The 57,671-nt window shown below is 52.2% G+C and carries 57 protein-coding genes (1 of these 57 running past the window's edge); 44 read left to right on the top strand and 13 right to left on the bottom strand.

What is annotated here, in order from left to right:
- Both F3F93_RS07030 and F3F93_RS07025 read left to right on the top strand, forming a co-directional pair.
- A protein-coding gene (locus F3F93_RS07030; RefSeq protein ID WP_176958467.1) for a hypothetical protein crosses the window boundary here: on the top strand, window positions 1-84 show its end. 684 nt of this gene lie to the left of the window's left edge; only the last 84 of its 768 coding nucleotides appear in the window; its start codon lies off the left edge, out of view; the stop codon is at window positions 82-84.
- Window positions 85-95: 11 nt separating this feature from the next.
- Window positions 96-314: a hypothetical protein gene (locus F3F93_RS07025; RefSeq protein ID WP_176958466.1), complete on the top strand. Its 219-nt coding sequence runs from the start codon at window positions 96-98 to the stop codon at window positions 312-314.
- Window positions 315-322: 8 nt separating this feature from the next.
- Here the strand turns inward: F3F93_RS07025 and F3F93_RS07020 are convergent, their stop codons facing one another.
- The 6 genes from F3F93_RS07020 to F3F93_RS06995 form a co-directional block, all read right to left on the bottom strand.
- Window positions 323-607, bottom strand: a complete 285-nt coding sequence (locus F3F93_RS07020) for an EscU/YscU/HrcU family type III secretion system export apparatus switch protein (protein ID WP_176958465.1) — start codon at window positions 605-607, stop codon at window positions 323-325.
- Window positions 604-2,403 (bottom strand): flagellar hook-length control protein FliK, encoded by a 1,800-nt coding sequence (locus tag F3F93_RS07015; RefSeq protein ID WP_176958464.1) that lies wholly within the window; start codon window positions 2,401-2,403, stop codon window positions 604-606. Before F3F93_RS07015 ends, F3F93_RS07020 begins: the two co-directional genes overlap by 4 nt.
- Before the next feature lie 86 nt (window positions 2,404-2,489).
- Window positions 2,490-4,439: a response regulator gene (locus F3F93_RS07010; RefSeq protein WP_176958463.1), complete on the bottom strand. Its 1,950-nt coding sequence runs from the start codon at window positions 4,437-4,439 to the stop codon at window positions 2,490-2,492.
- Between the two features lie 128 nt (window positions 4,440-4,567).
- The gene (locus F3F93_RS07005) at window positions 4,568-4,948 is read right to left on the bottom strand and encodes a response regulator (RefSeq protein WP_176958462.1); all 381 of its coding nucleotides are present in this window, start codon (window positions 4,946-4,948) and stop codon (window positions 4,568-4,570) included.
- Window positions 4,945-7,986, bottom strand: a complete 3,042-nt coding sequence (locus F3F93_RS07000) for a response regulator (protein WP_176958461.1) — start codon at window positions 7,984-7,986, stop codon at window positions 4,945-4,947. Before F3F93_RS07000 ends, F3F93_RS07005 begins: the two co-directional genes overlap by 4 nt.
- The gene (locus F3F93_RS06995; protein WP_176958460.1) at window positions 7,983-8,351 is read right to left on the bottom strand and encodes a response regulator; all 369 of its coding nucleotides are present in this window, start codon (window positions 8,349-8,351) and stop codon (window positions 7,983-7,985) included. Before F3F93_RS06995 ends, F3F93_RS07000 begins: the two co-directional genes overlap by 4 nt.
- A gap of 296 nt (window positions 8,352-8,647) precedes the next feature.
- On the opposite strand from F3F93_RS06995, the gene tatA reads away from it, so the two are divergent.
- The 4 genes from tatA to F3F93_RS06975 are packed head-to-tail and all read left to right on the top strand — an operon-like array spanning window position 8,648 to window position 10,173.
- Entirely contained in the window at window positions 8,648-8,833 is a 186-nt protein-coding gene (gene tatA, locus F3F93_RS06990) for a twin-arginine translocase TatA/TatE family subunit (protein WP_176958459.1), read from the top strand.
- Window positions 8,834-8,868: 35 nt separating this feature from the next.
- Entirely contained in the window at window positions 8,869-9,222 is a 354-nt protein-coding gene (locus F3F93_RS06985; protein WP_176958458.1) for a twin-arginine translocase TatA/TatE family subunit, read from the top strand.
- Window positions 9,219-9,986 carry a twin-arginine translocase subunit TatC gene (tatC, locus tag F3F93_RS06980; RefSeq protein WP_206675391.1) on the top strand — a complete coding sequence of 256 codons (768 nt, stop codon included), beginning with the start codon at window positions 9,219-9,221 and terminating at the stop codon, window positions 9,984-9,986. The genes F3F93_RS06985 and tatC overlap by 4 nt, the downstream gene beginning before the upstream one ends.
- Window positions 9,979-10,173 (top strand): hypothetical protein, encoded by a 195-nt coding sequence (locus tag F3F93_RS06975; protein ID WP_176958457.1) that lies wholly within the window; start codon window positions 9,979-9,981, stop codon window positions 10,171-10,173. Before tatC ends, F3F93_RS06975 begins: the two co-directional genes overlap by 8 nt.
- A 34-nt stretch (window positions 10,174-10,207) precedes the next feature.
- Here the strand turns inward: F3F93_RS06975 and F3F93_RS06970 are convergent, their stop codons facing one another.
- The 4 genes from F3F93_RS06970 to F3F93_RS06955 are packed head-to-tail and all read right to left on the bottom strand — an operon-like array spanning window position 10,208 to window position 14,602.
- Entirely contained in the window at window positions 10,208-11,227 is a 1,020-nt protein-coding gene (locus F3F93_RS06970) for an adenylate/guanylate cyclase domain-containing protein (protein WP_176958456.1), read from the bottom strand.
- Window positions 11,224-11,727: a Rab family GTPase gene (locus F3F93_RS06965; RefSeq protein ID WP_206675390.1), complete on the bottom strand. Its 504-nt coding sequence runs from the start codon at window positions 11,725-11,727 to the stop codon at window positions 11,224-11,226. The genes F3F93_RS06970 and F3F93_RS06965 overlap by 4 nt, the downstream gene beginning before the upstream one ends.
- On the bottom strand, window positions 11,724-14,006 hold the full coding sequence (locus F3F93_RS06960; protein WP_176958455.1) for an OmpA family protein: 2,283 nt from the start codon (window positions 14,004-14,006) through the stop codon (window positions 11,724-11,726). The genes F3F93_RS06965 and F3F93_RS06960 overlap by 4 nt, the downstream gene beginning before the upstream one ends.
- A gap of 26 nt (window positions 14,007-14,032) precedes the next feature.
- The gene (locus F3F93_RS06955) at window positions 14,033-14,602 is read right to left on the bottom strand and encodes a hypothetical protein (protein ID WP_176958454.1); all 570 of its coding nucleotides are present in this window, start codon (window positions 14,600-14,602) and stop codon (window positions 14,033-14,035) included.
- Window positions 14,603-14,834: 232 nt separating this feature from the next.
- Here F3F93_RS06955 and F3F93_RS06950 point away from each other — a divergent pair, with 232 nt between their 5' ends.
- On the top strand, window positions 14,835-17,759 hold the full coding sequence (locus F3F93_RS06950) for a PEP/pyruvate-binding domain-containing protein (RefSeq protein WP_176958453.1): 2,925 nt from the start codon (window positions 14,835-14,837) through the stop codon (window positions 17,757-17,759).
- Window positions 17,756-19,018, top strand: a complete 1,263-nt coding sequence (locus F3F93_RS06945) for a serine hydrolase (RefSeq protein ID WP_176958452.1) — start codon at window positions 17,756-17,758, stop codon at window positions 19,016-19,018. Before F3F93_RS06950 ends, F3F93_RS06945 begins: the two co-directional genes overlap by 4 nt.
- Here F3F93_RS06945 and F3F93_RS06940 read toward each other — a convergent pair.
- Window positions 18,912-19,877 (bottom strand): serine hydrolase, encoded by a 966-nt coding sequence (locus F3F93_RS06940; protein WP_176958451.1) that lies wholly within the window; start codon window positions 19,875-19,877, stop codon window positions 18,912-18,914. The two genes, F3F93_RS06945 and F3F93_RS06940, sit on opposite strands and share 107 nt — an antisense overlap.
- 270 nt (window positions 19,878-20,147) lie before the next feature.
- On the bottom strand, window positions 20,148-20,612 hold the full coding sequence (locus F3F93_RS06935; protein ID WP_176958450.1) for a L,D-transpeptidase: 465 nt from the start codon (window positions 20,610-20,612) through the stop codon (window positions 20,148-20,150).
- A 250-nt stretch (window positions 20,613-20,862) separates the two neighbouring features.
- Between F3F93_RS06935 and hrcA the strand changes: the two genes are divergently transcribed.
- The 21 genes from hrcA to F3F93_RS06830 all read left to right on the top strand — a co-directional run bounded on the left by hrcA (window position 20,863) and on the right by F3F93_RS06830 (window position 42,796).
- Window positions 20,863-21,894 carry a heat-inducible transcriptional repressor HrcA gene (gene hrcA, locus F3F93_RS06930; protein WP_176958449.1) on the top strand — a complete coding sequence of 344 codons (1,032 nt, stop codon included), beginning with the start codon at window positions 20,863-20,865 and terminating at the stop codon, window positions 21,892-21,894.
- A 36-nt stretch (window positions 21,895-21,930) separates the two neighbouring features.
- Window positions 21,931-22,482: a nucleotide exchange factor GrpE gene (locus F3F93_RS06925; protein WP_176958448.1), complete on the top strand. Its 552-nt coding sequence runs from the start codon at window positions 21,931-21,933 to the stop codon at window positions 22,480-22,482.
- Window positions 22,483-22,756: 274 nt separating this feature from the next.
- On the top strand, window positions 22,757-24,670 hold the full coding sequence (dnaK, locus tag F3F93_RS06920) for a molecular chaperone DnaK (RefSeq protein WP_176958447.1): 1,914 nt from the start codon (window positions 22,757-22,759) through the stop codon (window positions 24,668-24,670).
- 181 nt (window positions 24,671-24,851) lie between these two features.
- Window positions 24,852-25,997, top strand: a complete 1,146-nt coding sequence (gene dnaJ / locus F3F93_RS06915; protein WP_176958446.1) for a molecular chaperone DnaJ — start codon at window positions 24,852-24,854, stop codon at window positions 25,995-25,997.
- Window positions 25,997-26,806, top strand: coding sequence for a 4-hydroxy-tetrahydrodipicolinate reductase (gene dapB / locus F3F93_RS06910; RefSeq protein ID WP_176958445.1), 810 nt, complete (start codon window positions 25,997-25,999; stop codon window positions 26,804-26,806). Before dnaJ ends, dapB begins: the two co-directional genes overlap by 1 nt.
- A gap of 295 nt (window positions 26,807-27,101) precedes the next feature.
- A complete protein-coding gene (locus F3F93_RS06905) occupies window positions 27,102-27,605 on the top strand; it encodes a four-helix bundle copper-binding protein (RefSeq protein ID WP_176958444.1) in 504 nt (167 codons plus the stop codon).
- A 357-nt stretch (window positions 27,606-27,962) separates the two neighbouring features.
- Window positions 27,963-29,270: an ATP-binding protein gene (locus F3F93_RS06900; RefSeq protein WP_176958443.1), complete on the top strand. Its 1,308-nt coding sequence runs from the start codon at window positions 27,963-27,965 to the stop codon at window positions 29,268-29,270.
- Between the two features lie 2 nt (window positions 29,271-29,272).
- The gene (locus F3F93_RS06895; protein ID WP_176958442.1) at window positions 29,273-29,818 is read left to right on the top strand and encodes a response regulator transcription factor; all 546 of its coding nucleotides are present in this window, start codon (window positions 29,273-29,275) and stop codon (window positions 29,816-29,818) included.
- 282 nt (window positions 29,819-30,100) lie between these two features.
- On the top strand, window positions 30,101-32,374 hold the full coding sequence (locus F3F93_RS06890; RefSeq protein WP_176958441.1) for a TonB-dependent receptor: 2,274 nt from the start codon (window positions 30,101-30,103) through the stop codon (window positions 32,372-32,374).
- Between the two features lie 175 nt (window positions 32,375-32,549).
- Window positions 32,550-33,179, top strand: a complete 630-nt coding sequence (locus tag F3F93_RS06885; RefSeq protein ID WP_176958440.1) for a MotA/TolQ/ExbB proton channel family protein — start codon at window positions 32,550-32,552, stop codon at window positions 33,177-33,179.
- Complete coding sequence (locus tag F3F93_RS06880) at window positions 33,169-33,579, top strand: biopolymer transporter ExbD (RefSeq protein ID WP_176958439.1); 411 nt, start codon at window positions 33,169-33,171, stop codon at window positions 33,577-33,579. The genes F3F93_RS06885 and F3F93_RS06880 overlap by 11 nt, the downstream gene beginning before the upstream one ends.
- Before the next feature lies 1 nt (window position 33,580).
- Entirely contained in the window at window positions 33,581-34,276 is a 696-nt protein-coding gene (locus tag F3F93_RS06875) for an energy transducer TonB (protein ID WP_176958438.1), read from the top strand.
- Between the two features lie 175 nt (window positions 34,277-34,451).
- Window positions 34,452-36,659 (top strand): TonB-dependent receptor, encoded by a 2,208-nt coding sequence (locus F3F93_RS06870; RefSeq protein WP_206675389.1) that lies wholly within the window; start codon window positions 34,452-34,454, stop codon window positions 36,657-36,659.
- Window positions 36,660-36,683: 24 nt separating this feature from the next.
- Entirely contained in the window at window positions 36,684-37,220 is a 537-nt protein-coding gene (locus tag F3F93_RS06865) for a Spy/CpxP family protein refolding chaperone (protein WP_176958437.1), read from the top strand.
- A 32-nt stretch (window positions 37,221-37,252) separates the two neighbouring features.
- Complete coding sequence (locus tag F3F93_RS06860) at window positions 37,253-38,029, top strand: hypothetical protein (protein WP_176958436.1); 777 nt, start codon at window positions 37,253-37,255, stop codon at window positions 38,027-38,029.
- Window positions 38,029-39,057: a 4Fe-4S binding protein gene (locus tag F3F93_RS06855; RefSeq protein ID WP_194335000.1), complete on the top strand. Its 1,029-nt coding sequence runs from the start codon at window positions 38,029-38,031 to the stop codon at window positions 39,055-39,057. Before F3F93_RS06860 ends, F3F93_RS06855 begins: the two co-directional genes overlap by 1 nt.
- 23 nt (window positions 39,058-39,080) lie before the next feature.
- Window positions 39,081-39,701: a sulfite exporter TauE/SafE family protein gene (locus F3F93_RS06850; RefSeq protein ID WP_176958435.1), complete on the top strand. Its 621-nt coding sequence runs from the start codon at window positions 39,081-39,083 to the stop codon at window positions 39,699-39,701.
- Window positions 39,698-40,066: a response regulator gene (locus F3F93_RS06845; RefSeq protein ID WP_176958434.1), complete on the top strand. Its 369-nt coding sequence runs from the start codon at window positions 39,698-39,700 to the stop codon at window positions 40,064-40,066. Before F3F93_RS06850 ends, F3F93_RS06845 begins: the two co-directional genes overlap by 4 nt.
- A 59-nt stretch (window positions 40,067-40,125) precedes the next feature.
- Window positions 40,126-40,698, top strand: coding sequence for a S24 family peptidase (locus F3F93_RS06840; protein WP_176958433.1), 573 nt, complete (start codon window positions 40,126-40,128; stop codon window positions 40,696-40,698).
- Window positions 40,699-40,860: 162 nt separating this feature from the next.
- Window positions 40,861-42,096: a DNA polymerase IV gene (locus tag F3F93_RS06835; protein ID WP_176958432.1), complete on the top strand. Its 1,236-nt coding sequence runs from the start codon at window positions 40,861-40,863 to the stop codon at window positions 42,094-42,096.
- 82 nt (window positions 42,097-42,178) lie between these two features.
- Window positions 42,179-42,796, top strand: coding sequence for a pentapeptide repeat-containing protein (locus tag F3F93_RS06830; protein ID WP_176958431.1), 618 nt, complete (start codon window positions 42,179-42,181; stop codon window positions 42,794-42,796).
- A gap of 55 nt (window positions 42,797-42,851) precedes the next feature.
- Here F3F93_RS06830 and F3F93_RS06825 read toward each other — a convergent pair whose 3' ends face one another.
- Entirely contained in the window at window positions 42,852-43,085 is a 234-nt protein-coding gene (locus F3F93_RS06825) for a hypothetical protein (RefSeq protein ID WP_176958430.1), read from the bottom strand.
- Window positions 43,086-43,369: 284 nt separating this feature from the next.
- On the opposite strand from F3F93_RS06825, the gene rpsB reads away from it, so the two are divergent.
- Genes rpsB through lpxB form a run of 15 tightly spaced genes read left to right on the top strand, consistent with a single transcriptional unit; the run spans window position 43,370 to window position 57,527 of the window.
- The gene (gene rpsB, locus F3F93_RS06820; RefSeq protein ID WP_176958429.1) at window positions 43,370-44,146 is read left to right on the top strand and encodes a 30S ribosomal protein S2; all 777 of its coding nucleotides are present in this window, start codon (window positions 43,370-43,372) and stop codon (window positions 44,144-44,146) included.
- A gap of 29 nt (window positions 44,147-44,175) precedes the next feature.
- On the top strand, window positions 44,176-45,045 hold the full coding sequence (gene tsf, locus F3F93_RS06815; protein ID WP_176958428.1) for a translation elongation factor Ts: 870 nt from the start codon (window positions 44,176-44,178) through the stop codon (window positions 45,043-45,045).
- 6 nt (window positions 45,046-45,051) lie between these two features.
- Window positions 45,052-45,795, top strand: a complete 744-nt coding sequence (gene pyrH, locus F3F93_RS06810; RefSeq protein WP_176958427.1) for a UMP kinase — start codon at window positions 45,052-45,054, stop codon at window positions 45,793-45,795.
- Window positions 45,796-45,797: 2 nt separating this feature from the next.
- Window positions 45,798-46,343, top strand: a complete 546-nt coding sequence (gene frr, locus F3F93_RS06805) for a ribosome recycling factor (RefSeq protein WP_176958426.1) — start codon at window positions 45,798-45,800, stop codon at window positions 46,341-46,343.
- A complete protein-coding gene (gene uppS, locus F3F93_RS06800) occupies window positions 46,343-47,095 on the top strand; it encodes a polyprenyl diphosphate synthase (RefSeq protein ID WP_176958425.1) in 753 nt (250 codons plus the stop codon). Before frr ends, uppS begins: the two co-directional genes overlap by 1 nt.
- Window positions 47,092-47,871: a phosphatidate cytidylyltransferase gene (locus F3F93_RS06795; protein WP_176958424.1), complete on the top strand. Its 780-nt coding sequence runs from the start codon at window positions 47,092-47,094 to the stop codon at window positions 47,869-47,871. The genes uppS and F3F93_RS06795 overlap by 4 nt, the downstream gene beginning before the upstream one ends.
- Window positions 47,868-49,010, top strand: a complete 1,143-nt coding sequence (dxr, locus tag F3F93_RS06790; protein ID WP_176958423.1) for a 1-deoxy-D-xylulose-5-phosphate reductoisomerase — start codon at window positions 47,868-47,870, stop codon at window positions 49,008-49,010. The genes F3F93_RS06795 and dxr overlap by 4 nt, the downstream gene beginning before the upstream one ends.
- On the top strand, window positions 49,010-50,368 hold the full coding sequence (rseP, locus tag F3F93_RS06785) for an RIP metalloprotease RseP (RefSeq protein ID WP_176958422.1): 1,359 nt from the start codon (window positions 49,010-49,012) through the stop codon (window positions 50,366-50,368). The genes dxr and rseP overlap by 1 nt, the downstream gene beginning before the upstream one ends.
- A gap of 1 nt (window position 50,369) precedes the next feature.
- Window positions 50,370-52,691 carry an outer membrane protein assembly factor BamA gene (gene bamA, locus F3F93_RS06780; protein ID WP_176958421.1) on the top strand — a complete coding sequence of 774 codons (2,322 nt, stop codon included), beginning with the start codon at window positions 50,370-50,372 and terminating at the stop codon, window positions 52,689-52,691.
- Window positions 52,692-52,721: 30 nt separating this feature from the next.
- Window positions 52,722-53,246, top strand: a complete 525-nt coding sequence (locus F3F93_RS06775) for an OmpH family outer membrane protein (RefSeq protein ID WP_176958420.1) — start codon at window positions 52,722-52,724, stop codon at window positions 53,244-53,246.
- Between the two features lie 9 nt (window positions 53,247-53,255).
- Window positions 53,256-54,263 (top strand): UDP-3-O-(3-hydroxymyristoyl)glucosamine N-acyltransferase, encoded by a 1,008-nt coding sequence (gene lpxD, locus F3F93_RS06770; protein WP_176958419.1) that lies wholly within the window; start codon window positions 53,256-53,258, stop codon window positions 54,261-54,263.
- 43 nt (window positions 54,264-54,306) lie between these two features.
- The gene (fabZ, locus tag F3F93_RS06765) at window positions 54,307-54,753 is read left to right on the top strand and encodes a 3-hydroxyacyl-ACP dehydratase FabZ (RefSeq protein ID WP_176958418.1); all 447 of its coding nucleotides are present in this window, start codon (window positions 54,307-54,309) and stop codon (window positions 54,751-54,753) included.
- Window positions 54,750-55,553: an acyl-ACP--UDP-N-acetylglucosamine O-acyltransferase gene (lpxA, locus tag F3F93_RS06760; protein WP_176958417.1), complete on the top strand. Its 804-nt coding sequence runs from the start codon at window positions 54,750-54,752 to the stop codon at window positions 55,551-55,553. Before fabZ ends, lpxA begins: the two co-directional genes overlap by 4 nt.
- Before the next feature lie 12 nt (window positions 55,554-55,565).
- Window positions 55,566-56,372, top strand: coding sequence for a UDP-2,3-diacylglucosamine diphosphatase LpxI (gene lpxI, locus F3F93_RS06755; RefSeq protein WP_176958416.1), 807 nt, complete (start codon window positions 55,566-55,568; stop codon window positions 56,370-56,372).
- 30 nt (window positions 56,373-56,402) lie between these two features.
- The gene (gene lpxB, locus F3F93_RS06750; protein WP_176958415.1) at window positions 56,403-57,527 is read left to right on the top strand and encodes a lipid-A-disaccharide synthase; all 1,125 of its coding nucleotides are present in this window, start codon (window positions 56,403-56,405) and stop codon (window positions 57,525-57,527) included.
- Window positions 57,528-57,671: the final 144 nt, after the last annotated feature.

Here is a 57,671-nt window from a genome sequence, read left to right as displayed (position 1 = left end):
AGACTTGAACGGGCACTGGCTATAGCAGATCAGGCCAGTCTGGAAGTTCCGACCCTGCGCAGGGTTGCAAAAGCTCAGGCATGACAGGAGGGGCTATGAAAAAGTATCTGATCGGCAAACCGATGCGTTTCTTCTTTCTGATTGCCGGCTCCATCCTCTGGGCTGGCATCTGGCTCACCGGTTTTGCTACGGTGCACTGGCTGCTCTATATCCCGGCGCTGTTCTTTATCTTTGCATCGCTGACCGGCATCTGTCCGGGTCTGATTGTCTCAAATATGTTGTTTGCTGTTCGCAACGAGCAGAGTGGTAAATAAAACGCTGTTCAGCGTTTAGGATCATCAAAAATTTCGGTGTATTGCTGATTGCTCCAGTAGATAAAGGCCAGTATTTCGGCAATGGCGGTATGCACTTGCGGTGGGATCGACTCACCAATATCCAGTAGCGAGAAGATCTGCACCAGATCGTGATCTTCACGAATCGGAATACCGTTCTCCTGAGCTAACCGGATAATTTCATCGGCCAGAAAACCACTGCCTTTGGCAGCCATTTTTGGTGCCGTATCGAGGAGGGGGTCCCATCTGAGGGCGACGGCCTGTTGCTTCTTCACACCAACACATCCAGCAGACTGAATGAGGCAGGACGCATGCTGGTCAGCTCATCAAATCGCGCCTGTTTTTCAGCATCGGGTCTGGTCGGGGATGCCAGCAGGTAAACCTCTTTAAAGCCCAGGCTCTGCAGCCGCTCCTCCAGACGATGAATATTCTCCTGAATGAAGTGACGCACAGCGCTGTCTTCATTGTAGATGCGGGCATGTACCGCGTTGTCCGAGACATTGGCATCGACGCGAAGATTGCCCAGACCACTTAGCTCCAGCGCAAAGAGCACCGAGTAGCCTTGCTCAGAACCACCGGTTGTCTCGCGCTGTTCTGCACCCGCGCCATGCTGCTGCACAGCCATTTGCACATTGATCATATGTTGTCCGACCAGCATCGGGAATTCGACACGCAGAGGCTCACCCTGCAGGTTGGCCAGCACATTCAGTGCCTGTCCGGTCTCCATGCGCGAGAGACTCTGCTGGCTGGCTTCGGTGATCAGGCGCAGCACTTCACTGTTCTGTATCTTGCCTGCAGCAGCCTGATCGCCAGCTACCTGTGTCAGGATCGCTTTCAGATCTGATGTGAGGGTTTGACTCTGCCCGCCTTTGGCAATCATGGCCTGAAGTTTGGACTCCAGTTGTCCCCCTGAATCACGAATCAGTTGCCCCAGTCGTTCACCATTGATCGGATAGTCGCGGCTGCTCTCACTGGCTTTCATCCAGCTATCGAGTTGCGGCAGCCCTTTGATGCTGGCCATCTCGTTGGCCGGCATGGTCGGCAGCAGGTTTTTGATGGTGGTCAGGTTCTGCGCAACCGGTGTTGCACTTGATGTGAGATTTCCCCGCACCAGCGACATCGCTTTTTCCGGGATGTTTTTATGCAGCTGCAGCACCTGAAATTCAGCGGGCGCCTTGATCATCCTGATCTCCAGCGCATCACCGGCTTTGACATGAGCCGGGGCAGGGGCCTCAACGTTTTGTCCCTGAATCTTCAGTAGTACATTGCCGTTATCCAGCCGTCTCTGAACCACGGCCATCGTCTGCTCTCCGGGCTGCATATTGAAGCTGACCGGCTGTTGCATCCTGGCTGCCGCAGCACTATTACCTGCAACCTGCGGCTGGGGTTGAATCATCAGCAGGGGTTTCTCACTGCCAGCCTGTGTTAACGTAGCCTTGATCGATTGCCCCTCTTTGGCATCTGAGATCTGTGTGGCGATCAGCTGTACTTTGGCAGCAGGCACACTGCCCTGTGGAGCCTTTGCCTGTTTACCCTCCGCTGTTTGAATGGTGAGGGTCATGCGTCCTTGTTCGATCTGATCGATGCGGGCGAAGAAGGGTTTGCCTCTCTGAATGGTTGCCGGTGCTTTTGAGAGCAGATGAGCCTGCTGCACAGTTTGCTGTCCTGTCTGCGCTGTAGCTGCCCCGGCAGTTTTTCCGGCCGCTGTTGCGGCACTGTTCACTGCCCCTTTCTCTGCCTGATGGGCAGTGGCTTTATTGCCTTTCCCTGCCTCCGCTCTGGCCGCACTCAACCAGCTCAGTTCAGTGCGTGAACCTGTGGCTGTGGCTACCTTTTTGGCTATAAAAGCGACCTCTTTTCCATCCAGCGCAGCGGGTAACCCTTTGACGATGAACGCTTCGCCTTTGAGTACGACCTTGAAGGCGTTGCTGTTTTCACCTGTATTCTGAACCAGTCCTTTCATCACCTCGCCCGAGGTGAGTTTGGCGCTTTGACCTGAGATAATCTGCAGTGGCAGGCTGCCGCTTTTCTGCAGAAGTGTGGAAGCCCATTGGGGTGCATCGGTGCGCATCTATTTGGATATCGGAAAAAAATGGCTCAGCTGAAGAGATTCAGGCCGAAGGTGTGGCTGATATGATCGGATGAGCAAGGCGGCCCTTAATGCTTGCTGCTCTGTTTCAGCGCTTTTTGAATTGCCTGACTCAACACCGAAATACGGAACGGTTTATTGATCAGTTCAGAGTGCTCTTCATAGACTTCGGCTTCCAGTGGCTGGGTGCGGTCATAACCGGTCAGGAAGATGATCGGGATGGTTGGATTGATCGCTCTGATCTGTCGTGAGGCCTGAATGCCGGTTATGCCGGGCATCAGAATATCCATGAAGACAAGGCGAATCTCATCCTTGTACTGTTTGTAAATTTCGATGCCGTTTTTGCCATTGTCGGCATCCAACGTTTTGTAACCCATGCGCTGCAGCACCTCACAGGTCGATTCGCGGAAGATCTGTTCATCATCAATGATCAGGATTGTCTCACCATTACCTTTGAGCAGGGAGTCGGCATGTTGAGTCGCTTTGGGTGGGGCAATGACTCTGGGCAGATAGATATGGAAGGTGGCACCACAATCGGGCTGGCTATCAACTTCAAGGCTGCCACCAAGCTGGCGGATATACCCGTAGACCATGGGTAGTCCCAGTCCGGTTCCTTTGCCGACCTCGTGTGTGGTAAAGAATGGTTCAAAGATTTTGCTGCGGATTTCCTTGCTAATACCACAGCCGTTATCGCGAAGCTGGATATGCACCAGATGACTGGATGAGAGATGCGGGTATCTGCGCAGGAAGCTCTCATCCACATCAAGCGTGTTCGCATCAATGGTGATCTGTGGAAAACTTATCTCTTCAGTAGCTGCACAGGCGTTACTGATCAGCTGCATCAATGCCTCCTGCAGTTTTGCCGGATCAGCCTGAATGGTTGGCTGTTCACCGAGCTTTTCGAGATGATGTATCTGCAGATCAAAGTGGATGTTGCTTGCCAGTTTCGGTTGCAGTGCAAGATGGAAGTGTTTCAGGAACTCAACGATATTGACTGATTTCGGACGCATGGAGCTTTTGCGGGCAAAAGCCAGCATCTGCTCAATCATGGTGGCAGAGTGCTGAATCAATGCCTCAACCCGGCCAATGCGCTGGCGCGTCACCGCATCTTTGGTCGACTGTTTGATCAGGAAAATATTACCGTTCATGCCTGCCAGTGCATTGTTGAATTCGTGAGCGATACCACCAACCAGTGTCGCAGTGGACTCCATGCGTTGCGAGAGCTCCAGCTGTTCGGCTTCCGCCTGCTGCCTGTTTTTACGGGTGCTGATGTCGTTGATAATACCGTACATGATATCCAGCGTGCCATCTCTGTTGTAACAGAGGGTCACAGATTCGCCGAACCAGCGTGTCTGGCCATCGATCTCCGCCTGATAGGCAAAGTCGACGCGATCCTCCCTGCGCTTGATCGCCTGCATCAGAATCGCCTCATTGCCTGAGCTCTGCGCACGGGAGTTGAGCCAGGACCATAGTGGTTGATCAATAATCTCATCACTTGATTGCTTGAGCAGGGAGATCGACTTGGATGATATGCCCTCATACTTTTTACCATCCAGCGACCACCAGAAACAGGTGGGAAGCGCTTCCATCATATCAACAACACGGCTGCGCAGATCATCGTGGGAGTGTTTCAGACGGTCATAAAGTTCAAGTACTCTGGATGCTTCATAAGGGAGATCGGTTAACAGCATTTCAATTTCATGCTGAGATGAGGTTCTGTTTTCGATGGCGACCTGTAGTGTCTCAACGGGTTCAACCAGCTGCTTTTTCAGGCTGTAATGTAACCCCTTGACCGCAATAAACAGCAGAACCAGCAGAAAGACTGCAATCCAGCCCATGGTGGTTGCAATGGCCCTCTCAACAGGCATATCACTCTGATACACAACATCAAGGATATAACCCTCAATGGCGTGGGAAAAAAGAAAGAAGAGCGCCACAAGTGAAGCCAGGAATGCGATGCCCCAGAAAATAATAGTTGTGGTCAGCTTCTCTTTAAGCGTGTTGTGGCTTAACTGCAATCACTCCTCACTAGGCTGCTTCTGTATGTGCGCAGGTTTGAACTGAATCGAATCCCCACAGCTAAGATAGCGCCATATGAGGTTGCCTGCAATTCCGGGGAAGCTTGGGCTCTGTCGAGCAGCCTGTTTTAACGTGCCAGGAAGGAGGCGATCTGATCGGGAAAGGCGCGGGTATCGACCGGTTTGGCGATATAACCTGAAAAGCCCTTCTCCAGAATTCTCTCCTTGTCGCCACTCATGGCGTGTGCAGTCAGGGCAACGATTGGGATGCCAGCTGTAGTGGGCAGCTGTTTTAAGCCCTCAAGTACCCGATAACCATCCATATCAGGCATCTGGATATCCAGCAGGATAAGATCCGGAGATATCTCCTCGACCTGCTTAAGGAACTCACGGCCGCTGTTGAATGTGCTGGTCTGGGCCTGATGCACCTCCAGCAGTGCAGTAAACAGCATCAGAATGCTGTCGGTATCATCCACAACCGCTATTTTTTTGCCTGAGAAATCGTTCACAGAATCACGACTTTGCCATGTTCGTGGTAGGTGAGCCTGTTGCCCCCTTCAGACTTGGCTCTCTGAATCAGGCTATGACAGCTCTGCATCAGCTTTTCAGCTGTTTTACCATCACCCGGGAAGACCGAAATGGCTGCGCAGGCGGTGATGCCATTTCCTCCCAACGCCTCCTCTCCGGGGAAAGGGTAGGCTTCAATCAGGTTCTTCAGCCGTTTGACCACCAGCAGAGCCCCCTCAAGTTCGGTCTGGGTGAGAATCATGGCGAACTCGTCAATCCGGTGGCGGGTGGCGATGTCGGAGCCGCGCAGGTTGGTCAGGAAGAAGTTGCCAACTTTGCGCAGAGCAGCATGTACATAACCTTCGTTGACCAGTTCGCTGAAGCGGGCAAAGCCATCGAGATCAATCAGTACGCAGGCGAGATTCTGGCCGTTGCGTGCTGAGCGGGAGAGCTCCTGGCCGAGGCGAATCTGATAATAACGGTGGTTGAGCAGGCCTGAGATAGAGTCTTTGAGTCCGGCCTGTTGCGGGTAGAGGGTTTCAAAATGCTGAATCTCCTGCAGCAGCTGCTCTTTGGTAAAGGTATCCTTGCTGACACAGTCCTCAATATGGCCCATCAGGCGTATCCTCTCTGCTACAGAGAGGTCTTTGGCACTGACCACAATAATCGGGATATCCTGAGTTCGCGGTTGCCGCTTCAGCTGTTCTGCCACCTCAAAACCATCCATGCCGGGCATCATCAGATCGAGCAGGATGATGTCCGGTTCGATTGTTTCAGCCAGCGTGATGCCATCAGGACCATTATTTGCCGTATGCACCCGATACCCCTGTGCTGAGAGGGTGGCGTCATAGAGCTCGAGAACCTTTGTATCATCATCAATGGCCAGTATTTGCAGCCTGCTGTGCCTGCTGTGTAGCCCTTTACTGAGCACTGACAATTTGGAGGCCAGCAGATCACGATCAATCGGTTTGGCCAGATAATCGGTGGCACCGAGGGCCATGCCCAGCTCCTCATTTTCGGAAACCGTACACATAATAACAGAAATATCGGAGGTCTCGGCATCCAGTTTCAGCTCCTGCAGTACCTCCCAGCCATCTTTGCCGGGCATCATCACATCCAGAAGAATCAGGAAGGGGCGTTTTCGGCGGGCAATATCCAGCGCATCTTCGCCATTCATGGCGTGGCAGACGCGGTAACCGGCATCAGAGAGGTAGAGGGTGCTGATCTCCAGCGAGTGGGCATCATCATCAACCACCAGAATCAGTGGGGCATCAGCCGCGACGCTGTCGGGTTTATTGTATATTGGATTGACGAACTCAGAGCTTCCGGAGGGGTGCTCAAGATGCTCAACGGCTGTAGGTATGATGGTCTCTACCGGCAGGGTAAAGGTGAAACAGCTTCCTTCACCGGGCGTGCTCTCAACAGTGATGGTGCCGCCATGCATCTCAACCAGTCGTTTGGTAAGTGTGAGCCCCAGCCCGGTGCCTTCGAAGTGACGCGAGTGCGACCCATCGGCCTGTTCAAACGGGTTGAAAATGATCGCCTGATCTTCCGGTGCGATGCCGATGCCCTGGTCACGAATAGCGATGCAGAGCGTGGCATAGCTCTCTTCATTGCCGCTGATAAACGAGGCTTTGTCGTAATTGACAAGAATATTTACCTCGCTGCCTTCAGGGCTGAATTTAATGGCATTGGAGCAGAGGTTGTAGAGGATCTGTTTAAACTTGGTGCGATCAATAAATACACCGGGAATAGATTCAATACACTCAAGGTTGAGTTTAACGTTGGCCTTGTTGGCGAAACCCTCCAGTACCAGCATGATCTCATCGAGCAGGGGAGGAATATCAACCTTTTCAAGCTTGAGGCTCATTTTGCCCGCTTCGATCTTGGATAGGTCGAGGATGCCATTGATCAGCTCCAGCAGATGCTTGCCCGAAAGGTTGATGTTCTTCAGGTATTTGCTTTGCGCCTCGTTAAGCGGGCCGACAAAACCATCGATAAGAAATTCGGAAAAGCCGTTGATAGAGGTGAGCGGCGTGCGCAGTTCATGTGACATGTTGCTGAGGAACTGTGATTTGGCCTGGTTGGAGCGAATCAGTTCTTCATTGGTCTTGGTTAGGTCACTGGTGCGCTCCATGATGCGCGTTTCCAGATGCTCATTTAACAGTTTAAGTTCGCGTTTCTCATCTTCAATGCGCTGAAACAGGCGTGCCTTCTGAATCGCATGCGAGGCCTGGCTGGCCAGAAGATCGAGAATAGTGACCTGATTGTCGTCATAAGTACGTGGTGCAAAATCGTTCACATAGAGGATGCCGACAATTTCATCGCCGAGGGCCAGCGGTAGCGCTACCAGTGCCTCCACGCCCTCATTGGCTAAAACAACATTCAGATTAAAGTCCTTTGATTCGAAGATGTTGGGAACCACGAATGGTTTACGTTCACTGAGAATGCGCTCAGTTAATCCCCCGGCTCTTACAAGCCAGGGTTCCTGCTCCTCAAAACCCTCACTGAAACCCGAAGCGGTATGCAGCGATAGCTCCCGGCTCGATTTGTCATACAGGGAGATGGTTCCGGCAGGCGAGTTGGTGACTAATAGTGCTTCCCGTAACACCAGCTTTAGCATCTGAGTCAGGTTGTTGGTGGTGTTGAGCTGGCGACCGAGGCGGTTGAGTTTTTCAAGCTCGGTGAGCATGCGCTCCACCTGCTCCTTCTCTTTTTTGCGTTTACCAACCTGATCATAGAAGAAGTGTGCAGCCTTGCCCTCCATGATCTCCACATCAGAAGAGAAGTGCTGACGCAGCTGCTCTGAGGCTTCAGCGGAGCCGGTCACATTGATCACCATGTCGCAATCGGGAATCTCTTCTATGCTTTGGCAGATCGGGATGGAGAGCGAGGTTGCCAGAGGCAGGGCAAGGGCATCGGTACGAGCATCGGAGATGGCAACGACTTCGATGTTGCTGTCATCCTGCAGTACATTAAGCAGGGCAAGGCCGCCGCGACCTGCCCCGATGATTGCCAGCCTGAACGAGTGGGGACTCATGCAGTGATGGTGTCAGGTAAAAATTGTTTTACACAGTTCAATACTGAAGGGATATCAAAGGGTTTACTGATGTAATCGGTTGCCCCTCTGGCCAGCGCAATATCACGTTCTTCATCTTCTGGCAGAGCGCTGACCATGACGATGGGCAGTTCACTACCATATTTTTCGCGTAGCTGGTCGAGCACCTGATAGCCGGTCATGCCGGGCATGGTGATATCCATCAATACCAGTTGAGGTCTTGTCTCTTCAGCAAGGGTCAGCGCATGGCTGCCGCTGGACGCTTCACGTACCGAATAATTGGCGGACTCAAGCACAGCAACCTGCATTTCCCGAATCGCATCATTGTCGTCAACAATCAATATCATCCATTCACCCTTTGAGAGAAGAAATATTGACGCAACGTCTAACGCGTTGTTTTTTCAATGACAAGCTCTTTATTTCCATTACTGATGTCATTTATTTGGCGAAAAATAGGTTCAATTTAATATCTGCATCCGGACTGTTGCAGAAAACGTCATGATTTCAACGAATCAGCGTGGAGGGGGGTAGATCTGTCGTGCTTTGCTCTGCTTGCCGATAGTGTGAAATTGCGTAATGTCCGCAAACGATGTTGGTGGTAGCTTTGGCTGCCTGTAAAGCAGTTTTTTGAGGGGTAAATGCAATGTTTGGACTTGGAACTACGGAACTTATTTTGATTCTGATCATTGTCGTGGTGCTGTTTGGCGCCAAGCGGCTGCCGCTGGTCGGGGCAGGGCTGGCTAAGGGGATCAAAAGTTTCCGCACCAATATTGCTGATGACGACAAGAAAACAGAATCCGCTGACGAAGACTCTGTCGATAAGAAGTAACCGGCTTCCAGGGAATGAACCGGGAATAGAAGCTTATGCCTGATATTGGATTGCTGGAGTTGCTGCTTGTCGGTGTGATCGCCTTTCTGGTGCTGGGGCCTGAACGCATGCCGGAGCTCTTCGCTCAGGTTGGGCGTGTCGTTCGCAAGGGGCGTGGCTGGATCTCTGATGTGAAACGTCAGATTGATGCCGAAACCGCACCACTGACCACTCCCGTGACTGAAATCAAAGATGCGCTCTCGGAGAGTGATATCAGCAGCTTTAACGAAGCGTTGATGAAAAAGAGTGGTCAGGTGATTGATCCTGCCATTGCTCAGGGGTCTGCTGCGGTTGTCCAACAGGAGGCTATTGAAGCGCCTGAAGTGAAAGCGGATGAGGCTCACAAGTGAGCAAGGATGAGATGAACGCACTGGATGATGAGGAGAGCAAGAGCGAACCGGCATCCATTCTCGCCCATCTCGGTGAACTGCGTCGTCGCTTTAGTATCGCCATTATCGTTTACATTATCGGTGTGATGCTGCTGATGAACTTCTCCGAACCGGTATTTGATTACATCTCCATGCCGATGCGCGATGCGCTACCGCCGAATACACCGCTGGTGTTCCTCAATGCGCCTGATGTCTTTTTCACCTACCTGAAGATTGCACTGGTATTAAGTCTGTTTGCGACAGCGCCGGTTACCCTCTACCAGTTCTGGGCCTTTGTTGCGCCGGGACTCTATGCCCATGAACGACAGGCATTTGTCTCCTACTTCTTCGCTTCACTCGGCCTGCTGCTGGCCGGTGGTGCCTTCGCTTTTTATATTGTATTTCCGCTGATTTTTGAGTTCTTCCTCGGCTTCTCGACGGAGAATATTCAGGCCATGCCAGCAGTAAAAGAGTACCTCTCACTGGTGCTGAAACTGCTCTTTGCTTTCGGTGTCAGTTTCCAGATTCCGATAGTGATTATGCTGCTGGTGCGTCTGAATATTGTCGATGCTGAGTCACTGGCTGATAAACGCCGTTATGTGGTAGTATGGGCTTTCATCTTTGCAGCCATTCTCACCCCGCCGGACATCATCTCACAGGTGCTGCTCGGTATCCCGATGCTGCTGCTCTATGAGGTTGGTCTGTTTCTGGCCAAAATGAAGAGAGAGGAGACTGAACATGTCTAAACTGTACATCACGCTTGCGGCTCTATTCGCACCATCGCTGGCGCTGGCCCATAGTGGTCACGGACACATTGAAGCTGCATCCATCTGGCACTGGCTACTGGAGTTCGATCACATCGGCTGGCTTGTCCCTGCACTGCTTGTGCTGGTTGTTGTTTTCAGGAAAGGGCGACTGAACCGAAGCAGGTGATCGGTCGGTTGGCTGTGCGCACGATTGCTTCAGACTAGTAAGTCTGCAGGTTGTAAACGGGAGTGAGGCCAATGCCTTTAAGCTCAATCTCCATTTGCTGATGACTGCTGATCAGATGCGATGTTGCCTTGAATGTGGCGGAGTCGACTAAAATCTCACCGCCTTTGGCGATACTCTCAAGCCTTGCTGCCAGATTAACGTGCGGCCCGATGGCCGTAAATGCACGTCGATCATGGGCACCTAAAATACCCAGTACCGCTTCACCGCTGGCAATGCCAACGCCGACCTCCATCACGTACTCTCCCTGCTCTCGACGAGATCGGTTTAAGTCAGCAACATCACATTGAATTTTACAGGCAGCCCGTAGCGCACTCTCAGCAGGTGCATGCCTCTGCTGAACGCCAAATACGGCCATGGCACCATCACCGGTTATCTTATCGATCAGGCCATGCTCCTCCAGAATGGGGGGGATCATCTTTGTCATGTAGTGATTGAGTGTATCCATTACATGCTGGGGGTCATAAGCCTCATTAAACAGGGTAAAGCTGCGCAGATCGATAAACATGGTTGTGATCTGCCTGCGCTCGCCAGAGGCATTAAATGTTAATTTTCCGCCGACACTCAGCTCGGCAATGGTTGCACCCATGTAGCGATCCAGAGTCTGTTTTTGCCGGTCTTTAAGCAGGCTTAACTCATTGGCATTCTGCTGCTGCAGCTGTTGCGCACTGACCTGTTCAGTGACATCAAGAAAGAGCAGCCATGAGACGCCATCAATAAGTGTATGGTGGATATCCGTGTAGTGGCCATCCTGCAGCTCGATTTGTGGTAGCACAAACGGCTGATCAAAGGATTGCCCGCAAAGAACAATGAAGTGCTCTTCCAGTTCACTGCCGGGGTTAAGCTTTGGCTTGTCCAGGTAGCGGGGCCAGCTACCGCCTGCTTCGGCGATACAGCGGCAATCAGAATCCAGCCTGATCCATGCCGGAGAAGCCTGGTGGATATAGAGATCGGCCAGATAGGAGAACAGTGGATCCGGCAACTCCGCTGATCTCATGAGGCCAGTTTCTCAGCCAGTCTGGTGAAGGCTAAATCGACATTCAGGCCGGAGCAGGCACTGGTCAAAAAGCACTCCCAGCCCTCAGCCTGCATGGCTGCCATGTTGCCGTCGCTGAGTTGCCACTCATCCTGTAGATCACTTTTGTTAAGCAGTACGACAAAGGGAATATCTCCCGCTTCAGCACGCATGCGTTCATGCAACTCACGGGCTGCAGCAATGGTGCTGGCGCGCGTGCCATCGACGACAAGAAGATAGGCGGCAGTGCCACGCATGTAGGCGGCAGGCACCTTTTTATTGCTCTCTTCACCGTGAATATCCCACAGCATCATATTGATGGTGACATCACCGATCTGCAGATTCTTTCTATCAATTTTCACACCCATCGTGGAGAGGTATTTTTCGGAGAAGATGCCTTTTACAAAACGGCTGACCAGACTGGTTTTGCCTACTGCAAAGGCGCCCAGCAGACAGACCTTTTTCTGCAAAACCTGACTCAAGGCAGTGGCTTCCACTTCAGATCAAGGTCTACCGCCCAGTCAGAGGAGCGCTCTTTTTGTCCATGTGTGCGAATCCATGCCGAAGGAACACCCTGCGTTGTCAGCAGGGTTGTAACATGTTTTGCACGGCTCAGCGCCAGCGCATGAGCCCGATTGGTCAGGAGTCCTGAATAGCCTGTGATATCGATATGGGCCTGTGCCATCTGTATGAGCGAGGCCTGTTTGTTCAGTGTCAGAGCCAGTTGTGAAATCTTCTGCTCTTCGTCGCTCTCCAGCTGGCTGCTGCCAGCCCTGAATTTCAGCTGCAGACCATTGAGTCTCTTCTTCAGCGCCTTCAGCGCTGACTCTGCGATGACCAGCGCTTGTTGATCATATCCCTTTAAGCCCTTGATCGATTTGGCCTGTTCGATGGCTTTTTTGGCCCAGGCGGAAGGGGCAATGCCGGAGACACTCAGGATGCGCTGCTCTACGCTTAAGGTGACACCCTCAGGAGGTGCAAGTCTGCGTTTAGCCTCTGCCAGCAGCTGTCTGTCACTCGGGCTTGTAATAATGGTTGTTAGTTTGCTGGCGTCAAAGCGCTTGATACCATTGATCTCATGCGCCTGTTGCCTGGCGTTTGCGATCCACTCTGAGGTGGCTCGGCCACTGGCGAACAGGTGAGCTTGCTCTACCTTCAGTCGTACTGTTGATGGTGGTAATAAAATCTTTCTGGCTTCAGAAAGAAGGTAGCTATCGGAGTCCAGATCAATCACCCCAGAATCATCATAAGCGCTGATGCCGGGTATTTTCCTGGCGCCAGCTGTTGCAGTGAGAATCCATTTGTGGTGTGCGCTGCCTTTGGCCAGCAGTGAGTGCCCGCGAATGCTCAGTTGCACAGTTGCAGGTGGAGCCAGCTGCTTGCGTGCAAGTTGCAGGAGGTAATCAGGCGAATCGGTGAGGATGAGCTGATCGCTGCGCAAGCCGGTGATGCCGGCCATGGCAGGGGCCAGCTGTTTTGCCCGCTCAAGCCAAACCTGTGTGGCTACGCCTGAAATGACAAGCTCACTACCATCTAATGCAAGCTCTGTTTGATCTGCCGGTGCCAGCAATGCTCTGGCCCGTCTGATGATCAAGAGAGGCTCCAGTGATTGATAGGGACTCCACTGCATCTGCACATCATCATCGGAGAATTGATATTCACGCAGCACACTTTGCGGTGTATCCGCCAGAGGATCTCGCATGCCGGAGATCTGCAGCGCGCCATTCCGGTCGGAGGAGCGGATAACAGTTATGCCGGGAACAGCATCCAGCGCCTCAACAAGAAGTGACTGCCGGTGCGACTGATATGCCCCCCAGGAGAACCAGCCAATCAGGATGATCGCTGCTGCGGAGAGCGCCAGAACTGCTTTCAGGTTTGACGGTGAACCGGAACTGGCGGACTTTGATAGCAGGCACTTCTCCAGTTCAGGGCGAATGGCATTGAACGGGGCTGTATCACCATCGAACGCATCCAGCTTGTCTGCCATCCTTTTGTGAATCGCTTCACTGCTCTGCTGCAGGGTGTCGGGGAAATCAGCAGGGGCATTGCCCCGTACAACAGCGGCAATGACTGCTTTGGAGCCCGCCTCAATGAATACCTCCATGCTGCCGATGCGCAGCTTGTCGATGGCATCATTTTCGCCCACCTGAAAGGAGTCACGTACAAAATCCTGAATCGCGGTCAGCATACTGGAGACCAGATCGGCATCCTTGTTGGCCGCCTCATCAAAGCTGACATGTTGCAGCAGCAGGCCACTCTCCTTGTGAATAAGGAAGAGCTGTTCAACCCGGTAGGCCAGGGTATGCAGCATCACAATCTCTGCGAAAGAACGGCCGCTCTGCAGCGCTTCCAGTCGCCACTTCAGTCCTTTAAGGGTGAAAGAGTGTTCGAGCATCTGATTGAGTGACTGCACCATGCTGCTCATGATCGATACGATCGATTTTCTGATTGCCGGTGCCATGACAGGGAAGAGCGCCTCTCCAAGACGATCAGGGCTATTGCGAACAGATTTATAGAGTGCTGACTCAACGGTTGGTGTCAAAACATCCCTCAGGGCATCAGGCGCATGCTCTTGATTGATGGTTACAGCACGGTGCAGGACACGCCCTACATCAGCTGCTTGCAGCTCAGGGTTATGCAGGTGCTCCTGAATTTCAGCCAGTTGTTCGGATTCATCGCCCAGAAGAAGTGCTTTTAAGCGCTTCAGATCACTATCTTTGCTGTCATCCCGGTTTGGCTCGATATCTTCTGTCTCTTTCATCTCTGCTTACGCAGTCCCGGACAGTATTATTTACCCTTGGGTATGGGGAATTCATCTTTCAGGCGCAGGGATACCTCAGAGAAGAGTTCAGCCAGCGCCACACGATCGGTTTTGCTCTCGCGCAGCTCATCGCTGGAGCGCATCAGTGCCGCTTTCAACTGCTCTCTGGTTGCATCAATGTCGCTGCTCAGGTTCTTCGACTGATCCAGTAGCTGCTGGCGCAGATCGCGATTGTGCTTGGCCATCGATTCATCCAGCTGGCTGATCTTGCGCAGTAGCTCTTTAGAAAGATTCTTGATCTCATCTTCGAGATTCTTGTTATCTGTTTCACGTTCATCGCGTTCAGATTTGAGGCGATCATTGAGCGCATCGACTTCGCCGCGCATATAGGTTTCCAGTGCTTCAACCCGATTGTTGACCTCTTTGCGTACTGTCGATAGCTCACTCAGCAGCCGCTCTTCCAGACGCTGAAAGCGACTCTCATAATCACGCATCTGTGATCCGAAAATAATATCCCTGATCTGGTCGACGTTGCCAGCTGTTGCGGCATCAGAATGATCTTGTGGCTTCTTGGTTTCCTTGGATTGCGCAGTCATCTCCCCTCCTCAGACATTAACAATGAAGCACTATTATTGAAAAAAAGATGATAGAAAGCAATTGTTTGTAGCCATAAGGTAGAATTCACATCACCTCCTGGCCGGTGAAATGAACAGTAGAGATAAAGAACGTCAGACTATGTGGCGATTTGACCGGCCAGTTTTGCCGGTTTTATAACCGTATCAGATATTCATCATGGTAAGCTACCTGCTCTGAATCTATACTCATGATATGATTCTACGAATATTTGTCGTGATCTCTCTGCTGTTTGCGGGATCAGCTGTGGCTGCTGAACTGGACCACGGTAAATACCGTAGCTGGGTGGATGGATTCAAGACCGATAATTATGGCCCCTTTACGCAAATCCGCTGGTTTTGTAACGATGGCTCGGTACTGCCACCCGGTGAAAATGTCTGCAGCAAGCGTGGTGGTGGCAGGCAATACGGCCTCTTGGGTAGCCGGGCGGTAGAGATGCGCAATCAGGGTTATCTGATTGGCAATGTGTTGGCAGCAACCTCGCCAGCTCAGTTTACCGGACCTGATGCACGCATCGATGAGCTGAGCCAGATTCTGCTCGAGCAGTTTCTAATCCGTGTAGATGATGGCTGGGTTTTTCGACGCTCCCGTTTTTTTCATCGCGGTGCAGTACAGGTTGAGGATGAGCAGGTGGCGGCGACAAGAGTATTGCTGGCGCTGCTGACTGACCCGCTATGGCGGACACCCGAGCGTTTTCTTCTGCTGCGCGAGGCCGTGCGCAGGCTGCCGCTACCGGGTCCACAGCGACTGGCAACGGCAATCAGACAGGCAGCCACTGAGCTCGGTGATCAGGATCCGGGCTTTAAGAATCTGCGTGTTAAAATCCACTCGCTTCCCGACGATCAGGATGCCACTCGCGTTCGCGACTATGCCGATCAGGCGGGGCTGCCTGAGCTACTGTTATCCTATGCGCAGCTGGCTGAACAACTGGATCTTTTCTATGCCCCTCGAACCGGTTTGAGGCAACTGGAACAACTGGCTGGAGAGAGCTCAAGTCCCCTGCTTGTTGAACAATTTAAAGAGACAAGCAACCTGCTTGGTGCCGGTGGTGATGAGGCCACTATAGTGAAGAGGCTGGCAGCCAGACTGCAACTCTGGCGGCAGCTGCTGCAGGGAGGGGGTGACTACTCAAAATATGATCGTCTGCGGCTGCTGCAGGGTTCACTGATTATCGAAACGGAGATATTTGTTCGGGGTAATCGCTTGTTGCAGGGCTATCCAGAAGCCGGCCGCGACGCCCGTATAGGCTGGTTACGCCAGCTTGGCACGGCACTATATGGTACTGGCTTTCTCTCTGAACGGCAGCTGCTGGCCTTTCATGGTGAACTCGATGAGCTGCTTGCGGCGGATGCTCTCTCTGCCGGCGATTACTACAGTCGATTAAGTTATCTGGCGCGTCTGCCTCAATGGTCACAGCAGTCACTGGCATTCCACTTCTCCGCTGCAGTGGAGCGCTGGGCTTCCCTCACGCCTTTGAGCGGTCGACTGATCCCGGATCGGCTGCGCGAGAGTCCTCTGCTGCCTTACTCACACATAGTTGACCACCTGATAGCTGATGCAGGCCGGTTGGCAGGGATCAGACACACTCTTTTTGGCCGTCAAATTGACAGTCGTTTGCGTGCTCTTAATCCCGGTCTGCAACGCGGGGTGCTGCTACAGGCTCCTGCCCATGGCGAACCTCTGCGCAGTGACGGCATCTATATCCTTCCCTCAACCATGCAGGATCTGACGCCGGTGGCCGGTATCATTACCAGTGGCGAGGGTAGCTCGCTTTCACATGTGCAGCTGCTGGCACGAAACATGGGGATTCCCAATCTCGTTGCTGATGAGGCGCTGCTGTCAGCGATCAGTGAACATGTAGGTGAGAGGGTGGTGCTGGCTGTGAGCCGGCGCGGCAGGGTTGTTATTGAGCAGGATAGTCCGGAGTGGGAGAGGCTGTTTGGCAGTCAGATGAGGGGTGACGCCCCCCTGATCAAGGCCTCTCGGGCGCGATTAAATCTGGACGATCGCAGAATGCATGCGCTGGGTAGTCTCAGGAGCAAGGATTCAGGTGTTATCGCCGGACCCAAGGCCGCCAATCTCGGCGAGCTGCACCATCACTATCCGAAGCTGGTGCCACTGGGGCTGGTGATCCCATTTGGTGTTTTCCGACACCACCTCGACAAGCCGCTCTTTGAGGGGGGGCCGTCTGTTTTTGCATGGATGCAGTCAGAGTATGCGCGACTGGCATTGATTGATGATGAAAAGAGCAAGGCGAAGCAGACCAGCGTTTTTCTGGGCAAGCTGCGGCAATGGATTGTGAGCACCGATCCCGGTCATGAGTTCAGAAAGCAGTTGCGTTTTGCCTATCTGCGTATATTCCGCAAGTCAGGCGATCGCGGTGTTTTTGTGCGCAGCGATACCAATGTTGAGGATCTTCCCGGTTTTAGTGGTGCCGGCCTGAATCTTACAGTTGCCAATGTGGTGGGTATGGATGCGATTGTGGATGCTATACAGCAGGTGTGGGCCTCACCCTTTAGCGCGCGCGCCTATGCCTGGCGACAGGCTCACATGACTGACCCACTTCACCTCTACCCCTCTGTGCTTCTGCTGCAGAGTTTTGATTCGGAGAAGTCGGGTGTAATGGTGACAGCCGATGTTGATAACGGTAGCCGCAACTGGCTATCTGTTGCCGTGAGTGAGGGGGTTGGCGGTGCTGTGGAGGGGCAGGCAGCCGAGGAGATCAGGGTGGAGCGCAGTACAGGCCGCGTGCGTCTGCTGACACAGGCTTCAGTGCCGACAAAGATACGACTGCAAGAGGGCGGGGGTATCGAGAGGCTACAGGCCAGTGGGCGGGAGAGGTTGCTTGACAGTGATGAAGTTGAACAGTTGCGTCGTCTTGCTGCCGATGTCAAACAGCGCTTTCCGATGCCACGCGATGCAGCCGGTGAAAAGATGGCGGCTGATATCGAGTTCGGATTTGCAGATGGTAAGCTCGCCCTGTTCCAGCTGCGCCCGTTTGTGGAGAGCAGGCGAGCGATGCAGAGCCAGCTGTTGATTGAGATGGACAGGGAGCTGGAGGCCTCCGCCAACCAACGCGTTGATCTGAGTGTGAAGCCGCAGGAGGGGTGGCAGCTATGAGGTCTCTTCTGCTGTGCATGCTTTTACTACTCTGGCAGCCGCCTCTGGTGAGTGCCTACCCCCTTGATGGGGCTGAAGAGACCGGTATCAGCCGTTTGCAGGGTTATCAACTGGCCCGGCAGGGGGAGGTGACGGGTAACAAGCTGCCCGCAGGCGCACTGCTGCTGCAGAAGCAGGTGAAGTTGCATCTGCAGGGGTTCAGTGGCGATCCACTGCTCAATCCCGATCCCCTGTTGAGAGAGGCGATTATCAAGCTGCTGGGCGAGGATGGGACTCACTACAGCGTCAGCCTGCTTGATATCAGCGATGCAGGGCGGCCACGCTACGCTGAGGTGCATGGCGATCAGATGCGAAACCCCGGCAGTCTTGGAAAGCTGGTGCTGGCACTGGCGCTGTTTCAGACACTTGCCGATATCTATCCCGATGATGTTGCAGCCAGACAGCAGATTCTGCGCAACAGTATGATTACAGCCGATCGATTTATCCGCACTGATCACCATAAGGTGCCATTCTGGTTGCCGGAGCAGAAACGGCTGATCAAACGGCCGATTGTTGAGGGGGATAGCGCCAATTTCTGGAGTTATCTCGACTGGATGCTCTCGGCAAGCTCCAATGCTGCGGCCAGCATGGTGCTCAAACATACCATGTTGTTAAACCATTTTGGTCGTGATTATCCGGTGAGCAGAGCCAGGGAAGAGGCCTATTTCAATGAGCATTCGACGCGGGAGCTGGGCAAGAGATTGACCTCGCTGCTGCAACAGGCGGTGAAACGCAGTGGCCTTGATCCCGAGCGCTTGCGGCAGGGGGGCTTCTTTTCGCGTGAAGGTAAGCGACGTGTACCCGGCACGAACAGTGTCTGTACGACACGCGAGCTGATGCGATACCTGTTGCACATGGAGCAGGGGCGGTTGGTGGATGCGTGGTCAAGTCTTCGGCTTAAACGGTTACTGTATATGACAGAGCGCCGCATTCGATATGCCTCGGCGCCGGAATTGAGCGATGCTGCGCTCTATTTCAAGAGTGGTTCGTTCTACAGGTGTGAAGCAGAAGCTGGTTTTGTCTGCCGTAAATATGCGGGCAACAAACTGAATGTGATGAATTCAGTCGCTATTGTGGAGGCTCCAGAGGGAGAGCTCCGCTATATGGTGGCGATTACATCAAATGTTTTGAAGAAGAACGCGGCTCTGCAACACCGACAGCTTGCGACGCGCTTGCATGCACTGATCCGGCAACAACACCGGGATGCAGATCAACAATGATCTCGTTCATCGCCTGAATAAGACGAGTCATCCACTCGCCACCCTTAGGGTTGTTGGCCAGTGCCACGGCAATATAGCGACGGCCATTGTGTTCGATCAGGGCGCTGTCGGCATGAAAGTCACGCCAGCTGCCTGATTTGCGGAAGATCAGTGCATCCGGAGAGCTCTGGCTCAAACCTTTAACAAATTTATGGTTGATGCCGGGGTTGCCGAGCATGGTTTTCATCTGGCGTGAATATTCAGGTGAAACCAGTTTTCCGGACTCCAGCATGTAGTAGAAGCGGGCGGTCTGCAGGGCGGTAGCACCATGGGAGATGTTGTGCAGAGGGTCGCGATGTTTGGCTACGCCTGAGGCGTACTCTTTACCGACCCAGAGGCCACCATTGTGTTTGGGGTCGTAGAGGCGGTATTTGTCTGATTTGAGAACCTGATTGATGTAGTTGATGCCGACAGCTCTGATCACCTTGGTTGCAGCCTGATTGGATGAGCGGCGGATCATACTGGTCATCGTCTGGCGCATATCATCGGTGAGTTTGAGTTTCCCTTCGCGGATGCGCTCGAATGCAGCCAGCAAAATGGCAATCTTGGGCAGGCTGGCAGCGTACATCATCTCATCACCATTGATCTGGGCCATGGCAGGGGCGTTCGGGTCGGTAATGTCGACCAGGGCAACAGAGAGCTGTTTGTTGCGTGTGGCTCTTGTCAGGTGCAGGTCGGCAATACGCTGTTCAAGTAGCTGCTGAATCTGGGGGTTGGATTGCTGGCGCAGAGGTTTGCTAAAAGAGTCTCCGGCAGTGGCTATTTGTGAGGTGGCGAGCAGGGCGGCGCAAGAGAGGGCTAAGGCAAGTTTTGTTTTCATTTGTCTACCTCCATACCCCAATCTTCGGCGCAGTGTAGCGACAATGTTGCTGTTTAAACAACCTGAAGCCTTGCCACTGCTCATTTTTGCTGCACATGTTGAGGTATCCATAGGCGCAACTATGGCAGCCGATAACACCTGTTGATGTGAGTTGGCTTACTTTTGCAAAACCTGTGCCATTGTGACTCGGAAATGAATTTCTTTATCTTTTCATGGGGTTAGATCTGTTTGTGCTGATTTGACAGGGGAGAGAAGAGGGTGGGAATAGCCTTAGCTGCCGATTCGGACCGACTCCCCGGCATAACTGTTCTCAAACAGCTCGAGCATATCTTCATTGTTCATACGGATGCAGCCGTGCGAGGCGGGGGTGCCGATTTTCTCCTCTTCGTGGGTGCCGTGGATGTAGATATAGCGGCGATACGTATCAACCTTGCCACGGCGGTTTTTGCCGGTTTCGCACCCCGATAGCCAGAGGATACGGGTGAGGATCCAGTCTTTTTTCGGATCATCGCTTTGGGGGTCGTAGATGCAGAAGGGCTCACGCGCCCTGAAGGCAGTCAGTGGCGGCAGGCCGTGGCCGATCTTCTCGGCGATACGATGCCTGCCCAGTGGTGTCTGGAGGCTACCTGAGAGGTTGCCCACCCCTTTGCTGGCTGTTGAAACAGGGTAGGCGTACCAGACACCGGTTTTGCGGCGGTGGTATAACATCTGCTCGGATACGGATACGATGATCATGGCGTGAGTGTAGCTATCCCTAACCATCAGTGCACGGATAGCAATCCCGGCTCTTTGAGCGTGCGCACGGGAGATGGATGTGCCGCCAATATTTAATGCTGAGCATTAGATATTGTGAGCAACGATGATACCACGCGTTTATCGCTGCGTTGTGAACAGCAGGGATGCATCTGCTCAATTCAAACGAAGTTGTCACTGGCACTCTCTTCGCTAGAGTGCTTGACCTCTAACGGAGTTATACCCCATACGCATGAAAGAGAGACACGAACATATTCTTGGTGAAGTGGTGCGAGCCTACCTCAATACAGGCCAGCCTGTCGGATCGCGCACACTCGCGGAACAGGGTGAGCTGGGCTTGAGCCCGGCCTCGATCCGTAATGTGATGGCTGAGCTGGAGCGGCAGGGCATGCTCAGCTCTCCACACACCTCTGCCGGGCGTGTGCCTACCGATAGCGGGCTACGCTATTTTGTCGATTCGCTGATGGCGGTTGACCCTGATATGAACCAGCAGCTTGAGAATGCGGTAGCAGGGCATCTTCCGGGCACGCCTGAGCGCAACATCCTCCTGAAAAGGGCAACCGATGAGCTGGCAAGTCTGACCCATTTTGCCGGCATGGTATGGGTGCATGAGCAGGGGTTTAATCGCATTAATCGCATCGAGCTGGTGCCGGTCTCCTCGGAAAAGTTGCTGGCAGTAATCGTGACCGATTCGGGGGAAGTACAGAATCGTCTGATCGTACGCCCCGGGGATACCAGCGATGCACAGTTGCATGAGATTTCCCTGCGTCTGAATGAGTTGCTCTCTGGCTGCAATCTGGAAGAGGCACGCTTAAGGCTGCAGCGGGAGATGGAGACGGATCGCCTGAAGGTGCGGCATCTGCTTGAGGACTTGAAACGCTGGGCCGATGCCCCTACAGAGGGTCAGACTGAAATGTTTGTCAGTGGTCAGCGCCAGCTGCTTGAGATGCCTGAGTTTGCCGTGGTGGATACGATCAGATCGCTGATGTGTGCCATTGAGGAGCGCGAGCAGCTGCTGCATCTGGTTGAGCAGGTGGAGTCTGAGGAGAGTGGCGTGAAGGTGTTTATCGGTAGCGAACATGCGCTGGTGAACATGGAACAGGTTTCAGTGGTGTTGTCGCGTTATCAGGGGCCTGCCAACCTGGTTGGTACACTCGGCGTGATCGGGCCACGGCGCATGCACTACGAGCGGGTCGTTCCGATAGTAGATTGTACGGCCAAGTGGGTGAGTCGAATGCTTGGCGGTGGTCTGCAGACAAAATAGTTGAATTCATTAATTGCCGGATAGAAGGAGCTTACATTGATTGGAAAGAAGGGTAAGGACGCTGAAGTAGAGGTTGAACTGGATGAGAGCATTCAGCTTGATGAAAATGGTGATGAGGTAGTGGCTGAGCCTGAGGTTGATCCATTGCAGGCTGCACAGGCGGAGATTGCAGAGCTCAAAGACAAGCTGCTGCGCACCCATGCCGAGATGGATAACCTGCGTAAACGCACCCAGCGCGAAATCGCTGATGCGCATAAGTTCGGTGTCGAGAAGTTTGCCACATCCCTGCTCGATGTGATGGATAATCTGGAGCGTGCACTGGCTGTAGAAGAGGGAAACGAGGCGGCTTTCCGGGAGGGCGTTCAGCTCACCCTTAACAGCTGGCACGAGATGATGAGCCGCTTTGAAGTGAAACGTATTGATGCAGTCGGTGAACCGTTTGATCCGCATCACCATGAGGCGCTCTCGCAGATGCCAAGTGCAGAACCAACAGGCACGGTGATCGCCCAGCATGTGGCGGGTTACACCCTGCATGGCCGTCTGATTCGTCCGGCCAAGGTGCTGGTCTCCAGTGGCCCGGCAGCATAAGTCAAAAGCCTTTTACCACTAAGGCACAGAGGTACAAAATAGTTGAAATATAAGAGGTGGCTGCCTTTGCTTTTCTCCAGTGCAAACACAGCTCAATCATATTTCAGAGAGAATAGATGAATAATATTGGTTTTACTTTGTGCCTCTGTGGTGAACATGATTATTTATCTAAATAATTTTAGATGGGGGGTTGAAAGTGGAAATCGCGTCCCCCATAAACAGCTCAAGAGAGTTTGAATAACAGTTTTTAACGTATAATCAGGAGCAGGAAAACATGGCAAAAGTAATTGGAATTGACCTCGGCACCACCAACTCGTGTGTAGCCGTAATGGAAGGCGATAAAGCCAAGGTGATTGCCAACAGTGAAGGTGACAATACCACCCCTTCTGTTGTTGCATTCACAGCTGATGAGCGTCTGGTTGGTGCATCGGCCAAACGCCAGATGGTGACCAATCCGGACAAAACCTTCTATGCAGTTAAACGCCTGATCGGACGCAAGTTCGACTCGAAAGAGGCGAAACATCATAAAGATCTGGTCTCCTATCCGCTGGTAGCCGCTGATAATGGCGATGCATGGCTGGAAGTGGATGGCAAGAAGATGAGCCCGCAGGAGATCTCTGCAATCACACTGCAGAAGATGAAGAAGACTGCTGAAGATTATCTGGGCGAGTCAGTAAAAGATGCGGTGATCACCGTGCCAGCCTACTTCAACGACTCCCAGCGTCAGGCAACCAAGGATGCCGGTGCGATTGCCGGTCTGAATGTGCTGCGTATTGTTAACGAGCCGACTGCTGCTGCACTGGCTTATGGTCTGGACAAAACTGAAGAGAACCATCTAATTGCCGTATACGATCTGGGTGGCGGTACCTTCGATATCTCAATCCTTGAGATCGGCGATGGCGTATTTGAAGTGAAAGCGACCAATGGCGATACATTCCTCGGTGGTGAAGATTTCGATCAGGTGCTGATCAAGTATCTGGCGGCTGAGTTCAAGAAAGAGCACGGCGTTGATCTGATGACCGACAAGCTGGCGCTGCAGCGTCTGAAAGAGGCGGCGGAGAAGGCGAAGATCGAGCTCTCTTCAAGCACACAGACCGAAGTGAATCTGCCATTTATTACGGCTGATGCATCCGGTCCTAAACACCTTCTGATCAAGCTCTCACGCGCCAAGTTTGAGTCTCTGGTTGGCGATCTGGTTGCCAGCTCCATCGAGCCGTGCAAACAGGCTCTGAAAGATGCTGGTGTGAAAGCCGGTGATATTCATGAAGTGGTGCTGGTTGGTGGTATGACCCGTATGCCGCTGGTACAGCAGAAGGTGCAGGAGTTCTTCGGTCGCGAACCGCACAAGGGTGTGAACCCGGATGAAGTGGTAGCGATTGGTGCCGCGATTCAGGGTGCGGTACTGACCGGTGATGTGACCGACGTACTGCTGCTGGATGTTACTCCGCTTTCGCTCGGTATTGAGGTTGAGGGTGGCCTGTTCAACAAGATCATCGAGAAGAACACCACGATCCCCTCCAAGAAGAGTCAGACCTATACCACAGCAGCTGATAATCAGACTGCGGTAACCATTAAAGTGGCACAGGGTGAGCGTGACCTCTTTGCAGCCAACAAGCAGCTCGGCCTGTTTAATCTTGAAGGTATTGCACCGGCACCACGTGGCATGCCGCAGATTGAAGTGACATTCGACATCGATGCCAACGGTATTATGCATGTGCATGCTAAAGATAAGGGTACCGGCAAAGAGACCTCCATCCGTATTGAGTCCGGTTCCGGCCTCTCCGAGGAGGAGATCGAGCGTATGAAGAAGGATGCAGAGGCTAATGCTGATGCAGACAAGAAGCTCAAAGAGCAGATCGAAGCGAAGAACCGTGCAGATGCACTGGTCTATTCAACCGAGAAGTCACTCAAAGAGCATGGCGACAAGGTTGATGAGGCCACTCGCAAAGAGATCGAAGATGCGCTGGAAGAGTTGAAGAAAGCGATTGAGGGCGGTGATACCGACACCATCGCGGCTGCTGAGACCAAGCTTGCAGAGAAGTCGCAGAAGCTGGGTGAGGCGATCTATCAGGATATGCAGAAGGAGCAGGCTCAGGCCGAAGGTGCTTCCGGAGCAGCGGATTCTGATGCGGCCAGGGATGCTGATATCGTTGATGCCGAAGTTGTGGATGAAAACGATAAGAAGTGATTTGTTTGAGCGACCTCGGGCATCCATGCCTCTCGGTCTTTGACGCAGGGCAAAACATGCGAGTTTTACCCTGCTTACTCAAGCCGCACATCCTTGTGCGGATAGTGTAGCAAGAAATACGGAGGAGTGGTGGCGAAAGCCTCCACTCCTTTGGCCATTTAAGGGTCAATAAGGAGCAAAAGTGTCCAAACGCGACTATTATGAAGTGCTGGGTGTGGCTAAAGATGCCGATGAAAACACCATCAAACGGGCCTACCGCAAACTGGCGATGAAGTATCATCCGGATCGCAATCCGGATGATGAGAAGGCGGCTGAAAATTTCCGTGAAGTTACCGAAGCCTATGAGGTGCTGACCGATAGCAATAAACGGGCGCGTTTTGATCAGTATGGTCATGCTGGTGTTGATGAGCAGATGCAGGATTTCTGGGGCCGTGGTGGTGCTCAGGATTCACACGCCTTCCGCGACTTTGGCGATATGTTCGGTGACGTGTTCGGTGATATGTTCGGTGGTCGCGGTGGTGGTCGCGCAACACGTGGTGCCGATCTGCGTTATAACCTCTCCATAACCCTTGAAGAGGCGGCCAGTGGTAAAGAGGTGGAGCTGAACATTCCGCGCCATGAGAGTTGCAACACCTGTAATGGCAGTGGCGCTCGTCCCGGTTCCAATCCGGTGCCATGTAACACCTGTGGCGGCCATGGTCAGGTGCAGATGCAGCAGGGTTTCTTTGCTGTGCGTCGTACATGTCCGACCTGTCATGGTAAGGGTACACGTATTGAATCACCCTGTCTGGATTGCGGTGGTGCAGGACGCAACAAGGTCAATAAGAAGCTCAAGGTAAAGGTGCCTGCCGGTGTTTATGAGGGTGCGCAGGTCCGTGTGACCGGTGAAGGTGAAGCGGGTGAGTACGGCACACCTTCGGGTGATCTCTACATTGTCATCTCACTCAAAGCGCACAAGATTTTTGAACGCGATGGTGCTGATCTCTACTGCACAATGCCGGTGACATTCCCGCAGGCAACACTGGGTGCGGAAGTGGATGCGCCAACGCTCGACGGTAAGATCAAGATCAAGATTCCGGCCGGAACCGAGGCGGGGCGTGTATTCCGACTGCGCAGTCACGGTGTTCCTGATGTACGTAACGGTAGCCAGAAGGGTGATCTCTATGTGCGTGTACAGATCGCCGTACCGAAGAAGATGAGCGCCAGGCAGGAGCAGCTGCTGCGCGAATTTGCCAATGAGGCGGGTGATGATGTCTATCCTGAACGCTCCTCTTTTCTGGGCAAGGTGAAGGATTTCTGGGATGATCTCTCCCAGGAGGGCAAGTAATGGCTGATATGAGGATTGTGATTGTAGGTGCTTCCGGGCGTATGGGTCGCATGCTTGTTCGTGCGGTGTGTGATACTCAGGGCGTAACAGTTGCCGGAGCAACCGAGCGATCAGGTTCTCCGTTTATTGGTCGTGATGCCGGTGAACTGGCTGGTGTAGAGACGCTAGGGATAAAAATAACAGATAATATTCAGAGCTGCTGTGAAGCCGACGTGATTATCGATTTCACCGCACCTGCTGCAACACTGGCTCACGCCGCTTTTGCTGCAGAACACGGCATGGGCATGGTGATTGGAACCACCGGTTTTGAAGCGGCCCAGCTGGATGCGTTGCGTGAGATTCTCTCAAATTCTCCCGTGGTGATGGCAGCAAACTATTCTGTGGGTGTGAATCTGGCCCTGAGCCTGATTGAACGCGCTGCGGAAGTACTTGGTGATGATTACGATGCCGAAATTTTTGAAGCGCATCACAAACACAAGGTGGATGCACCAAGCGGTACAGCGCTGGCGATGGGGCGTGCACTGGCTGCTGGCCGCTGCGTGAAGCTGGATGAGACAGCTGTCTACTCCCGTGAAGGCATTACCGGAGCCCGTAAACCGGGTTCGATCGGTTTCTCTGTGGTGCGTGGCGGTAATATCGTCGGTGAGCATCAGGCGATGTTTATTGCCGATGAGGAGCGCATTGAGATCAACCATGTTGCTTCTGATCGTATGGTCTTCGCCAAGGGTGCGGTGCGTGCAGGCTCATGGCTAATGAGTAAAGATGCAGGCTGGTATGACATGCAGGATGTGCTCAACCTGCGCGATTAACTGCTGAATAACAGCCTGCGACATTTTGCCCTGTTTTCGAGGGTTGATGTTGGGATTAGCCTTCGCATATACCAACTCGTATTGCGATGTTTTCTCTCCAAAAGTTTCCATCGTATTAAGCCCGGCCCCACTCAGGCCGGGCTTTTTTTTTTGTGGCTTTTGGAATGGGTTGCGAAAAGGTGCGACAAAATGTCGCACTCCCAGAATGAGCATGCTATATTTGCATTGGTAGATCAATACACATCCCGGGGAAATACAAGACTATCGCCTTGGTGCGATTTCGGAGGTGTAAAAAATGAACGGTAAAGAATTGATGGAAGGCCCGAATATGGATCGTCGGACCATGCTTAAAAGCGCTGGCGCACTTGGACTTGGTGCTTTGGCATCGACTGCAGCAATGGGTGGAATCAGTAAGGCTTTTGCGGCTGGTGAGCACAATATGCATCATAACCATTCAACTGGCAGTAAACATGCGAAAATGATAGATCTTCTTCATGAGTGTATGCGTGCCGGTGATGACTGTATACACCATTGCCTGATCGAGTTTAAGGCGGGTGATACGGCAATGGCCGACTGCGCGAGGATTGTGATGGAGACAGGAGCCTTTTGTGCGGCGCATGCAAAGCTGGCCACGCTTGAATCTGCGCATATGAAGGAGATGTGTGAACTCAGTATCAAGATGTGTGGCGATTGTGAGAAAGAATGCCGCAAACATGAAAAGAAACACTCTACCTGCAAGGCATGTGCTGATGCATGTGCTGAATGTATCAAGGAGTGTAAGAGGTTTCTGAAAGCCTGATTGGTTTCAGCTACAATATTGAAAAAGTCCGGACATTCCAAAAGTCTGATCTTCGCTGTAAGCCCGGCCTGAAAAGGTCGGGCTTTTTCTTTGTCTAGAAGAGTTACTGAAAGTGAGAGTACCAGGGAGCTGCCGAACCGGGCACCCCGGGGAAGAGACCTCCACGGCAGCGACAGCACCCTGATTTGGCGTATCCTTAAAGGGAAGAAAGGCTGTGAAAATGCGACAATTTGTCACACTCCGATGTTTTCTGATTCATATACCTTTCGCAGTCATAAAATGGCGCAGAGAAGCGCGGCTTGTTTGATCACTATTCAGCCCCTAGCTTAACTTCTCATGCGAACCGAAGAGGCAACAATGTTTATTCAAGGCTCCATTGAGGAGATGGTGGGTACCTATAACCTGAAACGGTTGTTTGTGTTCAGAAGTGCTGTGATTGCAAGTGAACTGGCTGCCGTTGGTCTGGCTGTGTATGGACTGGCAGTTGAGTTGCCTCTGCTCTATATGCTTTCAGTGATTGGCCTCTATACGCTGTTTAACGCATACCTCTGGTTGCGTCTTCGCAAAACCCCATCGGCATCTGCCAATGAATTTTTCCTGCATCTGGTTGTGGATGTACTGGCCCTTGCCGGGCTGCTCTATTTTGCCGGTGGCTCCAGTAATCCGTTTGTTTCGCTGTTTCTTCTGCCACTGGTGATTGTCGCGGCAACCCTGCCCAAGCGTTATGTCTGGGGTATGGCAGCGGTCACATTGGGTTGCTACTCACTGCTTATGCTGATCAATGTGCCGCTGACGCAGGAGATGACAGGCCATAATCATGGTGCTCATGCCGGCCACGGTGCTTCCCCTGCCGGTGATTTCAGCCTGCATGTGCTGGGTATGTGGTTCAGCTTTCTACTGGCGGTCGGCTTGATCCTCTTTTTTGTGGTCTCCATGGCTGAGGCGCTGCGCCAGCGTGATCAGAAACTGGCCGAAGCACGTGAGAAGAATCTGCGCGATGAGCACATGGTCTCTCTCGGTACACTGGCCGCAGGTGCTGCACATGAGCTGGGCACACCGCTGGCGACGATGGCTGTACTGACCAAAGAGATGGAAAAGGAGTATCGGCAGCAACCCGAACTGCTGGAGAACATTATTATTCTGCGCTCGCAGGTAGATCGCTGTAAGGCGACCTTGGGCCAGATCAGTGCCAGTGCCGGACAGATGAAGGCTGAGAGTGGCCATAGCGAAGATGTGAAGAGCTGCCTGAACCACTGCATAGCACGCTGGCAGGAGCTGCATCCGGCAACCTCGATAGCGATCTCTCTGAAAGGGATTGAACCGGCACCGACCATTGTTGTTGATGAGACCCTGAATCAGGCTGTAATCAACGTGTTAAATAATGCTGCCGATGCTTCTCCGGATAGCATTGAACTCAATGCAGCGTGGTCTGCCGTTGAACTGAATCTTGATATTCGCGATTTTGGCGAAGGTTTGAGTCCTGCTGCGCTGGAGGCTTTGGGCAAACCCTTCTTCACCACCAAGAAAGATGGCCACGGGCTGGGCTTCTATCTGGCCAGTGAGGTGGTGCGCCGTATTGGCGGAGAGATGAGTATCAGCAATCATGCAGAGGGTGGGGCACTTGTGAATATCCGCTTGCCACTGCAGAAGTTGAAAACGGAGTAGCTATGGAAGCAAACAGGGATCTGCCGAATCTGCTGCTGGTTGATGATGATGAACTCTTCTGTCGCATCCTCTCCTCTGCGCTGGAGAAACGCGGTTTTGCCGTGCAGGTATCGCACAATGTCGCTGATGCCATTGAACTGATTGGTGATGCGGCACCTGAATATGCCGTGGTCGATCTGAGCATGCCGGGTGATTCCGGCCTGGTGCTGGTCGAGAAGCTGCATCAGCTGGATGAACACACCCGTATCGTTGTGTTAACGGGTTACGCCTCGATTGCCACAGCAGTGGAAGCGATCAAACTCGGTGCGACGCACTATCTCGCCAAACCCGCTGATGCTGATGAAGTGGTCGCCGCCTTACAGAAAAACAGCGGTGATGCCACTGCCGAGGTTACCGAACAGCCGATGTCGACCAGACGCCTGGAGTGGGAACATATCCAGAAGGTGCTGATGGAGTGTGATGGCAATATCTCCGAGACCGCCAGACGACTCAGCATGCACCGCCGCACTCTGCAACGGAAGCTGGCCAAACGCCCCTCAAAATCCTGAAGTGTTAATATGGGTTTTTGGCGGTATAAAAGTAGACCTGACCCCGTAGTTATAAAAGTAGACCTGACCCCGTAGTTAGACCCCGCAGTTTTGTGGTTTTCTAAGAGTAGGCCTGTCCCCCATTGGTTGCTCATTGAGATCGCCATAGAACAATAGTCCTTCTGACTGCGGCAATATGTCGCGCGGCAATTTGCCCTATCTTAAAATTTTCTCTCGTCAGTATGTTTCGCGCCCACTTACGTTTTAGATATCTCTTTCAAAGACAAAGCAGGGGAAACAATCATGAATCATACACACTATCGGCAGGCTTTTCTGGCCGCTCTGATTGCAGGCTATAGCCACGGCATTGCGCATGCTGAGGACGCAGCGCTGCCAGTCATCGATGTCACCGGCTCGGCCCTGACCGATACACAGGCGCCACATTGCGAGATCGTTAGTCAGGAAGAGTTGAAATCGATGGCACCGGCTACCAGTGATGCAGCAAGCCTGCTGAAAAACACGCCGGGGCTAAATCTTCAGCGCGGTGGTGCCGTTTCCAATCTGCCTGCCATTCATGGCATGGCCGATGATCGCCTGCGTATCAAAGTCGATGGTATGGATCTTATCTCAGCATGTGGTAATCACATGAATCCGGCGCTCTCATATGTCGATCCGAGCAATGTTGGCAGTGCAATGGTTTTTGCCGGTATTACGCCGGTCAGTATTGGTGGCGACAGCATCGGCGGTACCATCATCGTGGATTCCGAAGATTCTGAGTTTGCCAAGCCTGGCGAGGGAATTCTGACCAAAGGCGAGATTGGCGCATTCTATCGTAGCAATGGCAATGTTCAGGGTGCAAATGCATCTGCTACAGTGGCCAGTGAAAACGTCAGCTTGAGCTACCGTGGTTCCACAGCCAAGGGTGATGATTACAAAGCCGGAGGCGATTTCAAAGCGGCAGGTCTTGCAGCAGCAGGCAGGGGTTGGCTGGCAGCAGATGAGGTTGGCTCCACCATGTACAAAACGACCAATCAGTCGATTGCGATGGCTGTGCTTAATGGTGACCATCAGGTTGATGTGAAACTGGGGCTACAGGATATTCCTTATCAGGGCTGGGCAAATCAGCGCATGGATATGACCGGAAACGATAGTAAGCAGGCAAACCTTCGTTATGAGGGTCAATATAGCTGGGGTGAACTGGAAGCACGCGCCTACTATGAAAATACCAAGCATGCAATGCAGTTTGGTGATGATAAGCTCTATTGGTATGGTAATGCGATGCCTGCAGCTCCAAATGATGGCGTTGCCTGTACCCCTTCTGCCGGCATGATGGGCTGTGCAGCGGGCATGCCAATGGATACCGAAGGTCTGAATATCGGCGGTAGTGTTAAGGCGAATATCGCACTTTCAGCAGGCAAGTTGCTCAGAGTGGGTACAGAGGGCCAGCAGTACCGCCTGGATGACTGGTGGGAGCCATCCGGAAAAGGCATGTGGCCTGACACCTTCTGGAATATTAACGGTGGTAAGCGTGACCGTTTGGCCCTGTTTGGTGAGTGGGAGTCGCAGTGGAATTCGCGCTGGTTGACGCAGCTCGGCGTGCGCTATGAGCGCGTTAGCATGGATACCAGCACCGTGCAGGGCTACAACGCCACCTATGCCGCTGAAGCCGCTGCGTTTAATGCCGCTAACCGCAAAAAAACCGACAATAACATTGATCTGACTGCTCTGGTTCGTTTTACACCGTCAGAGAACGCAACGCTTGAGTTTGGTTATGGTATGAAAACCCGTTCGCCTAACCTCTACGAGCGTTATACATGGTCAACCGGCGGCATGGCCATGCGCATGATCAATATGGCTGGCGACGGTAATGGATATGTGGGTAATCTCAATCTGAAACCGGAGACCTCTCACACCATCAGTGCAACCTTTGATTTTCATGATGCTGAGGAGAAGCAGTGGGAGGTAAAGGTCACGCCATACTTCAGTCGTGTTAAAGACTATATCGATGTAAACCGTTGCTCTTCAGCCAATGCCAACTGTGGTGCGGCTAACCAGACTGCTACGACAGGGTTTGTGTATCTGCAGTTTGCCAACAAGTTGGCTGAAATTCATGGTGTTGATCTCTCAAGTCAACTCACTCTGGTTGAAGATGGTAGCTTTGGCAGCCTCTCGGCCTCTGGTATTTTGAATTACGTGCGCGGCAAGAACAAGACTACCAATGATAACCTTTACAACATTATGCCATTGAACGGCCGACTTGGCCTTACGCACCGTCTGGGCGGCTGGACCAGTAGTCTCGAAGCTGAGATGGTCGCTGCCAAAACAAAGGTTTCACAGATTAGAAATGAGGTTGCGACCGCAGGATACGGGCTGCTGAATCTGCGCGGCAGCTACGAGTGGAAACATCTCCGTGTTGATGCCGGTATTGAGAACCTGCTTAATAAATTCTATAACGATCCACTCGGCGGCGCTTATACAGGCCAGGGTAAGACCATGTCCGCTGCAGATGTACCCTGGGGTGTAGCTGTTCCGGGTATGGGGCGTTCGATCTATGTCGGTATGACTCTCAAGATGTAGTAGTAATAAACATCAATACTCAATAGCTTTTTAAATAACAGATGTTTTTGGCTGTTGTCGTTGGGAGTGTCGTACAAACCATCGTTGGATATTACTGCGACAATTTGCCCCATGTATAGTTTCTGATCAGTTTATAAACTCTCCCCTCATCCAGTTTTGAATAAGGGGAGAGTTTATGGAAATTACCACGCTGATAGATAAAGGTGGCCCGGTGATGTGGGTGCTGCTCGGTTACTCCGTGGTGGCGGTTGCCATTGTGGTCGAGCGACTGATTCATCTCAATCTGTTGCCCAAAGTCAGTGGTGATCTGGACTCCCTCTATCAGAGCAGTGGTAAACGCATTTCACCGGAAGCGGCGATTGCTATGGGTGTGCAACAGGCTGCCAGTGAAGGTGTGAAGGATCTGGTACGTGTGGCTTCACGCATTGGATCAGATCAACTGGCGCGTATGGAGTCCGGACTGCGTACGCTGGCCTGGCTGGGTAATACAGCGCCGCTATTAGGCCTGTTTGGCACGATCACCGGCATGATCAAAGCCTTTCAGGTGATTGAGGCTGCCGGAGGCAAGGTCGATGCGATGGTGCTGGCTGGTGGCATTTGGGAAGCGATGGTAACAACCGGCGCAGGGCTGGCCGTGGCAATCCCTGTTCTGTTTCTACTGCACTTTCTTGAAGGGTTGGTTGATAAACGTGCCAAGTCGATGCAGCGGGTCGCTTCGATGGTGATCGAGCAGTTGCCGCATATCGCGCTGAACAGTGAAGATAACCAGGTTAAACACAGGGACTCGCTGGCCCATGCAATTTGAGGGGGCACGCAGGAGTGGTCAGGCACCGAACCTGACACCGCTGATTGATATCGTTTTTCTGCTGCTGGTCTTTTTTATGCTCACCGCCCATTTTGTGAAGGATCAGGGGCTGCCGATTGAGTTGCCGGAAGCAGAAAGTGCGCTATCACTTGATGATCAGAAACCGCTTGAGATCAAGCTGACCGGCACAGGCCAGATCATGGTCGCAGATCAGCAGGTCGCGATTGATGCGCTGCAGGCGTACTTGCGGCCCCTGCTTGCTGCAAGAGATGAGAAGCGTGTGCTGATTCGTGGTGACAAAGATGCCGGTTTTGGTGATTCGGTGAAGGTGATTGATGCAGCGCGCCTGGCTGGTGCAGAGGGTGTCGATATTGTCACTGAGCAGCCGGATCGGGATTAACATGAGTCCGGTAGTGGTAGCACCTGCAAACAGAGTGGTTCGTTATGGCGCAATCGGCCTCTCTCTGCTGCTGCACGGGGCTCTGTTTGCCAGTTTTGGCGGGGCACCGGCAGGTATTGTGCAGCCGCCGACACAGTCAGTCACACGCCTGAGTTTTTTAACACCGGCTGTAGAGCCAGTTGTGACACCGGAAGTTGTTCCTGAGATCAAACCGAAAGAGAAAAAGATTGTGGAACCGACGCCGGAGCCGGTGAAGAAAGTGGTGAAAAAAAAGGTGCGTAAGAAGGTCGCTGAGCCTGTAGAAGAGGTGGTTCAAGAGCAGATCAGTGAACCACAACCGGTAGTCGTTGCGCAGCCGATGGCCGTAGCTGCGGCAGCCACACCACAGATTGATCAGGGGTTGATCAAGCGAGAAACCGAACGCTACCTCACCGAGGTGATGGCACATATCGAACAGCATAAATGGTATCCGAAAGCAGCTCGCCGGCGCGGAATTGAGGGTGAAGTGCATATCAGTTTCAAGCTGCTTCCAGATGGTTCAACGCACCAGCTGGTGGTTGAAGATGGTCCAACCATGCTGGTTTCAGCAGCCAGAAAGGCTGTAGAGAAGGCGTTGCCGTTGCCTTTGCCTCCAGCGACGATCGACTGCCCGCTTGAGTGCGAGTTTCGCATGCGCTTTAATCTGGATGCATCCTGATTTTTATTCGGGTTCCTCTTACAGTCTCCTGTTTCCAGTAAATGCATTTGATCGTGAAGCAGGGGTGCGTCAATCTGTCGCGCGACAATTTGCCCTGCGTCGTTTTGCCTAATTTCTACATTTACTTCGGCTCATAAAATCCGCCTGTTTTTTGAAATAAGACAGGGGAGAAGAGATGAATTTGAAAATTAGAACGCAGGTGGTAGCGGCAGCAACAATGCTGATGATGCCGCATATGGCAGGAGCCGAAGATATGGGGTTGATGCGGGTGGACTCCACCACCATTGATGACCGCTTTGAGTCCAAACGCGGCGAACCCTCCAATATCTCTGTGATTTCAGGCAACAAGGTGGAAGAGGCACATGCCGAGAACATCAAACAGATCCTTGATGCTATTCCGGGTGTGACGGCTGAATTACAGAGTCAGGATTCACTGAAAATTCATATCCGTGGTGTGGAAAATCAGCGCTTTATGGGCGAGAAGCCGGGTGTGGCCGTGGTGATTGATGGTGTGCCGGTATTTGAGCGCACAGGACGCGTGAATATCAATATGGATGACATCGAATCGATCAAAGTGATTAAGGGTGGTGCCTCTTATCTCTTTGGTGATGATGCTCTGGCCGGTGCGGTGATCATTACCACCAAACGCGGTGCTAAAATGGCCGGTGGTCAGCTTTCTGGCGAAGCGGGAAGCTTTGGTTATAAGCGTGGTTTGGCACGTGCCGGTTTTGCAGCCGATAAAGTGTCCGGTCATGTGCAGGTGAGTCGCAGGGATGCAAAAGGTTACTATTATCAGGGTGATTACAAAGCCGATTATCTGAATGGAAAGCTGCAGGGTTATCTCTCTGACAGCAGTGATCTGACATTTGGCTGGGAGGTGGCCAAACGTTTCAAGGATAGCCACGGTACGGTTACAGGCATTTCTCAGGCCGCACTGGATCCTACCAGTGTAAATGGCCGTGATTTTGCCCGTCACTATAATGTTGATCTGGGTAAGTTCTATCTCACCTATGCCAACGATATCTCTGAGACCAGTAACCTGATGCTCAATATCTACCAGTTTGGTGATCACACCAAATACTGGTCCTCTCCTATTCGTTACAGCACGACAGGCGCGGCTGTGACTGATGTGAACGCCTATGCCAACGGCAATGATTACAAACAGGTTCAGCGTGGCATCAAGGGTGAGTGGCGCGGCAGCAGTGAGACGCTTGGCTGGTTGGGTGCCGTTGATCTGCGCGATAACAGCTACAAGAACAAAGTGACAATTCTGCAGAGCCATCGCGCCAGTCCAAGCCCCTTCTCCGGTGTTACTGCAGGTACGGTTACTGCAGATGACAAGACAAAAGAGCGCATGTATGCAACTTATGGTGAGCTGAAATTTGCCGTGACCGATGCACTATCAGCAACCGTGAATGGTCGTTATGACCATATGAAACTGAGCTATGATGACTATCTTCCAGCTGCTGCAGCTGCATCTCTGAGTAAGAATTTTAATGTCGGCTCGTGGCGTGCTGGTCTGAATTATGATTTCAGTGATTCTGCCTCACTCTATACGAATGTCTCAACTGGCTTCAGGGCTCCGACTATTCAGCAGCTATTTGCAGGCACAATCAATTTGACCGGCGGTGTTGCTGCGAATCCGAACCTGAAACCTGAGCAGGCCTATAACTTTGAGGTAGGTATGCGTGGAAAGCTCGATCTAATTGGGGGTATTGAGTGGGATATCGCTGCTTTCCAGATTGATCGTAAGGATTTTATCCTCAATGTGGCCGGTCAGTATGCCAATCCTGCAACCGGTGTAACCGATCAGTACCAGAATATCGGTGGTATGCGCAATCGCGGTGTTGAACTGGCTGTCAAAACTGATCAGCAGCAGCTCTTTTCGATGGATCTGGCCTACACACTGTTGGATGCGAAATTCACCCGCTATGACAACTACAACCTGCTGTTGGGCAACCGCTTCAGTCCGGCACCGGGTGCAAGCAGAATCGTGACCTACAATAATAGCGGTAAAACAGTGCCGCGTACTCCCAAGCATAAAATCTTTCTGGCTGCACGGATTAACCCGTTCGCAGGCTTCACCCTCACCGGTGAGATGAATGCGCAATCCTCCTATTTTGCCGATGAGATTAATCAGGAGAAGATCGGAGGCCATACCCTGTTCGATCTGGTAGCCAACTACGATTTCACAACAGGAGCCAATAACGGTGTGAAGTGGTCGCTGTTTGGACGCATGGATAACGTGCTGGATCGCACCGTCTACAACACCGCACGCGGTTATTACGACAGCAATGGCGATTTTTCCTACAACGCAGAAGACCTCTCTATCGTGGTCAATCCCGGTCGCCGCTGGACAGCTGGCGTAACCGCAACATTTTAATCAAACCATACCGAGGGAGAAGATATGAACAAACAGATGAAACAGCTGATTATCGCGGCAGCGACTGCACTGCTGCTCTCAAGCCCGGCGCTGGCCTGTGGTGGTAAGCCATGTGCATCCGAAAGCTGCGATTTTAAGGGCGCCAAGGCAGAAAATTGTGTGCAAGGCGATGCCAAAGGATCGGGTTATAAGAAATCGGGGCACCATAACATTCCGGGCAACAGCCCTGACTATATTCGCAAGATTCTCAAGAAGGCCGATGCCATCGCTTTGAGTGATAAGCAGCGCAAACAGATCGGTGAACTGCTGGTAGCGGCCGAAACCGGTGCTGCCAAAGCCCATGCCGAAGCTCAGATCGAAGTGGCTGCATTGCGTGGCAAACTGCACGGCGGCAACTTGAAAGATAGTGATATCAAAGCCTATAGCCAACGCATGGGTGAGCTGCGTGCAGCCAAATACGAAGCCAACCTGATGGCCTCGGTAAAAGCTTCACGCCTGCTCACTGATGAGCAGAAATCCAGCCTCTATGCAGGCAAAAAAGCCATGGGTGCTAAGAAGTGAAGCGGGAAATATGGATAGGGGCCACGCTTGCCGTGGCTCTTTTCAGCATCAACGCAGAGGCAGCGATGCACTGGTCCCCGGCTCCGAAAGAGAAGAGTCATGGTCATGGTGGACACGGTGGCCATGATCGCCATGCAGGCAAACCGTTCCTGTTGCATGCTGGTGAAGGTGCAGAGGTCCAGCTGATGAGCCCGAGCAAGGTTGTTCAACCCTTAACGCTGGAGCATGGCAGGGTCAGTGTGAAAGCGATGGGCACCGGCAATTATCATGCGCTGGTAGCTAAACGTAGCGTGGGTGATCTGCATGAGTCAGCTGTTCGTTATATCTATATGAACGGCAAACCATCCGGCGTGTCACCATCACTATTGATAGGGCACGAGAAATCGGCGCTGGAGATAGAACCAGCTCCATTGGCGCGAGAGCACTGGCGTTACTACTCCAATACAGATGCACAGTTCATCGTACGTTTTCAGGGTGAGCCGCTTGCCGGAGCGAAGGTGCACATGCAGACAGGCAATGGTAGCAGTGCTGAATTTGCAGCCAATACCGAAGGTCTGGTGACTATCCCGCTGCCTGAGGATTTTACCTACGAGAAACCCGGCCGTATGGCAAATCCACCGTCTGAATTTGTACTAACCGCTGAGCATCATGTCGGCACAGAGAGACATATTACCACCTTTTCATATGGCTATCACATCAACCCTGAGCACTGGCAGCCTACAGAGCTCGGTCTGGCGGTCATTGGTGGCGGGATGTTGATTGGTGGTTTTATTACCTTGAGAAAGCGTCGTCGCAGGGAGAAAAAGTAATGCCTATCTGGAAAAATTTATCGGTCATCCGCAAATTTGTTCAGCTGCTGGCCTTTCTGTTTCTTGTCTATGGCTCAGTCTTTGTAGGCTTCTACTCTGCCGATAAGTTGTCGGGTGCATTTCCGGTGCTCTCCTGTGCTTATGATGCCAAAACAGCAGACTACTGTGTGTTGATTCCACTGCAGCATCAGCTCGGACATGGTTTAGGGCCTGCAATTGCGGCCGGAAAGTTCACGCTCAGTCTGCTTCTGCCTATCCTGACAACCCTGGGAACCTTCCTTCTTCTTTTCATCTTGTTGAATAAGGCTTTCTGTGGCTGGCTCTGCCCGCTGGGCTTCTTCCAGGAGGTGCTGGGTATGATCGGTCAGAAGCTGCGGCTGAATCGCACTGAGTCGCTGGATGATAATCTGGTGGATCGCATCAGGCCTGCCAAATGGCTGATGCTGGGGCTGTTGGTGATTCTCTTGCCACTGGCTTCGGGTCTCGGTTTTGTCGGCCATGAACTGGGCGATCCCTTCTGCCAGATCTGTCCGAGCCGGATACTGACCTCACTCTTTGCAGGGCAGCTTAACCAGCTCTATATCGATACCTCATCAACCGGTTATATGATCCTCTCGATTATTGCCGATCTGTTGTTTGGTCTGATTCTTGTGCTCTCACTGACCATGCGTCAGCCCTTCTGCCGCATCTGCCCGCTGCTGGCGATGCATGCGCTGTTTAAGAAGGTTGGCCTGGTTAAGCTTGTGAAGAACTATACCAGCCGCTGTGATAAGTGTGGCCTCTGTGCCAAAGCCTGCCCGATGGATATTCGTGAGATTCATACATCCAAAGAGAAGGATATTCTTATGCCCGACTGCACCCTGTGTGGACGCTGTGTGGAGTTCTGCCCGGATAAGGGTGTGATGGCACTGAAGTATGCGGTGATTCCGATTAAGGTCTCTGATCCCGCGTATTTTAAAGAACGCAACAAGGCGCAGAAGAGGTGGGAGGGCAAGCAGAAGCCATCTCGCCGTGTTAAAAAGGATTAAACGTGGAGGTTCTATTCTCCGCTATGCTGACAACATTCATCATCGGCCTCTCATTTGGGGCCGGTGCATGTATGTTTACCTGTATTCCGACACTCGGTGTGATGCTGCTGGCGCAGGATATCGGAGCCAGAGAGACCTCACTACAGACGCTGCGTTTTAATCTCGGTCGCATGGCGGCTTATGCACTGCTTGCTGCCGTTTCGGGTCTGGTTGGTGCTTCACTGGTCGGTCTGCTCGATATGAGTCATGCCAACTATATCTTTGCCGCCATGCTGCTCGGCTCTGCCGTGCTGTTGTGGCGCAAGGGGAGAGTGGCGGGGTGTGCCAGCCACAAGCAGAAGCAGATCAGGGCAGGGCTGTTCGGGATCGGTTTTGCTATGGGTTTGAGGCCATGTGCGCCGCTGGCCGGTGTCATGGCAGCATCTGCAGCAACTGGCTCAGCCGCTTACGGACTGCTTCTCGGCCTCTCCTTCGGAGCCGGTGCTATTGTTATTCCCCAGCTTGTTTTCGGTTACGGTCTGGGCAGAGCCGGTGGTGAGATACGCTCGCAACTCAGAGGCAGACAGCAGCAGCTGGCCAGGATTGGCGCATCGGTGCTGGCCTTTGTCGGAGTCGGGGTTGGTATGGGGTGGATATCCCTGTGAGTCAGCAGACAGTTCTTTTGATTGATGATTGTAGTGAGATTCTGGAGCATATTGCAGAGATATTGAGTCTGGATGGTTTCAGGGTGTTAAAGGCTAACGCTGGCGAGCAGGCTGTTCATCTGTTCACGGCATGTCGCAACGAGATTGACCTTGTGGTGAGTGAAGTGATGTCGAGTTTGTATGCCGGTGAAAGAACAATCAATGAGGTTCGCCGTATCGACAAAGATATACCGGTGTTGTTTGTTACAGACCTTGATGCACATGAGGCACCAAGGCGGATAGGCGCTTTTGAAAACTACTACCTGCTTAATAAGCCATTTTATCCCGAAGAGTTAGGGGAAGATATCCGTTTCATTATTGGTTGATACTGCGCGCTAAAAATATTCTCTTGCCGGGTGTACGATCGTACACCATACTCCGCACCATGATTAATAAAGATCCCTTTTACCTCGGACGACTGCAGGACTACTACGCGCTGCACAGGTTGATTCCCTCCTATGCGGAGATCGCTGCCCTTGTGGGTGTGAGTAAGCAGGGGGCGGTAAAATTTATCGACCGTATGATCTTTGCCGGTTACATCAGCAAAGGGCCGGGCGGTCGCTTGAGCCCTGCCAATATGTTCTTCGCCCGTCCGCATGTCGGCGTGGCACCTGCTGGTTTTGCCTCTCCGGCCACAGAGCTGCTTGGCGATGCGATCACGATCGATGACTATCTGGTTGAACACCCCTCACAAACTGTGCTGGTTGAGGTGACAGGTGATTCGATGATCAATGCCGGTATCCATGATGGCGATTTTCTTATTGTTGAACGCAACAGGAATCCATCCATCGGCAAGATCGTTGTGGCCATTGTCGATGGTGATTTTACCATCAAATATCTGCGCAGCGGAAAAGAGGGGATGTACCTTGAGCCGGCCAATGAGAACTTCCCGAATATCTATCCGGAGATGTCACTCGATATCTACGGTGAAGTGGTCGGCCAATTTAGAAAATTTTAGGACCTTTTTTATCACGAAGACACAAAGGGCACTAAGAAAAACAGGAAAAGTAAAAAATGTGATGTCCAATGCTACAATCATATGAATTTTTCATATTGCGGTTTGTATTATTCTATTGAATGTCTTCTTTGTGCCTTCGTGTCTTTGTGGTGAGTCTATTATATGAAAACAATCAGTAACTGGCCCAATGCGATTGCGCATATCGATTGTGATGCCTTCTATGCATCATGTGAGGCGGCGCGCAGGCCTGATCTGAAGGGGCGACCGATCTGTGTGCTCTCCAGTCAGAATGCCATTGTTGTGGCCAGGTCCTACGATGCCAGGGCGCTAGGTATCACCACTGGTATGCCGGTGTGGGAGGCGAAAAAGCTGGTGCCGCAGGCTGAGTTTCTTGCCGCCGACTTTCGTTATTATGGCCAGCTCTCGCATAAACTCTTCTCCATTCTCAGACGTTACAGTCCCGATATCGAGGTCTACTCGATTGATGAGGGGTTCATGGATATGAATGGCATCCGAACCTTGTGGCGTAAGCCGTTTCGCCAGCTTGCAGATGAGATTCGCCAGCGCATTGAGCGTGAAACGGGCATCACCGTTTCCGTCGGTATCAGCGTGACACGCACACTGGCCAAGCTTGCCTCGGAATCGAACAAACCCAATGGAACCACAGTGGTGCCGGGCAGACGCATCGAACGTTTTCTGGCTGATGTTGCCGTCTCTGAGATTCCGGGTATCGGCAGGAGCCGTGCCGCGCTGCTGCATAAATGTCATATTTATACGGCCCTGCAGTTTTCCCGCCTTGAGGACACTGTTATGCAGCGATTGCTGGGGCGTCACGGTATGCTTCTCAAGCAGGAGCTCTCAGGCATCTCTGTGATGGGGCTGGAGATCAATCCGCCACTGCCGAAAAGTGTCGCACGTACTGCATCAATGGGTGAGGTGACGACATCATCGCAGCTTGTGGCGGCACATCTGAGTTATCACACCATGCGGCTGGTCTCAGAGCTGGTTGCCAAACAGCTGTTTACCCGCCGCATTCATGTGTTTCTCACCCTTGCGACGTTTGAAAAGCGTGGCAGCGATATTTGCCTTGATCTGCCGAGCAGCAGCCTGAAGCGGATCACCGCAGCGGTAAAAAAGGGTTTTATAACACTGTTCAGGGCAGGGGAGCGTTATCGCGGCTGCGGCATCGTGGCGACCCATATCAGTCGCGCTGCATCAGCTACCCCCGATCTGTTCGGCCTGATGCATGAGGATGGGCGCCAGACAGAGCTGATGCTGACGGTGAATGATATCAATAGAAAATATGGTGATCGCACCATTTCACTGGCAGCAGTGCGGAGACTCAAACAGCAGCAGAAGAGACCGCGTTTTCAATATCCGCTACTTGTCGCAAATTGAGCCGATCCGGTGAGACAAGATTATAGCTTGCGATTTGGTGCGGTTTTTCTACCATAACAGCCCGTTGAATCAGGAGGGGAGTATGAGCGTTGCAGATGTGGTCGCACAGATTAAAGAGGGAAAAAGCCAGGCTGGTGCGGATCTGACCAACCTCAATTTCTCGGGTCAGGATCTCTCCGGCGCTGATTTTTCCGGTGCCGACCTGCACGGCAGCAAGTTCAGCGGTGCCAGGTTGCACAATGTGAATTTTACCGGAGCCAATCTCAGCCACTGTAATTTTGGTGGTTCTGATATGAGCGGTTCCGATATCAGAGGCGCCAATCTGGATGGCAGTGAGATGATCAATGTGAAGCAGACCGGTCTGCGTATTGACCGTGACCGGCTGATCTCCCGAGTCCGCAGTGGCTGGACGCTTGATGGTGTTGATATCTCAGGTATGGATCTGGCTGGTGAGAACCTTCGTTATGCTAAAATCACCTATGCCAATATGCAGGGCTGTAATCTGGAAGGCGCTGACTTGCGCGGAGCGGTACTTTATGAGACCAACCTTGCCTGTTCAAACCTGATGAATGCCGATCTGCGTGGTGCAAGCCTGAAGCGGGCTAACCTGACCAAAGCCAACCGTACAGGTGCACAGGTTTCCAGGCGCGCACTGAAACGGGCCTTTATTACCGGTGATATTGCTTATCTCGATAATTGAACGCTGATTGAAAACAGGTTACCCCTGAACAGGGGGGCTGCTGTTGAGAGGCGGTTTATTTAAACTGGTAGAATTCGCTCACCTGAAGGTATTCGTTGTCCTTATAAGAGACCGATTTTTTGCCGTTTTTGGTAAGCATGCCGATAATCATATTGGCTTGTTCGCAATCCATCGTGCCTAACGTTTTGCGCTCACCGCCAAGCAGCGCCAGTTCAATCGATACACTGTTGCTCTCGGAGTGCCATAGTGATGTGTATCCGACCACAGTTGCTAAATCATTAGTATTCATGCTTCCCCCTGTTACATAGTTTGAGCTTATCCCCTTGCCACCGCTTTCCCACGGGTTGGCGGAAGCCAGCATTCAATAAAACTGTTTTATAAGCAAATGAATTTTAATAAAAGCAGCAACATATAGAGCCGGAGCTTCTCAAAAGCCGGGATGGCTGCTTGCAATTTTATCCGCTTTTAGCTAGAAAGCGCGCCCGCTCAAAGGAGCGAATTCGCACACCGATCCAACCATTGTGCCCGAAAGGGTGAGGGACGGTGGAAGAAAATAACAATTGGAGAACTTAAATGTCTCAGTTTACTATGAAGCAACTGCTTGAAGCAGGCGTACACTTTGGTCATCAGACCCGTCGCTGGAATCCGAAAATGGCACCATATATCTTCGGTTCCCGTAATGGCATCCACATTATCGATCTGCAGAAAACCCTGCGTCTGGCTAATGAAGCCTACTCATTCATGAATGCACTGGCAGCTGCCGGTGGCCGCGTACTGTTCGTTGGCACCAAGCGTCAGGCTCGTGATGCTGTGAAAGAGGAGTCTCTGCGCGCCGGTCAGTTCTATGTTAATCACCGCTGGCTCGGTGGTACACTGACCAACTTCACAACCGTTCAGCAGTCTGTTCGTAAGATGAAAGATCTGCAGCGCCAGAAGGAAGAGGGCGTGTTTGAACTGCTGACCAAGAAAGAGGCACTGGGCCTGCAGCGTTCACTGGACAAACTGGAGCGTTCACTCGGTGGTATCAAGGATATGGTTGAGCTGCCTGACTGTCTGTTCGTGGTTGACGTACGTAAAGAAGAGCTGGCTGTGAAAGAGGCCCAGAAGCTGGGTATCCCGGTTGTTGCCGTGGTTGATACCAACTGCAACCCGACCGGTATCGATTATGTTGTTCCAGGTAACGACGATGCGATTCGTGCTGTGCGTCTGTTCTGTAGCAAGATTGCCGATGCGCTTCTGGAAGGTGCTGAAGCATGGACTCTGGAGAATGCTGAAGATGGTGCCGATGTTGTTGAAGCCATGACTATGGCTGTTGAAGAGGCTGCTGAAGAGACAGCGGCCGACGCGTAATTAATAAAAGGATACGAGGGTAATTTAGAATGGCTATTACTGCTGCAGATGTAAAAAAACTGCGTGACTTGAGTGGCGCTGGCATGATGGATTGTAAAAAAGCATTGGCTGAGACCGATGGTGATATCGATGCCGCAGTTGATTTCCTGCGTAAGAAAGGTCTGGGTGCTGCTGCCAAAAAGGCTGGCCGCGTTGCTGCTGAGGGAATCGTTGTTTCAGTATCCGAAGGCAATATTGGTGTTGTAGTTGAAGTAAATGCAGAGACTGACTTCGTAAGTAAGAATGAGAAGTTTGTCGGTTTTGCAAACAGTGTCGCTCAGCTGATTATCAAAGAGAATCCTGCTGATGTTGATGCACTGAAAGCGCTCGATTTTGATGGTGAGCATACTGTTGAACAGGCTCTCTCCCAGCTGATCGCAACCATTGGTGAGAACATGAGCATTCGCCGCTTTGAGCGCATCGAAGCTTCTGGTGGCGTAGCATCTTATGTGCACGGTGCTGGCAAGATCGGTGTGTTGATCGGCATTGAAGGTGATGCTGCTGCTGATCTGACCCGTGGTGTTGCCATGCATGTGGCGGCGGCTAACCCGCTGTTTATCTCTCGTGATGATGTGGATGCTGATACTGTAGAGCGTGAGCGTGCAGTGCTCTCTGAGCGTGCAATTGCAAGCGGCAAGCCTGAAGCGATTGTTGATAAGATCGTAGCCGGTCAGCTGAATAAGTTCTACTCTGACATCTGCCTGCTGGAGCAGGATTTTGTAATGGATACCGACCAGAAGGTTGGCAAGGCGCTCGGTGGTGCAACTGTCGTTGCGATGGCCCGCTTTGCTCTTGGTGAAGGTATCGAGAAAAAAGAGGAAGACTTTGCTGCAGAAGTTGCTGCACAGATGGCAGGCTGATTGCAGATGAGCGGTTTGCGTCGCGAAAGTAGTGAGCAGCGCCCCTATAAGCGGGTGCTGCTCAAGCTTTCCGGCGAAGTACTTATGGGTGATACGGCATTCGGCGTTGACCCTGACACCATCAATCGGCTGGCCCGAGAGATTATCGAAGTGCAACAGGCCGGTATTGAGCTGGCCATTGTTATCGGTGGCGGCAATATCTTCCGTGGCATGAGCGGCACGGCATCGGGTATGGATCGTGCCAGTGCCGACTATATGGGTATGCTGGCAACGGTGATGAACTCCATCGCCCTGCAGGATGCGATAGAACGCAATGGTGCGACTGTGCGTGTGATCTCTGCACTGCATATCAGGGAGATCGCTGAACCCTATATTCGCCGCCGTGCAGTACGCCATCTTGAGAAGGGGCGTATTCTTATCTTCGCAGCAGGTACCGGTAATCCTTACTTTACAACGGATACTGCAGCAAGTCTTCGTGCTATGGAGATTCAGGCAGATGCAGTGGTGAAGGGAACCAAGGTCGATGGCGTCTATACGTCCGATCCGGCTAAAAACCCAGATGCCATACGTTATGAAACACTTACATTTACCGAAGCACTGACCAAACGTCTGGGTGTGATGGATGCGACTGCCATGTCACTTTGTCGCGATAATCATATGCCGATTGTGGTGTTTGATGTGACTACACCGGGTCAGATGCTCAGAGCAGTCTCCGGTGAGCCTGTCGGCACACTGGTTCAGGAGGGGTGAGTATGTTTAAAGATCTTGAAAACAGAATGCAGAAATCGATTGGCGCGCTGAAGTCTGAGCTGGCATCGATTCGTACAGGGCGTGCCAATGCCGCGCTGCTCGACCATGTAAGGGTCTCCTACTATGGTTCTGAAGTACCGGTAAGTCAGGTGGGCAACCTCTCCGTACCTGAGCCACGTATGCTGATGATTACCCCTTGGGATAAATCCCAGATCGCAGTAATTGAGAAGGCGATCATGAAATCGGATCTTGGTCTGACACCAACCAGTGATGGTGAAGTGGTGCGTATTATGCTTCCTGAGTTGACTGAAGATCGCCGTCGGGATCTCGTGAAACAGGTTAAAACGGTCGGTGAGAAAGCCAAGGTCTCTATTCGTAATATCCGTCGTGATGCCAATGACAGTGTCAAACATCAGGTCAAGGATGAGGGGCTGCCTGAAGATGAGAGTAAACGTCTGCAGGATCGGGTTCAGAAAGTAACCGACAAATTTATCGCCGAAATCGACGAGATTATTGAACATAAAGAAGCTGAAATTCTGACCGTCTGATGTCTTCATCTGAGCAGGCGACTAGGCCTGGGATTCCAAACCATGTAGGCATTGTCATGGACGGCAATGGCCGCTGGGCAAAATCTCAGGGCAAGGTGCGTCTCGAGGGGCACAAAAGAGGTGCTGATGTTGCCCGTCAGGTTGTTCGTTGGGCCAGGGATCTGGGCATCAGACACATCTCTCTTTTTGCCTTTTCAACCGAGAACTGGAACAGACCCAAGCTTGAAGTGCGAGCGTTAATGGGGTTGCTCGCCATGACGCTGCCAAAAACCCTGCCTGAAATGAGAGAGAACGGTGTCCGCTTCCGTGTTCTTGGCGATATCTCACCACTACCTGCAAAAGCCCGTAAGGCGGTTGAGCAGGCCTGCGCCGAAACCTGTGATAACAGTGCTATCGATCTGATTCTCTGTCTCAATTATGGTGGGCAGCAGGAGATCGTTGCCGGTGTTCAGCATGCAGTTTCATGGGCACAGTCTCAGGCCGACCCTGAAAAGGCGCTGGCTGAATTAACCCCGGAAACATTCCGCTCCATGCTCTGGCGCCATGATATAGCTCCGGTTGATCTGTTGATTCGAACCGGTGGAGAGCGTCGAATCTCCAACTTCCATCTTTGGGATGCAGCCTATGCGGAGCTCTATTTCAGTGATGTCTACTGGCCTGAATTCAGCAAGCAGGATCTGCAGCTGGCTGTCGATGATTATGCGGCTCGTGAACGCCGTTTTGGCAAGACCAGTGAGCAGGTCAACCGATGAGTGAATTAAGCAAGCGCATTATCACTGCACTGGTGCTGGTGGTGCTGGTGTGGGCCTGGTACTTCAATCTGCCATCGCCATGGTTTGAAACCGTGCTGGCGCTGATTGGCTGGGGTGCAACGTGTGAGCTGATTCTGATGGTGAAGCTGCGCGGCTCCATGGTCTATCTGGTCTCATCGCTACTGTTATGGCTGGCCTTTCTCTATGCGCCTCAGATTGAGTGGTTGCTGTTTGTTACACTCTTCTGGTTCGCCACTTTTGTTACTGTTTCACGCCATCAGGAGGCTTCATTCAGCCACTTCTTCGCCTTTATCTGGCTGTTTGGCTGGCTCTATCTGTTCGCTCTGGCGATTGCAAAAACGCATGCTTCAGAGGTTGGTCAGGGCTTGATCATCGGCACCTGTCTGGCTGTCTGGCTATCGGATATTGCCGCCTATTTTGTTGGTCGTGCCATTGGTAAACATAAGCTCTGTCCGGCTATCAGTCCGGGTAAATCCGTTGAGGGCTTGGTTGGTGGTGTGGTGTTCTCCGTACCTTTAGCCGTGATCTGTTGGTTGATGTGGGATGTTGTTGGTTTGATGGCGGCCATTATGCTGGCTGTTGTGACAGTGTTTGCAGGTGTATTGGGGGATCTTTCCGAGTCGGCGGTTAAACGCCTGGCTGGCGTTAAGGATAGTGGTCGCTGGCTACCGGGTCATGGCGGCATTCTTGATCGTATTGATGCGATTATGATGGCTGTCCCTGTCGCCTGGCTGCTATGGGGGATGATCGTATGAAGCTGACGGTGCTGGGGGCTACAGGCTCCATCGGTTGCAGTACGGCTGATGTGATGCTGCAGCATCCTGATAAATTTTCCGCCTATGCTCTGGTTGGTCATCGTAACAGTGAGAAGATGTTGCAGTTGGCAAAGCTGCTTAAACCACAGTGGGTGGTGATGACCGATGCAGCTGCTGCAGAGCGGCTTAAAGGTCAGCTGCCTGCAGATGTTCGGCTTGAAACCGGTATGGATGCGGCTACGGAGCTGGCTGCTGCTGCAGAGACCGATATGGTGATGGCTGCTATGGTGGGTTCAGCAGGTCTGCCGGCAACGCTTGCTGCTGTTAGTGCAGGTAAGCGCGTTGGTCTGGCCAACAAAGAGTGCCTGGTCACTGCCGGGCGCATCTTTATGGATGCAGCACGACTCTCAGGTGCTGAAGTTGTACCTGTTGATTCAGAACATGCCGCAGTGCACCAGTGCCTGCATGGTCATGATAAGGGGTCGGTGTCTAGGGTGATTCTGACTGCTTCAGGCGGTCCGTTCAGAGATCGTGATCCGGCAACGTTGCAGCGTGTGACGCCTGAAGAGGCGATTGCCCATCCCAACTGGGATATGGGTGCAAAGATCAGTGTCGATTCGGCAACCATGATGAACAAGGCGCTGGAGCTGATTGAGGCGCGCTGGTTGTTTGATCTTCCTGCTGACAAATTATCGGCGATTATCCATCCTGAGAGCATTATTCATGCTATGGTGGAGTATCAGGATGGCTCAGTGCTGGCTCAGCTTGCCATGCCCGATATGCGTATGCCAATCGCGTATGCGATGCAGGCAGAGCCGCGTTTATCAACGGGGATACCATGGCTTGATCTGGCCAAAACCGGGGTGCTGCACTTTCAGCAGATCGATGAGCTGCGTTTTCCGGCGATGCGGCTGGTCAATGATGTACTGCAGGGGGAGGATTCACTCTCCATCGCGCTCAACGCCGCCAACGAAGTGGCCAATGCTGCCTTCAGAGATCGGCGCATAGCATTTACAGATATCGTGACAACAGTCGAAAAGGTGCTTGCACGGGTGGAAAATATACCCGTGGCTCTGCTCGATGATGTATGGTTGCATGACGAACATGCCAGAAGATTGGCCAATGAGGTAATATCCTGATGCTGGAAATTCTGCATACAACATTTGCTTTTGTTGTAGCGATTGCACTGCTGATAGCGGTGCACGAATATGGCCATTTCTCTGTTGCCCGCAGGCTTGGCATTAAGGTGGAGAAGTTCTCTATCGGTTTTGGCCCGGCGCTCTTTTCATGGCGCAGCCGTGACGGTGAGGTACTCTATGTGATTGCCGCCATCCCACTGGGCGGATATGTGAAGATGCTGGGTGAGAACCCGCATGAACAGGGTGAAGAGGGGCAGCAAGAACTCTCTGAAGCGGACAAGCTGCGGGCCTTTAACCGGCAGGCAGTCTGGAAGCGGGCGGCTGTTGCAGCAGCAGGTCCTGCCTATAACTTTCTATTTGCTATCGTAGCCTACATGCTGGTGGCCTGGCTTGGCCAATCTGTACTTCCTCCGACTGTGGGTTATGTGGCGCCGGCATCAATTGCCGAGCAGGCCGGGTTGCAATCAGGTGACCGTATTGTAGAGGTGGAAGGGCGTCAGGTGCACTCCTGGCAGCAGATGGAAGAGCGTCTTAAAGCTTATGTTGGTGATGCGGCGACTGTACTTGTGGGTCGTGATGAGAGAGATGTTTCGCTTCATATGCAGCTGCCTGCCCAACAGAAGGATGCGCTGCTGATCGATGTGGCAGATCAGGTGCTTGGTTTTAATCCGGGCCTGGTTGTCTCTATCGAAGAGATTATGGACGCATCGGCGGCACAGCGGGCAGGCCTGCAGAAGGGTGATGTCATCAAGCAGATTAACGGCATTGCCATTGGCAATGTGAATCAGTTTATTTCCCAGGTACAGCAGCTGGCCGGAGAAGATGTAACGCTGGTAGTTAAACGCGATAGAACTGTGCTGAGTCTGACTGTGATACCTGTTGCCGATAGTGATCAGAAGGGGCGCCTTGGCGTGCGTCTTGCATCGCAATCACTGCATGGTACCGAACTCTATCGCATGGGTCTCCTTGAAGGGGTGCAGTACGGGTTTGTCAGAACCTGGGAGATGACGGCACTGACCCTTGGTGTGTTTGCCAAGATGGTGACATCGGCGATATCACCGGATAACCTCGGTGGCCCGATAGCCATTGCCCAGTTGGCCGGAAAAACAGCTGATCTTGGGCTGGTCTACTTTATCAGCTTCCTGGCTTTGATCTCCGTGAACCTCGGAGTGTTAAATATGTTGCCAATTCCCATTCTGGATGGTGGTCTTCTGGTTTATCTGGGATTGGAGAAGTTGAGGGGAAAACCACTATCGCCACGTTTTCTGGAGATGACGCAGGTGGTAGGGCTGGCGCTGATTATCACGTTGATGGTGTTTGCGTTTTATAATGATCTTTCGCGTCTATTCAGGGGATAATATGTTTGGCTTAAGGCAATTGGTGTTTGGTTTTGGTCTGCTGCTCTCTCTGTTTTCAGTGGCAGGTATAACTCTGGCTGAAACAGACGGGCAGCCATCAGCTGCGAAAATCCTCTCTATTGATGTGCAGGGTAATCGCTACGTGGAGAATGAGATGGTGCTTGCCAAGATGGGCAGCAAGGTCGGAGAGATCCTGAGCAGAAAACAGTTGAGCCGCGATGTGCTGGCGATTCATAAATCCGGTTTTTTCTCCGATGTGCGTTTTAGTGGCACACGAACTGAGCAGGGCATTCATCTGGTCTGTGAGGTGAAAGAGTACCCGCTGATTGCCAAGGTTGAGCTGGTAGGTAATGAAAAGCACCCTACCAAGGATCTGCAGCTGCAGATGAAGGTTCGTCCCGGGCGTATTTTTAACCCCTTCAATCAGAGGTCGGATCTGAACCTTATCCGTAAGGGCTATCTGAAGGATGGTTACTATCAGGTTGATGTGAAGTTCACCGCCACACCCAGAGAGGATGGTCGCGTTGATGTGCTGGTTACGGTCATTGAAGGTGAAGTGACGACCATCAGACGTATCGGTTTTATTGGCAACAAGGTCTATAGCGACTCTGAATTGAGGGATGAGATCGCCTCCCGGGAGTCATCTATTATCAGCTGGTTCACCGATAAAGATGTGTTTGATCAGAAGCGACTGGGTGCTGATACGCAGCTTATCGAACAGTTTTATCTCAACCACGGATATATTGATATACGTGTAGAGTCCAAGCAGCTGGTTATGGCTCCGGATAAGCGAAGTTTCAACCTCACCTTCAGTCTTAGTGAGGGTGATCAGTACCGGGTATCATCTGTCGATATACAGGGCGATATTGTTCCTGATAAAGAGACACTGCTGGAGCTGGTCAAGGTTGAAGAGGGACGCATCTACGAGTTGAATGATCTCAGAGAGACCATTGATGAGATTACAGCGCGTGTTGGTGATGAAGGGTATGCCTTTGCAACGGTAACCCCGCTGCTAACCCGAAATATTGAAGAGGATACCGTTGGTGTTGTCTTTGATATTGAGAAGGGTGAAGAGGTTTATGTTGAGCGCATTGAAATCACAGGTAATGAAAAGACCGATGATGAGGTGGTTCGTCGTCTTGTGGCGCAGTCACCTGGATCCCGCTATTCAGGTACACAGGTAAAACGCAGTAAGGAGGAGGTGAGACGCGCAGTCTACGCTGAAGATGTTCGAGTCTCCTTCCCCAGAGGCAGTGCTGTCGATAAGGTTAATATGAAGATTGATGTGACCGAGAAGAAGACCGGTTCATTCACTGCCGGTGTCGGTTATTCTCAGCTTGAGAAGTTGACCCTGACCGGCTCAGTCAAGGAGGATAATGCTTTTGGTAAGGGCTACCAGGCGCATATAGAGGCCTCTCTGGGTTCACTTACCCAGAACTATAACGTTGGTCTTACTGACCCCTATTTTCTGGGTAAAAACATGAGTGCCTCTGTAAATATGTTTAAGCGCCAGTCAGATCAGTTGGACATGACAAGTTACAGCAGTAGTTCGATTGGTGGTGGCATTGGTTTTGGGCTGCCTGTCTCTGAACATATCAGCTATAATCTGAACTATCAGTATGAGAGAACCAACCTCCAGATGGCTAATCTACTCAATGCTTCACGCCTGTTCCTTTCACAGCTGGGGCGTCAGACCACCGGTGAGATAAGCCAGACATTAAGTTGGGACAGTCGCAATAAGCTAATAGCTGCATCCGAAGGGCATCTTGAGCAGTTTCGCGTCTCCGTTGCTGGTTTGGGAGGGGACAATAAGTTTTATGAGGCAACATTCAGTAGTAAATATTATTATGGCTTCGGTGAGGATAAAGACTTTGTCTTTAACCCTACTTTTCTGATAGGAGGGATTAGAGCTTACGCCAACAAGAGCATTCCTCTATATCGTCGATTCTCTCTTGGAGGGATTGGCTCTGTGAGAGGCTTTGATTCACTGGGGATATCCATGCGTGATGCCATTACCAATGATGCCCTTGGTGGAGATAAGAGGTTTTTCACATCGATGAACCTTTTCTTTCCCATACCATATATGCAGACTGCTGGCATTAGAGGTATTCTGTTTGGTGATGCCGGTTCAGTTTGGGGGTATACTCCAGGCTCTGTTGAGCCAGCTAAGCTTACATTAGGCAGGATTCGCTCTTCTGTCGGTGTCGGTATTGAGTGGATATCACCTGTGGGGCCTATTGGTCTTACTTGGGCTTTGCCGATTCACAAGCTGCCTGATGACCGGTTAAGAAGTTTTGAGTTTATGATGGGCGGAACATTTTAAGTGTATGATAAAACTTGTAAGGAGATTTCAATGTTAAAGAAGGCAGGTGTTCGATCATTGCTGATAGCAGCAGGAGCCGTATTTGTGTTCGGTTTTTCTACAGCCCAGGCTGAAGGTTTGAAGATTGGTTATGTCGACATGAAGAGTGCAATCGATAATACAGCCGATTACCAGAGGGGCATGAAGCGTCTGAAAGCGATGCAGGAGCAGAAGGTGAAAGAGCTGCAGACACTTGGTGCTCAGATCAGTCAGCAGGAGAAAGATCTGCTGGGTCAGTCCATGGCCATGTCTCCTGATCGTCTGGCGCAGAAGCAGCAGGATCTCAAGTCGATGCGTACAGAGTTCCAGCGTAAGCAGCAGGATGCACAGGAAGATCTTTCGGCCGAAAAGAATCGACTGGATATGGCGATTGGCGGAAAATTCCAGGCTGTTGTAAGCACGTATGGCAAACAGAAAGGTTTTGATATGATCATGCCTCGACCAATGTTTCTCTATGTCGATCCGAAACATGATATCACTGGTGACATTACCAAACTTCTGGACGCTAAAAAATAAGAGCCCCTTTTGAAATCAATTACGATAGCTGAAGTAGCCGACATTGTCGGTGGTGAGCTTGCCGGGCCGGTTATTGATACGCCTGATCATCTGATCAGCGGTGTCAATTCACTTGCCGATGCCGGTAGCAGCGAACTCTCATTTTTAGCGAACAAGCGCTATAAGGGTCAGCTTGAAACAACCGCTGCTGCAGCTGTCTTTCTCTCTGCCACTCAGAGTGCACCTGATGGCTTGGGCATTATTCGAGTCGATGACCCATACCTGGCATTTGCCAAGCTGCAGCGTCATTTTTATCCGTTACCATCAGGGGCCGGTAAGCAGCACGTTTCAGCCGTGATCGATGAGAGTGCCACGCTTGCAGAGAATGTGGATGTGGGCCCTAACGCGGTGATCGGAGCCAATGCCACTATCGGTGCAGGAACCATTATCGGGCCTGGCTGTGTGGTGGGTGAGAATGTGCAGATTGGAAAAAACTGCATCCTTAATGCCAACAGTGTGGTTGCTTACGACTGCATTCTGGGTGATGGCGTGATCCTGCAGGCCGGTGCAACCATCGGAGCTGATGGTTTCGGTTACGCCTGGGATGGTATGAAATTTTTGAAAATCCCACAGGCCGGGCGCGTCATTCTTGAGGATGACGTGGAGGTTGGTGCCAATGCATCGGTTGATCGTGGCGCTATTGGTGACACAGTATTGGAGCGCGGTGTTAAACTCGACAACCTGGTTCAAATTGCACACAACGTTCGTGTAGGAGCCTTCTCGGTGATGGCCAGTCAGGTTGGTATATCCGGTTCGACGGTCATTGGCAAAGGGTGCCAGTTTGGTGGCCAAAGTGGTGTTGCCGGGCATCTGGTTGTTGGCGATGGTTGCAAGCTGGCCGGTAAAAGTGGTGTGCTTGGTGATCTTGAGGCGGGTGGCGTCTATGCCGGATCACCTGCCATGCCGCACCGTATGTGGCTGAAGGTGTCGGCGCTGATGATGAAGCTGCCGGAGATGTTAAAAGCGCAACAGAAGTAAACAGGCGCTTCACTAGTAATAATTACATTTTTTGGAGAGTAATATGCCGGAATTAAATATTGATGAGATTATGCAGCATCTGCCGCATCGTTATCCATTCCTGCTGATTGACCGCATTCTTGATTTCGAAAAAGAGAAAAGTATTCGTGCCCTGAAAAATGTAACCATCAATGAGCCGCAGTTTACCGGCCATTTCCCTAATCATCCGGTGATGCCGGGCGTGTTGCTTGTGGAGGCGATGGCGCAGGCTGGTGGCATGCTGGCATTCCAATCGGTCGAGGATGACCGCGAGTATCTGGTCTATTTCACTGGCATTGACGGTGTTCGTTTCCGCAAACCTGTACGGCCTGGTGATCAGGTGATCTTTGAACTGACCTGTCTGCGTCGCCGTGGTTTTATGTGGAAGCTCAGAGGTGAAGCATTTGTTGATGGTAAACTGGTATGCGAAGGTGATCTGACGGCAACACTGGTGCCGCAAGAGAGCGCATGAGTCCCGTGATCCACCCAACCGCAATTATTGATCCTGCGGCGGAGATTGGTGAGGGCGTAAGCATTGGCCCTTACTCTGTAGTCGGTCCGAATGTAAAGATTGGTGATAACTGCGAGTTAATGAGCCATACCGTGATCACCGGTAACACGACGATGGGTTCGGGTAACAGGGTTTTTCCATTCACATCCATTGGTCAAATTCCCCAGGATCTGAAATTTCATGGTGAGCCTTCTGAGGTTATCATCGGTGATAACAACCAGATTCGTGAAAATGTGACCATCAATGCCGGTACTGAAGGTGGCGGCATGGTTACCCGTATCGGCAACAATAATCTGCTTATGGCCTACACCCATGTGGCGCATGACTGCATCCTCGGTAATGGTATCGTACTGGCCAACTGTGCCACGCTGGCCGGCCATGTTGAGGTTGATGATCAGGCTATTATCGGTGGCCTGTCTGCCATCCAGCAGTTTGTCCGCATCGGCAAACTGGCGATGATTGGCGGCATGAGTGGCGTGACCAAGGATGTGGCACCTTACTGTCTGCTGGCAGGCGGTTATCGTGCGGGCCTCTCAGGCCTGAATCTGATCGGGCTGAAACGTAAAGGATTTAATGCAACCGAGATCAGTCGCCTGAAAGAGATCTATCGCATTCTGCTGCAGGAGAGTGGCAAACGTGATGCGCGCCTGCTTGAAGCTGAAGCGCTGCTGCAGGATGGTGATGATGTGGCACGGGAAATCATTGAATTTGTTCGTGGTGCCAAGCGTGGGCTGATGACCCATGGCCGCGATTCAGAATAAGCTGATCCCTGCGTGAAAAAAATCGGTCTGATTGCCGGATATGGTCACTTTCCATTGGAGCTTGCCCAGTCACTGCATCAGGCCGGTTATGAAGTGCACACCGTTGCTGCGCGTGAAGAGACCTTTCCCGAAATTGAAAAAATAACCGCCTCTACCTGCTGGCTGCATGTCGGTCAGATTGGCGGTATGATCAAAGCATTCAAACGTGCCGGTGTCAGTGAAGTGGTGATGGCAGGTAAGGTGCGCAAGCTACACCTGTTCCGTAACTTCAGACCCGACCTGACCGCCATGAAAGGGCTGTTGCGACTGAAAGACAGACGTGACGATTCCATTCTTAATACCATTGCTGATCTTCTGCATGAGGGTGGTTTAACCCTGATTGATCAGACGCTCTACGCAGGTCAGATGCTGGCAGGCAGTGGCCATCTGGCAGGACCTGCTGCAAAAAAACGCATGCCGGATATTGCCTTCGGTTTTGCTCAGGCCAAAGGCATTGCGGCACTGGATATTGGGCAGACGATTGTCGTGCAGAAACAGGCTGTGCTGGCTGTAGAGGCGATTGAAGGCACCGATGAAGCGATCACGCGTGGTGGCTCTCTCGGTAGCGGGGAAGCTGCGGTGATTAAGGTGGCCAAGCCCAATCAGGATCTGCGCTTTGATGTGCCTGCTGTTGGCCCGGATACGCTGGAGGTCATGAAAGCCTCTGGCTGTAATCTTCTGATGGTTGAGGCTGGGAAAACCCTGATCATTGAACGACAGCGATTTATCGAAATGGCCGGGCAGTACGGTATATCTGTCTATGGATATGCAGAGGATTGATTCGCCCTGCTCTGCTGCGGCTATAACGCTGTGAGCCGTTTTTTTATCAGTGCTGGAGAGACCTCGGGTGATCTGCACGCAGCTACTGTTGTAAAAGCACTCAAATCCCGTTTTCCTGATGCAACCATCCACGGCATTGCCGGCACTCAGATGGTAGCCCGGGGGTGTGCACCCATACGCCATATGAGTGAGCTCAATGTCATGGGGATTGGCGACGTGCTGCGTTCACTCTCCAGAATCAAGGATGTCGAAACCTCTGTTGTTGACTGGTGCGGCGCACAAAAACCTGATGTCGCTATCCTTGTTGATTTCTCCAGTTTCCATATGCGCCTTGGTTGCAAGCTTCGCGCACTTGGCATTCCCGTTGTCCATTTTATTGCCCCCAAGCTTTGGGCGTGGGGTAGCTGGCGGGTCAGGAGACTGAGAAAATCGCAGGACAAGCTGGCCTGCATTCTCCCCTTTGAGCCGAAGTGGTTTGCAATGCGTGGCATTCAGGATGTACGTTATGTCGGTAATCCCAGTGCAGTCGGTTGTGCCGGTGGCTGGACTATGGCCGAGCTTAAGGCAAAGCTTGAAGTCGGGGATGGGGATAAGCTTCTCGCACTGCTGCCGGGCAGTCGGCCACAAGAGCTGCGTATGCATGTGCCGATTCTGGCGGAACTGCTACAGCGCATTCGTCTTGAACTTCCCGATCTGAGCTGTGTGGTACCGGTAGCTCCCGGTGTGGATAGAGAGGCGCTTGCACCACTCTGGCAGCAGGGGGCAAAACAGATTGATCGCACCGCTGAGGGGTATGCCATGCGCGCTGATGCCGCTGTAGCAGTTTCAGGCACCGCTACACTTGAACTGGCTCTGTGGAACACACCGACCGTACTGGTTTATCGCGCATCCCCTGTGATGGTGTTTCTGGCCAGAAGATTGGTGAGTCTGAACTGTGCAGGTCTGGCCAATATTATTCTTGGCGATCGACCTGTGATGCCTGAACTGATTCAGGAGCAGTGCACAGTTGATAATATGATGGCTGAGCTTATGCCGCTACTGCGCAACGAAGCTGCAGCGCAGAAGCAACGCGAAGCGTTCTCCGAACTGCGCCGCGTTTTGGGTGATCAGCACGCAGCAACAGGCGTTGTCGACATGGTGGAAGAGCTTCTTTAGTTCCGCTTGCAGTAGCTTTAGGGATGCTCTGAATAACCCCTGATTATTTTTCCTCGCCCCTGTTTCGAGCGCGAATTTTGGCAAACTTGCTTATTTATCCCCCGATCATCGCCTGATTGGCTTTGATCGGGTGGTTTATCCGTT

Source organism: Mariprofundus sp. KV, from assembly GCF_013387475.1.
GTDB lineage: Bacteria > Pseudomonadota > Zetaproteobacteria > Mariprofundales > Mariprofundaceae > Mariprofundus.
The sequence above is the reverse complement of the archived record's forward strand: the minus strand, read 5'-3'. Positions and strand labels throughout refer to the sequence as shown.

Coding starts and splice junctions, on each gene's coding strand:
- uppS (WP_176958425.1), top strand. CDS start 46,343: ATGTCTTCATCTGAGCAGGCGACTAGGCCTGGGATTCCAAACCATGTA.
- tsf (WP_176958428.1), top strand. CDS start 44,176: ATGGCTATTACTGCTGCAGATGTAAAAAAACTGCGTGACTTGAGTGGC.
- F3F93_RS06940 (WP_176958451.1), bottom strand. CDS start 19,877: ATGAAAACAAAACTTGCCTTAGCCCTCTCTTGCGCCGCCCTGCTCGCC.
- fabZ (WP_176958418.1), top strand. CDS start 54,307: ATGCCGGAATTAAATATTGATGAGATTATGCAGCATCTGCCGCATCGT.
- dapB (WP_176958445.1), top strand. CDS start 25,997: ATGGCTGATATGAGGATTGTGATTGTAGGTGCTTCCGGGCGTATGGGT.
- F3F93_RS06870 (WP_206675389.1), top strand. CDS start 34,452: ATGAATTTGAAAATTAGAACGCAGGTGGTAGCGGCAGCAACAATGCTG.
- F3F93_RS06995 (WP_176958460.1), bottom strand. CDS start 8,351: ATGATATTGATTGTTGACGACAATGATGCGATTCGGGAAATGCAGGTT.
- F3F93_RS06950 (WP_176958453.1), top strand. CDS start 14,835: ATGATTCTACGAATATTTGTCGTGATCTCTCTGCTGTTTGCGGGATCA.
- F3F93_RS06985 (WP_176958458.1), top strand. CDS start 8,869: ATGCCTGATATTGGATTGCTGGAGTTGCTGCTTGTCGGTGTGATCGCC.
- F3F93_RS06885 (WP_176958440.1), top strand. CDS start 32,550: ATGGAAATTACCACGCTGATAGATAAAGGTGGCCCGGTGATGTGGGTG.
- F3F93_RS06775 (WP_176958420.1), top strand. CDS start 52,722: ATGTTAAAGAAGGCAGGTGTTCGATCATTGCTGATAGCAGCAGGAGCC.
- F3F93_RS06895 (WP_176958442.1), top strand. CDS start 29,273: ATGGAAGCAAACAGGGATCTGCCGAATCTGCTGCTGGTTGATGATGAT.
- F3F93_RS06855 (WP_194335000.1), top strand. CDS start 38,029: ATGCCTATCTGGAAAAATTTATCGGTCATCCGCAAATTTGTTCAGCTG.
- dxr (WP_176958423.1), top strand. CDS start 47,868: ATGAAGCTGACGGTGCTGGGGGCTACAGGCTCCATCGGTTGCAGTACG.
- F3F93_RS06865 (WP_176958437.1), top strand. CDS start 36,684: ATGAACAAACAGATGAAACAGCTGATTATCGCGGCAGCGACTGCACTG.
- F3F93_RS06935 (WP_176958450.1), bottom strand. CDS start 20,612: ATGATCATCGTATCCGTATCCGAGCAGATGTTATACCACCGCCGCAAA.
- rpsB (WP_176958429.1), top strand. CDS start 43,370: ATGTCTCAGTTTACTATGAAGCAACTGCTTGAAGCAGGCGTACACTTT.
- F3F93_RS06795 (WP_176958424.1), top strand. CDS start 47,092: ATGAGTGAATTAAGCAAGCGCATTATCACTGCACTGGTGCTGGTGGTG.
- F3F93_RS06905 (WP_176958444.1), top strand. CDS start 27,102: ATGAACGGTAAAGAATTGATGGAAGGCCCGAATATGGATCGTCGGACC.
- rseP (WP_176958422.1), top strand. CDS start 49,010: ATGCTGGAAATTCTGCATACAACATTTGCTTTTGTTGTAGCGATTGCA.
- F3F93_RS07025 (WP_176958466.1), top strand. CDS start 96: ATGAAAAAGTATCTGATCGGCAAACCGATGCGTTTCTTCTTTCTGATT.
- lpxA (WP_176958417.1), top strand. CDS start 54,750: ATGAGTCCCGTGATCCACCCAACCGCAATTATTGATCCTGCGGCGGAG.
- F3F93_RS06880 (WP_176958439.1), top strand. CDS start 33,169: ATGCAATTTGAGGGGGCACGCAGGAGTGGTCAGGCACCGAACCTGACA.
- F3F93_RS06960 (WP_176958455.1), bottom strand. CDS start 14,006: ATGAAAGAGACAGAAGATATCGAGCCAAACCGGGATGACAGCAAAGAT.
- F3F93_RS06830 (WP_176958431.1), top strand. CDS start 42,179: ATGAGCGTTGCAGATGTGGTCGCACAGATTAAAGAGGGAAAAAGCCAG.
- frr (WP_176958426.1), top strand. CDS start 45,798: ATGTTTAAAGATCTTGAAAACAGAATGCAGAAATCGATTGGCGCGCTG.
- F3F93_RS07000 (WP_176958461.1), bottom strand. CDS start 7,986: ATGAGTCCCCACTCGTTCAGGCTGGCAATCATCGGGGCAGGTCGCGGC.
- F3F93_RS06875 (WP_176958438.1), top strand. CDS start 33,581: ATGAGTCCGGTAGTGGTAGCACCTGCAAACAGAGTGGTTCGTTATGGC.
- F3F93_RS06975 (WP_176958457.1), top strand. CDS start 9,979: ATGTCTAAACTGTACATCACGCTTGCGGCTCTATTCGCACCATCGCTG.
- F3F93_RS06825 (WP_176958430.1), bottom strand. CDS start 43,085: ATGAATACTAATGATTTAGCAACTGTGGTCGGATACACATCACTATGG.
- F3F93_RS07015 (WP_176958464.1), bottom strand. CDS start 2,403: ATGCGCACCGATGCACCCCAATGGGCTTCCACACTTCTGCAGAAAAGC.
- F3F93_RS06835 (WP_176958432.1), top strand. CDS start 40,861: ATGAAAACAATCAGTAACTGGCCCAATGCGATTGCGCATATCGATTGT.
- bamA (WP_176958421.1), top strand. CDS start 50,370: ATGTTTGGCTTAAGGCAATTGGTGTTTGGTTTTGGTCTGCTGCTCTCT.
- F3F93_RS06970 (WP_176958456.1), bottom strand. CDS start 11,227: ATGAGATCAGCGGAGTTGCCGGATCCACTGTTCTCCTATCTGGCCGAT.
- dnaK (WP_176958447.1), top strand. CDS start 22,757: ATGGCAAAAGTAATTGGAATTGACCTCGGCACCACCAACTCGTGTGTA.
- F3F93_RS06955 (WP_176958454.1), bottom strand. CDS start 14,602: ATGACTGCGCAATCCAAGGAAACCAAGAAGCCACAAGATCATTCTGAT.
- F3F93_RS06840 (WP_176958433.1), top strand. CDS start 40,126: ATGATTAATAAAGATCCCTTTTACCTCGGACGACTGCAGGACTACTAC.
- F3F93_RS06900 (WP_176958443.1), top strand. CDS start 27,963: ATGTTTATTCAAGGCTCCATTGAGGAGATGGTGGGTACCTATAACCTG.
- F3F93_RS06850 (WP_176958435.1), top strand. CDS start 39,081: ATGCTGACAACATTCATCATCGGCCTCTCATTTGGGGCCGGTGCATGT.
- tatA (WP_176958459.1), top strand. CDS start 8,648: ATGTTTGGACTTGGAACTACGGAACTTATTTTGATTCTGATCATTGTC.
- F3F93_RS06945 (WP_176958452.1), top strand. CDS start 17,756: ATGAGGTCTCTTCTGCTGTGCATGCTTTTACTACTCTGGCAGCCGCCT.
- hrcA (WP_176958449.1), top strand. CDS start 20,863: ATGAAAGAGAGACACGAACATATTCTTGGTGAAGTGGTGCGAGCCTAC.
- pyrH (WP_176958427.1), top strand. CDS start 45,052: ATGAGCGGTTTGCGTCGCGAAAGTAGTGAGCAGCGCCCCTATAAGCGG.
- F3F93_RS06890 (WP_176958441.1), top strand. CDS start 30,101: ATGAATCATACACACTATCGGCAGGCTTTTCTGGCCGCTCTGATTGCA.